33 protein-coding genes and 1 pseudogene are annotated in these 42320 nt (G+C 63.2%); 25 read left to right on the top strand and 9 right to left on the bottom strand.

Going from position 1 to position 42320, the window contains the following annotated elements; all coding sequences use genetic code 11:
- Positions 1-195 precede the first annotated feature (195 nt).
- The 5 genes from G5S38_RS09030 to G5S38_RS09010 all read left to right on the top strand — a co-directional run bounded on the left by G5S38_RS09030 (position 196) and on the right by G5S38_RS09010 (position 6128).
- A complete protein-coding gene (locus G5S38_RS09030; protein ID WP_201276634.1) occupies positions 196-1305 on the top strand; it encodes a D-2-hydroxyacid dehydrogenase in 1110 nt (369 codons plus the stop codon).
- Positions 1305-1628: a putative quinol monooxygenase gene (locus G5S38_RS09025; protein ID WP_165067548.1), complete on the top strand. Its 324-nt coding sequence runs from the start codon at positions 1305-1307 to the stop codon at positions 1626-1628. Before G5S38_RS09030 ends, G5S38_RS09025 begins: the two co-directional genes overlap by 1 nt.
- A gap of 282 nt (positions 1629-1910) precedes the next feature.
- Complete coding sequence (locus G5S38_RS09020) at positions 1911-2606, top strand: 50S ribosomal protein L25/general stress protein Ctc (RefSeq protein WP_165067545.1); 696 nt, start codon at positions 1911-1913, stop codon at positions 2604-2606.
- Between the two features lie 29 nt (positions 2607-2635).
- Entirely contained in the window at positions 2636-3220 is a 585-nt protein-coding gene (gene pth, locus G5S38_RS09015; RefSeq protein ID WP_165067542.1) for an aminoacyl-tRNA hydrolase, read from the top strand.
- 937 nt (positions 3221-4157) lie between these two features.
- A complete protein-coding gene (locus tag G5S38_RS09010; RefSeq protein ID WP_165067538.1) occupies positions 4158-6128 on the top strand; it encodes an acyltransferase family protein in 1971 nt (656 codons plus the stop codon).
- A gap of 18 nt (positions 6129-6146) precedes the next feature.
- Here the strand turns inward: G5S38_RS09010 and G5S38_RS09005 are convergent, their stop codons facing one another.
- A complete protein-coding gene (locus G5S38_RS09005; RefSeq protein ID WP_165067535.1) occupies positions 6147-7220 on the bottom strand; it encodes an acyltransferase family protein in 1074 nt (357 codons plus the stop codon).
- A 112-nt stretch (positions 7221-7332) separates the two neighbouring features.
- Here G5S38_RS09005 and pth (G5S38_RS09000) point away from each other — a divergent pair.
- The 6 genes and pseudogenes from pth (G5S38_RS09000) to G5S38_RS08980 form a co-directional block, all read left to right on the top strand.
- Positions 7333-7656, top strand: a pseudogene (gene pth, locus G5S38_RS09000) (aminoacyl-tRNA hydrolase); the annotation flags it as partial.
- Between the two features lie 47 nt (positions 7657-7703).
- Positions 7704-8519 carry an endo alpha-1,4 polygalactosaminidase gene (locus tag G5S38_RS08995; protein WP_165067532.1) on the top strand — a complete coding sequence of 272 codons (816 nt, stop codon included), beginning with the start codon at positions 7704-7706 and terminating at the stop codon, positions 8517-8519.
- 82 nt (positions 8520-8601) lie between these two features.
- Positions 8602-12225 carry a transcription-repair coupling factor gene (gene mfd / locus G5S38_RS08990; protein WP_165067529.1) on the top strand — a complete coding sequence of 1208 codons (3624 nt, stop codon included), beginning with the start codon at positions 8602-8604 and terminating at the stop codon, positions 12223-12225.
- 67 nt (positions 12226-12292) lie between these two features.
- The gene (locus tag G5S38_RS15935) at positions 12293-13357 is read left to right on the top strand and encodes a polysaccharide pyruvyl transferase family protein (protein ID WP_407943836.1); all 1065 of its coding nucleotides are present in this window, start codon (positions 12293-12295) and stop codon (positions 13355-13357) included.
- Between the two features lie 65 nt (positions 13358-13422).
- Positions 13423-14346 (top strand): glycosyltransferase, encoded by a 924-nt coding sequence (locus tag G5S38_RS15930; RefSeq protein WP_407943837.1) that lies wholly within the window; start codon positions 13423-13425, stop codon positions 14344-14346.
- A complete protein-coding gene (locus G5S38_RS08980; protein ID WP_165067523.1) occupies positions 14343-15815 on the top strand; it encodes a lipopolysaccharide biosynthesis protein in 1473 nt (490 codons plus the stop codon). Before G5S38_RS15930 ends, G5S38_RS08980 begins: the two co-directional genes overlap by 4 nt.
- A gap of 42 nt (positions 15816-15857) precedes the next feature.
- On the opposite strand, the gene G5S38_RS08975 is transcribed toward G5S38_RS08980, so the two are convergent.
- The 5 genes from G5S38_RS08975 to G5S38_RS08955 form a co-directional block, all read right to left on the bottom strand.
- Positions 15858-16952, bottom strand: a complete 1095-nt coding sequence (locus tag G5S38_RS08975; protein ID WP_165067520.1) for an O-antigen ligase family protein — start codon at positions 16950-16952, stop codon at positions 15858-15860.
- A 296-nt stretch (positions 16953-17248) separates the two neighbouring features.
- Positions 17249-18172, bottom strand: coding sequence for a nitroreductase family protein (locus tag G5S38_RS08970; protein WP_165067517.1), 924 nt, complete (start codon positions 18170-18172; stop codon positions 17249-17251).
- A complete protein-coding gene (locus G5S38_RS08965; protein WP_165067514.1) occupies positions 18165-19391 on the bottom strand; it encodes a glycosyltransferase in 1227 nt (408 codons plus the stop codon). Before G5S38_RS08965 ends, G5S38_RS08970 begins: the two co-directional genes overlap by 8 nt.
- Positions 19392-20324 carry a glycosyltransferase gene (locus G5S38_RS08960; protein ID WP_165067512.1) on the bottom strand — a complete coding sequence of 311 codons (933 nt, stop codon included), beginning with the start codon at positions 20322-20324 and terminating at the stop codon, positions 19392-19394.
- Complete coding sequence (locus G5S38_RS08955; protein ID WP_165067510.1) at positions 20321-21448, bottom strand: polysaccharide pyruvyl transferase family protein; 1128 nt, start codon at positions 21446-21448, stop codon at positions 20321-20323. The genes G5S38_RS08960 and G5S38_RS08955 overlap by 4 nt, the downstream gene beginning before the upstream one ends.
- A 574-nt stretch (positions 21449-22022) precedes the next feature.
- On the opposite strand from G5S38_RS08955, the gene G5S38_RS08950 reads away from it, so the two are divergent.
- The 5 genes from G5S38_RS08950 to G5S38_RS08930 all read left to right on the top strand — a co-directional run bounded on the left by G5S38_RS08950 (position 22023) and on the right by G5S38_RS08930 (position 27599).
- The gene (locus G5S38_RS08950) at positions 22023-23459 is read left to right on the top strand and encodes a polysaccharide biosynthesis tyrosine autokinase (RefSeq protein WP_165067508.1); all 1437 of its coding nucleotides are present in this window, start codon (positions 22023-22025) and stop codon (positions 23457-23459) included.
- Positions 23456-24094: an arsenate reductase/protein-tyrosine-phosphatase family protein gene (locus G5S38_RS08945; RefSeq protein ID WP_165067506.1), complete on the top strand. Its 639-nt coding sequence runs from the start codon at positions 23456-23458 to the stop codon at positions 24092-24094. The genes G5S38_RS08950 and G5S38_RS08945 overlap by 4 nt, the downstream gene beginning before the upstream one ends.
- A 95-nt stretch (positions 24095-24189) precedes the next feature.
- The gene (locus G5S38_RS08940; RefSeq protein WP_268921061.1) at positions 24190-25485 is read left to right on the top strand and encodes a glycosyltransferase family 4 protein; all 1296 of its coding nucleotides are present in this window, start codon (positions 24190-24192) and stop codon (positions 25483-25485) included.
- Positions 25486-25581: 96 nt separating this feature from the next.
- Positions 25582-26613: a GDP-mannose 4,6-dehydratase gene (gene gmd / locus G5S38_RS08935; RefSeq protein ID WP_165067504.1), complete on the top strand. Its 1032-nt coding sequence runs from the start codon at positions 25582-25584 to the stop codon at positions 26611-26613.
- Entirely contained in the window at positions 26610-27599 is a 990-nt protein-coding gene (locus tag G5S38_RS08930) for a GDP-L-fucose synthase family protein (protein WP_165067502.1), read from the top strand. Before gmd ends, G5S38_RS08930 begins: the two co-directional genes overlap by 4 nt.
- On the opposite strand, the gene G5S38_RS08925 is transcribed toward G5S38_RS08930, so the two are convergent.
- Positions 27593-29077: a sugar transferase gene (locus G5S38_RS08925; RefSeq protein WP_165067500.1), complete on the bottom strand. Its 1485-nt coding sequence runs from the start codon at positions 29075-29077 to the stop codon at positions 27593-27595. The genes G5S38_RS08930 and G5S38_RS08925 overlap by 7 nt on opposite strands.
- Before the next feature lie 289 nt (positions 29078-29366).
- Here G5S38_RS08925 and G5S38_RS08920 point away from each other — a divergent pair, with 289 nt between their 5' ends.
- Complete coding sequence (locus tag G5S38_RS08920; protein ID WP_165067498.1) at positions 29367-29918, top strand: sortase; 552 nt, start codon at positions 29367-29369, stop codon at positions 29916-29918.
- Positions 29919-30020: 102 nt separating this feature from the next.
- Positions 30021-31823, top strand: a complete 1803-nt coding sequence (locus G5S38_RS08915) for a DUF4012 domain-containing protein (RefSeq protein WP_165067496.1) — start codon at positions 30021-30023, stop codon at positions 31821-31823.
- Between the two features lie 24 nt (positions 31824-31847).
- On the opposite strand, the gene G5S38_RS08910 is transcribed toward G5S38_RS08915, so the two are convergent.
- A complete protein-coding gene (locus G5S38_RS08910; protein ID WP_165067494.1) occupies positions 31848-32717 on the bottom strand; it encodes a CPBP family intramembrane glutamic endopeptidase in 870 nt (289 codons plus the stop codon).
- A 214-nt stretch (positions 32718-32931) separates the two neighbouring features.
- On the opposite strand from G5S38_RS08910, the gene G5S38_RS08905 reads away from it, so the two are divergent.
- From G5S38_RS08905 to G5S38_RS08895, 3 genes are all read left to right on the top strand, one after another.
- Positions 32932-33075, top strand: a complete 144-nt coding sequence (locus tag G5S38_RS08905) for a hypothetical protein (RefSeq protein ID WP_165067492.1) — start codon at positions 32932-32934, stop codon at positions 33073-33075.
- 162 nt (positions 33076-33237) lie between these two features.
- The gene (locus G5S38_RS08900; protein ID WP_235928979.1) at positions 33238-34677 is read left to right on the top strand and encodes an MFS transporter; all 1440 of its coding nucleotides are present in this window, start codon (positions 33238-33240) and stop codon (positions 34675-34677) included.
- 14 nt (positions 34678-34691) lie between these two features.
- Positions 34692-35357 (top strand): MazG family protein, encoded by a 666-nt coding sequence (locus G5S38_RS08895; RefSeq protein ID WP_165067490.1) that lies wholly within the window; start codon positions 34692-34694, stop codon positions 35355-35357.
- Between the two features lie 42 nt (positions 35358-35399).
- Here the strand turns inward: G5S38_RS08895 and G5S38_RS08890 are convergent, their stop codons facing one another.
- Positions 35400-36755 (bottom strand): alpha/beta hydrolase family protein, encoded by a 1356-nt coding sequence (locus tag G5S38_RS08890; RefSeq protein ID WP_165067488.1) that lies wholly within the window; start codon positions 36753-36755, stop codon positions 35400-35402.
- 409 nt (positions 36756-37164) lie between these two features.
- On the opposite strand from G5S38_RS08890, the gene G5S38_RS08885 reads away from it, so the two are divergent.
- From G5S38_RS08885 to G5S38_RS08870, 4 genes are all read left to right on the top strand, one after another.
- Positions 37165-37815 carry a TetR/AcrR family transcriptional regulator gene (locus G5S38_RS08885; RefSeq protein WP_165067486.1) on the top strand — a complete coding sequence of 217 codons (651 nt, stop codon included), beginning with the start codon at positions 37165-37167 and terminating at the stop codon, positions 37813-37815.
- A 55-nt stretch (positions 37816-37870) separates the two neighbouring features.
- Positions 37871-39286, top strand: coding sequence for a histidine--tRNA ligase (locus G5S38_RS08880; protein ID WP_165067484.1), 1416 nt, complete (start codon positions 37871-37873; stop codon positions 39284-39286).
- A 4-nt stretch (positions 39287-39290) separates the two neighbouring features.
- Complete coding sequence (locus G5S38_RS08875) at positions 39291-39887, top strand: GNAT family N-acetyltransferase (protein ID WP_235928978.1); 597 nt, start codon at positions 39291-39293, stop codon at positions 39885-39887.
- 278 nt (positions 39888-40165) lie between these two features.
- Positions 40166-41980: an HNH endonuclease signature motif containing protein gene (locus G5S38_RS08870; protein WP_165067482.1), complete on the top strand. Its 1815-nt coding sequence runs from the start codon at positions 40166-40168 to the stop codon at positions 41978-41980.
- Positions 41981-42320 lie beyond the last annotated feature (340 nt).

Genomic DNA, 42320 nt, shown 5'->3' with positions numbered 1-42320 from the left:
AAAGGCACGCCTGGAGAGGAGGACCCGCCCCCCCCCCCCCCGCCCGCGACCGCCCCGCCCCGCCCAGCCCGAAACCAACCCACCCCTCCCGACCCCAACCAGCCCGCCCCCGACAATCACCCCCGTAACCTAGAACCACGGCACCCGCCCCACACGCACCACCCACACACCCACCCCAACAGAGGACGACGCCCCGTGCCCCCCACACCCACAGCCCGCCTCCGAGTGGTAGCCGCCACCCCCATCTCCGAAGACCTCATCGCCCGAGTCATCGAGCTAGAGCCGCGCATCGACTTCATCCGCGACCAGACCCTGCTCCCCCCGATGCGCCACCCCGGGGACCACTCCGGCGACCCCGCCTTCACCCGCACCCCCGAGCAGCAGGAAGCATTCGAGAAACTCGTCGACAGCGCCGAGGTGCTCTACGGCCTGCCCGATGACAAGCCGTCCGAGCTCGCGCGCACCGTCGCCGCGAACCCGGGCCTGCGCTGGGTGCAGACCATGCCAGCCGGGGGAGGAGCCCAGGTCAAGGCCGCGAACCTCGACGACGACGCCCTCAACCGCATCGCCTTCAGCACCACCGCCGGTGTGCACGCCGTTCCCCTCGCGGAATGGTCGGTCTTCGGCCTCCTGGCCGGCGCAAAAACCTTGCCGAAACTCCTCGACCGCCAGCGAAACAAGGTCTGGGAGAACCGCTGGACCATGGGCCTCATCTCCGAACAGCGCATCCTCATCGTCGGCCTGGGCAGCATCGGCAAGGAGACCGCGAAGAAGCTCACCGCCCTCGGCGCCACGGTGATCGGCACCAGCCGCCACGAGACAAGCCTCGACAACGTCGCCGAAATAATTCACCCCGATCGGATGCTGCAGCACCTCGCCGACATCGACGGAATCGTGGTCACCCTCCCCGGAACCGCAGAGACCGAGAACCTCCTCGGCCCCGACTTCTTCGCCGCGGTGAAGCCGGGCACCACGCTCGTCAACGTCGGCCGCGGAACCGTCATCGACGAGACCGCCCTCCTCGACGCGCTGAACGATGGCCGCATCGGCTTCGCGGCACTCGACGTCGTGGCACAGGAACCGCTCGACGAGGGCAGCCCGCTGTGGACGCATCCACACGTTCTCATCAGCCCCCACACCGCGGCGCTCAATCAGGCAGAAGACCGCCTGATCGCCGAACTCTTCGCCCGCAACGCCACCCTCTGGCTAGAAGCCGAAGCGAAGAGCGCAGAAGCAAACGGCACCAACGCCGACAACCCCGGCGCCACCCTCATCAACCGAGTCAACACAGTGGAGTTCTACTAATGACAACCAACAGCCCCGTAGTCGTCACCGCCATCTTCACCCCCGCCGAGGGCCAGCACGACGCCGTGGTCGAGGCGCTCAAGCCCGCGATCGCCGCCGTGCACGAAGAGAGTGGATGCCTCCTCTATGCGATCCACGATGCGCCAGACGGGTCGATCGTGATGATCGAGAAGTGGCAGAGCGCCGAGCTGCTCGATGCGCACGGGGCAGGGCCCGCCGTGGCCGCGCTCGGTGAGTCCCTCGCCGGCAAGCTCGCGGCGCCGATCGACGTGACCCGCCTCACGCCGATCCCCGCCGGCACCGAAACCCAGGGCACCCTGTAACCAGCGCCCACCGCCACCCGAAGCCCGCCAGCCACCGCCACCCGAACGCCCGAGAATCCGCGACACGCCACAACCGTGTAAACTCGGCCACTGAACTTCGGCGAGGGCTACCCGCGACCTGCATTACGCAGAAACCGGGCATCCGTAATCGACGCGGTGGGCAAGGCACACGGTCTTCCTCACGCTGACATGCGTTCGAGTTGACATCCCCCTTCGAAACTCCGGCACAACCGGAACACAGGGGCCAGAACCGTGGGCATGCCCCACAGAAATGAGATCACTATGGCTGAGATCAAGAGCCACCGTCGCGACGACAAGCCGGCCAAGAAGGTCGAGACCAACCGCATCGAGGCCGTCGTGCGCGAGTCCTTCGGAAAGGGCGCGGCCCGCAAGCTGCGCGTGACCGGCGGAATCCCCGCGGTCGTCTACGGCCACGGAACCGACCCGCTGCACCTCGCCCTGCCGGGCCACGAGACCGTTCTCCTGCTCCGCAAGAAGAACGCGATCATCGACCTGCAGATCAATGGCAAGAGCCAGCTCGCCCTGGTCAAGGACGTGCAGAAGGACCCCGTGCGCCAGCTCGTCGAGCACATCGACCTCACCATCATCCGTTCGGGTGAGAAGGTCGTCATCGACATCGCCGTGCACGTCGAGGGCGAAAGCTACCCCGGAACCCTCGCGCAGCTCGAGACCCCGTTCATCTCCGTCGAGGCCGAGGCCACGCACATTCCGGAGAACGTCGTCGTCAGCGTAGAAGGCTTCGAAGAGGGCACGCAGATCCTCGCGAGCCAGCTCGTGCTGCCGAAGGGCACCACGCTCATCACCGACCCCGAGACCCTCGTGGTCAACGTGACCGTGCCGCAGCTCGACCTCACCACTGACGCTGAAGACGAAGCTGCCGAAGAGGCCGAGGCCGCTGAGGCCGAAGCCGCCGAGGCTGCTGAAGAAGCCGCCGAGGCCGAGGCTGACGAGAAGTAGTCACGGACCTCTTCCGTCGGAAGCCGCCAGTGGGCGAAAACCAGTGGCTCGTAGTCGGGCTCGGCAACCCCGGGCCCGACTACGCCGGCAACCGCCACAACGTCGGTGCGATGGTGCTCACCGAGCTCGCGCACCGCGTTTCGGCGAACTTTCGCAACCACAGGGCGAACGCTGCGGTAGCCGAGGGTCGCACGACCCCCGGCGCGCCGAAGCTGGTGTTGGCCAAGCCCAATACGTATATGAACGTGTCGGGCGGGCCGGTCGCCAACCTCCTCAAGTACTACTCGATCGAGCCCTCGCACCTCATCGTGGTGCACGACGAACTCGACATCCCGTTCGACTCCATACGCCTGAAGAACGGTGGGGGACACGGCGGACACAACGGCCTGCGCGACATCATCGCCGCGACCGGCACCAACGACTTCCTCCGGGTGCGCGTCGGCATCGGCCGCCCTCCCGGACGCCAGCCCGCCGCCGACTTCGTGCTGCGTGACTTCTCCTCCACCGAGCGGCAGACCCTCCCCAATACGTTGTCTGATGCGGTGGATGCTGTGGAGCTCGTCACCACCGACGGACTCACCGCAGCGCAGCTGAAGTTCCACACCGCCTCGTAGCCCGCAGCGCCCGGCGTCGCCCCCGATGGCAGACATCGCGCTCCTGCACGGCACAATCCGCTCGTGCTGAACCAGAGTCAAGACCGCTATTTACCTCCACGACTGCGGCAAAGACCCGGGCCCGTCAAGCCACGATGTGCCCAGGTACGCACCTGTAGGTGGACTGCTGGTCGACAGCGGACTCACGGCCCCAAACGTGCCCCGGTTCACTGGTCAAATAAATCAGACTGACGGCCAGAACTCCGGCATCGGGAATCATTGCACCGCAAGGCGTTCATCAACGACCTCCCCACCTGAATGTGAGGGCCATAATCGAGCGGCGCAGCCCATCGAGCCCGGCAAGGTACCGGTCGCCGCGGGTTTTCTGTGCACTCGTTTTCAAATCACCTACATTCAGTCCAACACCGGTGGTGTCGGAGTCGACGTCGCCTTCCGTTATCTCACCAACGCAGGCTTCTCGTTTATCTGCACGAACCAGTCGGAGTTCCAGATCGGGGCACCCACTAGGGGTGGTACCGCAGCGCAGCGCGGTTCGACTTCGGGCCCGGTAACTCGAAGGCGCCGTAAATGGTGAATTTGAATGGGTTCGAACGCTGGGACCGGCCGCAACAGTGGCTCGCCCTTCACATCGCGACGGCATGACGACTCGGGCGCCGAAACTAACGCCCCGATCGCCATCGCGCGGTCGTCAGGTGAAGTGGTGCTAAATTCTTCGGTGTCGATCAGCCATCCCCAACGCCCCTACCCCCGCATCCACCACGACCCAACTCAACGCCCTGCTCCAAGCGGCCCAAATAAGCAGATTCATCGAATGCTCGCCATCAGCGGTGACTTGTGCATCCAGATCTCCGAGCTGACCGCGGAGAACGCGCGCCTGACCGCAGCACAGAACACCCCCGGTCGAGTGAAAGCCCGCCTCATCGGGTAGCCTCGCGGCGTGGGGAAAGCATTCCGGGGGGATATTCAAGGGCTACGAGCGATCGCAGTCCTTCTTGTGGTTCTTTATCACAGTGGCGTCGGCATACTCAGCGGCGGGTACGTGGGTGTCGACGTGTTCTTCGTCATCTCCGGGTTCCTCATCACGGGACATATTTGGTCCGAGATGCAAGCCCACGGGCGGCTACGATTCGCCGAGTTTTACGCCCGTCGTGCGCGGCGTATTCTGCCCGCATCGTTCGTGGTGCTGCTGCTGTCTCTGATGGCCAGCCTGATTTGGCTACCGCCGCTACAGCTGCCGGCCATGCTGCGGGCCGCGGCGGCGACTTCCCTATACGTGCCGAACGTGCTGTTTGCGGTCGAGGGCACCGACTACCTCGCGGAAACAGCACCGTCTGTGTTCCAGCACTACTGGTCGCTCGGTATCGAAGAGCAGTTCTATCTGTTGTGGCCGCTGCTCATGGCGCTCGTGTTTGTGTGGGCAAAGCGTTCCCTCCGCGGGGTGGTCGTTTCGCTCGTATTCGTGGTCGCGATCTCGTTCGCGTGCTCTGTCGTAGTCACCGAAATCTCGCAACCAATAGCTTTCTTCATGCTCCCGACGCGGGCATGGGAGTTGGGCGCGGGCGGGCTGCTGGCCCTGCTGGTAGCTGCCGCGCCGCGATGGCTGAACGCGAGGATCTTGCCCTTCCTGGGGTGGCTCGGGTTGGCCATGATCCTCGTGACAGCATTTACATACACCGCACAGACCACCTTCCCGGGGTGGCAGGCGGCGCTCCCCGTGGCTGGGACAGCGCTCGTCATTTTGGCCGGTGTTCGGCGCGGGAGGTACGGGCCGGCCAAGGTGCTATCCGTTCGCCCGGCATTATTCTTAGGCGGGATTTCGTACTCGCTCTACCTCATCCACTGGCCGCTACAAGTCATTCCGCAGGAGGCGGTGGGTGTCAGCAGTCCGTTGCCCCTCTCGGCGACGCTCGCTCTCGGGGCTGCCGCAGTACCGCTGGCTTGGCTTAGCTGGAAGTACGTCGAGGAACCCGGTCGCAAATGGCGGTTTCTGACCCTGTCCCGTCCGCGCCGCTCGCTCGTGGCCACGATTTGTGCGTCGGTAGCGGTCCTCGCGCTGGCTGCGGTCGCAAGTGTCCCCGTGAACGCGATGCAGCTAAGTGACGACCGCGAAGCACCGCAGGCAGATGTGACGATGCTCCCGGAAGGGACGCCGTTTGTGCCCTCCAACATGCGGCCCACGCTGCGCGCAGTTGCCGACGACAACCCCGAAATCTACTCGAACGGGTGCCACCGCAACTTCAGCGCCACCGATGCGTCCGGCTGCCAGCTTGGCAAGAATTCGGAAGCGCCGCTCGTTGCTTTGTTCGGCGATTCGCATGCCGCTCAGTGGTACCCCGCGCTGGCGGAGCTCGCCGACCGTGGCACCATCCGGCTGGACGTGAACACTAAGAGTTCATGCGCGTCAGCGATCCTCGCCGAACCCGACTACGGGGCCTGCGAGGTCTGGCGCGAAGCCGTAATCGAACGGCTCAACGCCGCAGCACCGGATGTCGTGCTCTTGGCTAACTACAGCCGAGCACAGGTGGCGAGCGATGCCAACGCGGCCCAAACGTGGCGTGACGCGCTGGGCGCCACTGTGAACGCGTTACCGTCGTCATCCGGGGTCGTGGTCATTGCGGACACTCCGCACGCCCTCGCTAATCCGTCAATCTGTCTCTCCGCGCACCTTGACGACACATCGGAATGCGCCATTTCGCGTGAGACGGCTATCGACCCCGACACTCGCGCGGCCGAGCAGGATCTCGACGCCGAATATCTCGACTTCGTCGACTACTTCTGCAATGAGTCGTCTTGCCCCGCAGTCATCGGCAATGCGCTCGTCTACCGCGACGCGCACCACATGACCGCGACTTTTGCGTTCTCGATGACGGATGCGTTTGAGGAGCAGCTGCTGAGGCACATTCCTTAGCGCAGCCGGTTCCTTGCCTCACTGTATCTGTCGAGTGGACTCCGGCGGCTGGCTTGTTTCTTTGGGACCCGCAACTCGAAAGCGTCGCTCGTAGGGCCGTTCCACCAGGACGTGGAGTATCCAAGCTGCGGCAACGGATGCGATAAACGCGAAACCGAGGACACCCCAGACGCGAAGACTCGATGCTCCGTCGTCGATCACGCCTGTTCTCGACGCAATGACGAACACACTGACAAGCACCATGGCGTGCAATAGGTAGAAGCAGTAGGACCACACGCCAAGTGAAACAACCGGAGTCCACCGGAAAACGCTGGGACGGTTCTTCAGGTCGCTGCTCGCAAGCGCCGCCACCAGGACGACGAAAGGCAGCAGCGTCACCGCGTACCGGGATAGCGAGTAAGGCGCGATGGATGAGAGGTATACACCGGCTCCCGCCAGCACGACGGCGACCGAGACGGGCACTGGCACGCGGATGCCGCGCCGGAAAAGACGTCCGAGCACCGCGCCGATCACGAACTCCATCAGGCGCAGCGGCGGGAAGATGATTAGCGCCCACCGAGTGAGTGGGCCCTCTGCGACTCCGAGCATGGCGACTGCCGTTCCGATGCTCACCGCTGCTGCAGCGAGGCCAATGACAATAAGACCACGGATACCGAACCTCGCCAGTAGGCGATTGAGGAACGGGAACACCAAGTAGAAGAACGCCTCGCAAGACAGGCTCCAGAATACGGCGCTGCCGGCGAAGTAGGCGGCCTCCACCGGGAACCAAGCTTGTAGCAATGTGGGTGGCAGAGCGTCCCACAGGTCGAGTGAGCCACGGCTAAGCAGAAGCGCGAGCGAGAGCAACCAGGCAACGAAAAATGCCGGGTAGACGCGGGCGAACCGACGCCGGTAGAAGTGCCCTACGAGGTCACTTTCGCGAGCGGTCCACGACATCACGAACCCGCTGAGGATGTAGAACAGCGAGACGCCGACCATTCCGGCGCTAAACACGTCGAGTTGTGAGCCGCCGACGTACGCGACGCTGTGGAATCCGAAGACAAGGAACGCGGCGAAGAACCGCACTCCGGTGAGCGAATCGAGTCGTGTCATGCGGCGGGCTCCCCAATGCTCGGCACGCGAATGTCGGTTCAGGGTACCCCGTCAGCAACAGCTAGCTGCCACTTCATTCTCACCACCGGGACTCCTCCACCCAGATTGATCGTTTGCGATCGAGACGTCGCACCTCATCGTGGTGCACGACGAACTCGACATCCCGTTCGACTCCATACGCCTGAAGAACGGTGGGGGACACGGCGGACACAACGGCCTGCGCGACATCATCGCCGCGACCGGCACCAACGACTTCCTCCGGGTGCGCGTCGGCATCGGCCGCCCTCCCGGACGCCAGCCCGCCGCCGACTTCGTGCTGCGTGACTTCTCCTCCACCGAGCGGCAGATGCTCCCCAAAACGCTGTCTGATGCTGTCGAGCTCGTCACCGCCGACGGACTGACGGCAGCGCAGCTGGAGTTTCACACCGCGACGTAGCCCGCAGCGCCCGGGTGCCGTCCGCCACCGCACCCTAAGCTCGGCCCATGCGAGTCACCCTCTCCATTGCACTCCTCCTGACTGCCGCGCTGACCATCACGGCATGCAAAAGCGAGGACGCCGCATCGCCGAACGACATCGTGCTCCCCCCAGCCGGCGCACAGTTCGATTACCAACTCGGCGGCAATTCCCCAGTCCCGCCCGGCGCCGAGGTAGTCGCCCGCGACAGCACCGACGATGCCGCCGAGGACGCATATGGCATCTGTTACGTCAACGGGTTCCAGACCCAGCCTGGTGTCGCGTGGCCCGCCGCCCTCCTCGTCCACACCGACGATGGGGAGCTGCTGGTCGACCCCGGCTGGCCCGACGAGAACATCCTCGATACCTCAACCCCTGCTAAGCGTGCTGCGATTGCCGAGCGCCTCAAGACGACGGTCGATGGATGCGACGACTCCGGTTACCTAGCCGTCGAATTCGACAACTTCGACTCCTGGACGCGCTCCGGAGGTGCCCTCGACGAAGCCGACGCTGTGGCATTCGCAACCCAACTCGTCGAGTCTGCCCATGCCCGGGGTCTTGCTGCCGCGCAGAAAAACGCGCCCGAAGTTGCAGAGGTAGGCCGGAACGACATCGGTTTCGATCTCGCCATCACCGAGCAGTGCGACCGGTACGACGAATGCGACGCCTACACCGCTGCGTACGGCGGTCTGGTCTACAACATCGAATACGCCGACGATCTCCGAGGAACCGTCGACGCGGTGTGCTCCCGCGTCACCGCCCTCGACCCGTCCCCGTCGACCATCGTCCGCGACCACAACCTCGTCCCGGCGAACGATGACGATTATGTGTACACAACGTGCTGACGTTGCTTGCCTCGGTCCACGGGTTGTACAAGCCCCCGCCCCACACATCTGCCATGTCACCACCCGCGCGTAGACTTCTCCGGTGACTCTTCAGGGCTTGATCCCGGCGCTCGCGCGCGCCCAAACGTTCGGTGACGCCCTGGAGTACGCCAAACGCAGCGCTGACTTCTCCCTTGTCGACGGGCTGCGCGCTCCGCTCCTCGCTGGGCTCCTCGACGCCCGCACCGGCCCGCAGGCGCTCTTCGTCATCGTCGCTACCGGCCGGGATTCCGAATCTCTCCGCGCATCGCTGCCGTGCATGATCCCGACTGCCGAAATCGTGGAGTTTCCCGCCTGGGAGACCCTCCCGCACGAGCGTCTCAGCCCATCGGCCGAGACCGTCGGCAAGCGCATTCACGCGCTCCGCCGAATGAAGGAGTGGCAGGAAGGCATCGCCGCCGGCACCACCACGACCGACATCGTGGTGGTCGCCAGCGTGCGCGCGGCACTGCAGCCGTTGTCCGACAACCTCACTAGCCTCGAACCGCTACGCCTCACCACCGGCGGGCGCGGTTACAACCTCGGCGAACTCTCCGTGCAGCTCGTCGACCTCGCCTACACGCGCGTCGACATGGTGACTCGTCGCGGCGAATTCGCGGTGCGCGGCGGCATTCTCGACGTGTTCGCACCCGACGCCGAGCACCCCGCCCGCATCGAGTTCTTCGGAGACGAGGCCGAACAGATCCGCTTCTTCTCGGTCGCAGACCAGCGATCTCTTCCCGACCCCGTCGAGACGGTGGACCTGCCGGCCAGCCGCGAGATGCTCCTCAGCCCCGAGGTGCGCCAGCGCGCCCGCGAGATGCAGCACGAGTTCCCCAGCCTCAGCACCATGCTCGCCAAGATCGCCGAGGGCATCCCCGTCGACGGCATGGAGTCCCTTGCCCCCGCGCTCGTCGACAAGCTCGTGCCCATTACGCATTACCTTCCGGTGGATGCCGCCATCGCGGTGTTCTCCCCGGAACGCGTGTCCGCCCGAGCCCAGAGCCTCGTCGACACGAATCGCGAATTCCTCAGCGCCGCGTGGAACGCCGCCACCGTCGGAGCGGAGGCCCCGATCGACCTCGCCTCGGGTGAGTTCATGAGTCTGCCCAAGCTGCGCGACGCCGCCGGCGGCCGCGCCTGGTGGACCCTTAGCTCGTTCGACAGTGGCGCTGCCGATGCCACCCCTGAGACCGACATCTCGGCCATGGTCGAGAGCGCGGGCGACTATGTGCGCATCGCCGCCACCACCGTGCCCAGCTTTACCGGGGTCGCCGACGGGGCCATCGACCATGTCAGCGCCCGCCTCGCCGATGGCTGGACCGTTGTCGTCGTCGCCCAGGGCACCGGTCTCGTCGACCGGGCCGCCGAAGCACTCGGTGAGCACGGCATGTCCGGTCGCGTCTCTGACGAGCTTCCCAAGAAGACCGAGGCCGGTGTCGCCTACCTGATCCAGGCCTCCGTCGAAGCCGGCTTCGAACTGCCCGACGCCAAGATATCTGTGCTCAGCGAGAACGAGTTCTACGGTCGCGCAGCCGGTTACGGATCCCGCGCCGTCAAGAAGCTCGCCACCCGCCGCAAGAATGTCGTCGACCCGCTGCAACTCAAGGCCGGCGACATCGTTGTTCACAACACCCACGGCATCGGCAAGTTCATCGAACTCGTGCAGCGCGAGGTCAGCACCGGTGGCCGCAACCCGGTCAAGAACTCGCGCGAGTACCTAGCGATCGAGTACGCGCCCTCGAAGCGCGGCTATCCGGGCGACAAGCTCTACGTTCCCACAGACCAGCTCGACCTCCTCAGCCGCTACGTCGGGGGAGAGGCACCGTCACTGAGCAAGATGGGTGGTAGCGACTGGTCCGCCGCCAAGGGCAAGGCTCGCCGCGCAGTGCGCGACATCGCCGTCGAGCTCGTCAAGCTGTACTCCGCCCGCATGGCCAGCAAGGGCCATTCTTTCCCACCCGACACCCCGTGGCAGCGCGAGCTCGAGGAGGCGTTCCCATTCGCGGAGACCCCGGACCAGCTCACCACGATCGATGAGGTCAAGGCCGACATGGAACGGCCCATCCCGATGGACCGCCTCATCGCCGGCGACGTCGGCTACGGCAAGACCGAGGTCGCCATCCGCGCCGCGTTCAAGGCCATCCAGGACGGCAAGCAGGTCATCATGCTCGTGCCGACCACCCTCCTCGTGCGCCAGCACATGGAGACCTTCGCCGAGAGGTTCGCCGGATTCCCCGTGCACCTTCGCGCCCTCAGCCGGTTCCAGACCGAGAAGGAGTCAAAGGAGGCCATCGACGGCCTCGCCGACGGCACCGTAGACCTTGTCATCGGCACCCACCGCCTGCTGTCGAAGAGCATCGTCATCAAGGACCTCGGGCTAGTCATCATCGACGAGGAGCAGCGCTTTGGCGTCGAGCACAAAGACGCGCTGAAGAAGCTCAAGACCAACGTCGACATCCTCGCCATGAGCGCGACGCCCATCCCGCGGACCCTGGAGATGGCTGTCACCGGTATTCGTGAGATGTCGACCCTGGCCACCCCGCCGGAGGACCGGCACCCAATCCTCACCTACGTCGGGCCCTACAGCCCCGCGCAGGTCACCGCCGCCATCCGCCGCGAGCTGCTGCGCGAGGGCCAGGTGTTCTTCGTGCACAACCGGGTATCGAGTATCAGCCGCGCCGCCGCCCAGATCGCCGAACTCGTGCCTGAGGCGCGCATCGCCGTTGCGCACGGACAGCTGCCCGAGCACGTTCTCGAGCAGGTGATGGTCGACTTCTGGGAACGCAAGTACGACGTGCTCGTCTCCACCACGATCATCGAGACCGGCCTCGACATCGCGAACGCGAACACGCTGATCATCGACCGGGCCGACAAGTACGGCCTCAGCCAGTTGCATCAGCTGCGGGGGAGGGTCGGCCGCGGACGCGAGCGCGCCTACGCGTACTTCCTCTACGACGCCGAGAAGCCCCTCGGAGAGGTAGCCCACGACCGCCTGGCAACCATCGCCGCGAATAATGAGCTCGGGGCCGGAATGCACGTTGCTCTCAAGGACCTCGAGATCCGTGGCGCGGGGAACCTGCTCGGTGGTGAGCAGTCCGGACATATCGCCGGCGTCGGCTTCGACCTCTACCTGCGCATGATCGGTGAGGCCGTCAGCACCTTCCGCGGCGACGTCGCTGAGGGCCAGACCGAGCTCCGCCTTGAACTACCTGTCGATGCGCACATCCCCGAGGAGTACGTCGAGAGTGAGCGCCTTCGGCTCGAGGCGTACCAAAAGCTGTCGGCCGCGAGTGGACCTGCATCGGCGGATACCGCGATCGACCAGGTCCTCGAAGAACTCACCGACCGCTACGGCGAGCCCCCGGAGCAGGTGCGCAACCTCGTCGAGGTTTCGCGTCTACGCCGAATGGCACAGAAGGCCGGTCTCAGTGAGGTCGTTTCGATGGGCGGCAACCTGCGTGTCGCAACCACGGAGCTACTCGATTCCGTCCAAATTCGCCTGCAGCGCATGTACCCCGGTGCACGCTACTTCGCGGCGAGCAAGTCGGTGACGGTGCCGCTACCCAAGAAGAACGGCGCGCTGCCAGACGATGCGGCATTAATTGCGTGGACAAGCGAACTTCTTATTGCCATTTTCGGTGCAGTAGTGGCTCAGGATACGACAACCGCAACTCAAACCAGTTGACCCGGATCTACTCGTCTGCCGCGAACCAGTGCAGTAACGTCAACTGAGACGTTCTGGGGGCGAATGTATGAAGCGGGTGAAAGTATTCGTTGTGCTGACGGGTCAACGGGACAATCTGGGGGATTCGCTACTTCGCCGCCCACTTCTTAGTGTTGCGAAACGAGTCGGTGAGTGTCACGTGCTGGTGGGCCCGAACTCGTCGCAGTACAGCGACAATTTAGGTTTAGACGCGGGGGATTACGTCTACACCAGTCGAATTCAGTGGCTGGGGTCGCTTCTGAGATCGACGTTAGTTCGCAAAACGCATCTGTTCTTCAACGCTGGCGAATTCACCTTGAACCGCGCATTCGTACGCGACCGTGTAGCGATGCTTCCCATAGTCGCGTTGGTGCGCGCTCGGGGCGGTTCTGTCATTCAGGCTGGCGCTGGTTTGCGGAATACGGATGAACCAATAAGCCGCGCTCTTAGGTGGTTGGCTAGATCAGCGGACGTCACCGCGTGGCGAGATGAAAGGTCGCGTGATGCGATGGCAACGGGTGACGTGATGCCAGATTGGGCATTCTCGGAAGGCTCCACCACGCATTCCATCAGGGAGCGAAGCGGAGAGAATCTGTACCCCGCCCAGATTGTCTTCAGCCTCCGAGGGGACCGAGAACAGCCGAGTGACGAGTGGATTACGCGGGCCCGGCGTCTCATCGATTCCTTAGACGCGGTCCCGCTTGTCGTCTGTCAAGTCCAGCGCGATCGGGACCGCCTAGTTTGGTTAGCTACGGCGCTGGGCGCGGACTATGACGACTGGTCCCCGGAGGTAGGCCACGCTTCTCGCGAGCGTCAGGTGCGAGCCGTCTATGGGCGCAGTTCCTGGGTCGTTTCAGACCGGTTGCACGTACTGGTCGCCGCTATGACGGAAGGTTCTGTACCGATCGCACTAGCCCCAGATAGCTCCCGCAAACTGTCTCGCACCCTTGAGGCCGCCGGGTTCACGTATTCGATCCCGGTCGAGGGTGTGTCCCAGCGCAGCCCTGAGGTATCACAATGCCTTGCAGAGGATCTGCAGTTGGCGCGAGACCGTGTGAACCGGGTACGCGAGTCGATCCTCAAATCGTGCAATGGCGTTAGCGGTGCGTCGTGAAACGCATCACCATCTTGCACTCGCTGCGCGCGCCAGTCCCAGGTGAGACCCGGTACTCGAGCCATATGGCCGGTACAGAGAATAGTGTTGTGCGGGTCCGGTTCTTCACATGGCCAAATGCCATTCTCGGAAAATACGAGATTTTCCATCTTCACTGGCCGGAGCACCTCGTTGGTCGAGTCGGCGGAGCGAAAGGTGCGGCTCGGCGTCTGTTAGTTCTGTTGCTGCTCCTACGACTTAGGGTCACGAGCACTCCGGTGGTTCGAACGCTGCATAATCTGGAGCCGCATAGCGGCAAGGAAACGGATTGTGACGCGATTCTTGGTAGGGGTTTCGACCGGATCACCAAGTTGGAAATCCACCTCGTGCCCGAGACCGAAAACCTGATCGCGTCGCGTAGCGTAGAGATTCCCCATGGAGGGTACGAGGAACCCTTTGCCTCCTTCCCTCGGAGCCCTCAGGTAGACCAGCGAGTTCTCTACTTCGGGTTGCTGAAGGGATATAAGGGGGTTGAGCGTCTTGTCGACGTTTTCCCTCAGGTTCGAGGCGCGGTTCAGTTGCGAATCGTTGGCAGTCCAGTTGATCCCGCGGTGACTCGAGCAGTTCGCGAGGCTCAACAAAAGGATGATCGCATAACTAGCCGACTCGACTTCGTGAGCGATGGCGAACTGGTCAGAGAGATCACGGCGGCTCAGCTAGTGGTGTTCCCGTATACCGAGATGCACAGTTCTGGTGCGGTCCTTGTGGCACTCTCACTTGCTCGGAAAGTTCTCGTGCCCGATTCCTCAACTGGACGTGCACTGCGCAGAGAATTCGGGAGTTCTTGGGTGATGACTTTTCGTGGTCCGCTTAGCGAGCCACACATCGTAGAGGCATTGAAGTGGGCGCGAACTGGAGGTCACGGCCAGACTCCTCCTCTGGGTGACCGGGCGTGGTCACGGGTGAGTGCAGCACACGAGGCCGCGTATCGATCAGTGCTTTCAGCATGAGTAGTGCCGTAGATGGCCTCGGTGCTGCTGCGTCACGTGGTGCAGCCACCACAATGCTCGGCCAAGGCGGGCGAATCGCAATTCAGTTGGTCGGAGTAGTACTTCTTTCTCGAACACTCGACCCGTCTGACTTCGGGTTGGTGGCTATGGTCGTGGCGGTAGTAGGAGTCGGAGAGGTTTTCCGAGACTTTGGGCTCACGCAGGCGGCGGTTCAAGCGCCGCACCTATCCCAGCAACAGCGTTCCAACCTTTTCTGGCTTAACTCCCTGATTGGGACACTGCTTTCTCTGTTTGGGTTCTTCATGTCGTGGCCCATCGCTGTGTTCTTCGGAGAGCCGCGCCTTGTTCAGCTCGCGCAAGCAATCTCCGTCACTTTCATTTTGAACGGATTGGGTACCCAGTATCGGGCGCACCTCGCCCGAAACATGCGTTTTGGGGCTCTCGCCGGTGTCGAGGTAGGAAGTCAAGCGGCGGGCCTCGCGGCAGGACTCATTGTGGCGTTCTTGGGAGGCGGTTATTGGGCCTTGGCTGTCCAGCAGATAGTTGCCGCTGGTTCCGCGACTATTCCGCTGCTGATACTCACGAAGTGGATTCCTGGTCTGTTTCGCCGTGGGGCGGGCACAATGAGCTTCGTGAAGTTCGGCGGCTACCTCGTAACAGCTCAGCTGATTACTTACGTCAGCAAGAATATTGATTCTGTAATCATTGGAAGTCGTCTGGGCGCTTCTGATCTTGGCTACTACAACCGAGCATTCCAGGTTCTGGTTATGCCTCTAAATCAAATAAATGCCCCTTCGACTCGTGTGGCCCTCCCTGTTCTTGCGCGGCTTGTCGACGATCGGCCCCGTTTCGATCGTTTCCTCCTGACAGGACAGACGCTGCTGGTGCACGGTGTCGCGCTGATTTTCGCACTCGCTGCTGCAGTCGCCGAACCGCTCTTGGGCATTCTTTTAGGGCCTGGGTGGGGCCCTGCTGTGCCCATCTTCCAAATTCTGGCCATCTCGGGAGTCTTCCAAGCAGCCGCATACGCAACGTACTGGGTGTTTCTAGCGAACGCCGCAACGCGCTCGCAGCTGTTATGGGCGCTCAGTTCGCGACCCGTCATCATCGTTGCAGTACTGATCGGGTCAATCTGGGGAGTCTCCGGTGTTGCGTGGGCATACTCCATAAGCAACGCAATCGTCTGGCCGTTAGGGCTCCTCTGGGTGGCGCGGGCCTGCGGCGCTCCGAGTAAAGCCATGTTCTTCAACGGGACGCGAGCGGTGATCGGCTACTCATTCGCATCCGTAGCCTCACTCGTCATTGGCTCACAGTTCACGACAACGTGGTCACAGCTTGCAGCGGGTACGGGGGCGTTTATTCTGAGCCTCGCCTTTATATCCCTGATCTGGCGTCAATTTCGAAAGGATTTGCTCTCTTTGCCTGTATTCGTGGGCAAAGCTTTGCGGCGACGGGGATCGACCCGCTGACTACGCAGGTGATGACGGTGATGTGCGGGGAGGCCTTCTCGCCTAATCGGCGCTATTGCGAGCAGAGCGGCTGCCGCTGAGGTAGATGCCTGTCAACACGCCCAAGAGGGGCCAGAAGGCCATGGGGAAACCTCTGTTGGTGAAAACCGGCACGGTGGTCGCCACAAGTATCGACATTACGAAGAGCATGAGTATTGGTCGTGCGATTAGCATGCTGTCGCGTTCGCGGTGAGCGGATATGAGAAGGTGGGCGATCGCTAGAAGTAGAACCACCTGTGCGCAAAGCCCAAACAATCCGAAGGTCATAGCTGACCCCAGCCATTGAGACTCGGGTGAATGCCAGAGCAGTTGCGTTGGGTAGACACGTTGCCCCTCAAGCCCCAGATACACCCCTTCATAAAGGTTGGTACCCCATCCAGTGAGTGGGCGGTCTTGCACCATGGGAATGGTCTGCTCGGTCCAAATACGCGCCCGGTAATTCAGAGTATCTGGCACCCAATCAGGCAGCCAAGAGATGCGGCTGACTCGGTCAGTAAACTGCTGGTCCACACGGGCCTGTATGAGTGACCCGAACACAACAGAGGCGGTCGCACTCAAGACCCCGGCCGCGATCAGGAGTTGACGACCGAGCCCCGCCGAACGCCAACAGCACAGCACGATCGCTAAGGCAGCCACAGCCACCGATAATGTGAGAGTCGAGATCACACACATTGCAGCGGCCAGGAGCGTGACGAGCGCGAGGCGGGGTCGGCGCAGGCCCAAGTGTTTCGAAATGATAAGCAGTGCAACTGCTGCAGCGACGACGCACACTGCATAAGCTCCGAACCCTGTCCAGTGACCTACCAGACCAGTTGCCCGGGTCAATCCATCGTTTTCGAGCCGCCTAGTAGCACCTGCGCCGGGTGCCACCGCGAGTACCAATTGAGTGATTCCCGGATTTCCCAGCGATTGACCTAGGGCAAGCGGCGTGGCGATGAGGATGGGCCAGACAAACTGTCGCAAGAAGTAAACCGCTTGATCATACGAGCGGACGGAGATGCGAGCGGCGATGTAACCCATGTAATAGAAAAGCGGCGAAATGACGTTCAAAATATCTGGTGCAAAACGGAGTTCACGGGCGTTGATCAGTTCGGCCACAATGCACACCCCGACGTAAAGACCGACGCCAAGATCAACGGGGAGCAGTCGCGCCTTACGGATAAGGCCTTCGGACAAGGAACTGGAGATCGCTATCAGAATTGCAGCCAACAACAACAGGTGCCAAGGACGAAGACCACCAATACTTACCGGGAGAACCACTCCACTAAACGCCGCTGAGAGCCCCAGTAGCGCGCCCACCCAGGCTGCGCGCCTCTTTACCCGCCGTGGATGCGAAGGAATCAACTTAGGAACGTCAAACTGCCCATAAGTTGTTGTGCCCTGCGTTATCTGAATCACAGGCTGCCCGTGATGTAGTCCGCGACTTCGGAAGGGTTCCTTCTTGGAGACCGTGCCGTTCGTGCGGTGGGCGCCGCAAAGCCGATAGCAATCATCATGATTGGAACGTCGTGCTTGGGTATCCCCGCGGCCTGGTGTAGTGCGTTCATTTTCTCCGTTGTCAACGAGAGGTTGAGCATGCAAGTCCCTAGTCCCAAGCCATGAAGCGCGGTTCCCAAGGCCATCGCGAAAATACCCCCTTCAATCCAGGCTTGATTGCGCTCACCAGCTTGACTAAACAATCTGAGGTCACTGGTAACTAGCGCTACCACAGGCACGGAGTCGCCGAATCCTCGATTTCCGTTCTGAAACCGCAGCACGTCCTGGGCAGCGGACCCACCAGAATAAAAGCGGACGTTCCATGGAGCGCGGTTGCAAACGGATGGGGCATTTACTGCCAGGGCCACTGCGTCCTCTAAGAGCTCTTTGGGAACCGCGCGGGAATCGAAATCTCTCACACTGCGGCGGTCAGCCAGGATACGGCGCAGATGCGTCTGGTCTTCCGCGTCGATGCGACCTCTTAATGGGGCAAGCGATTCCGATCGGATACCGGAGGCATTCCAGTCTTCGACAGCAGCCACCGCTTCTTCGGCGTACTTGCGATAGGGCGTTTGCGCTACCTGCGCATCTGCCAATGCCCCGAGGCGGGATAATCGAGCCCCGACTTCTAGGCCGAAAGGACGCTTGGGTGCGCGCAGGGAGAGCCCTTTTTCAATCCGGTGGTAATCCTTCGTGAGGTGACCCTCTATGTGACGGAGGTCACTTGAAGCATTGACTTGATCTGCAGGCGGTGCGCCGTACGTCGCAAATCGCCGCCAATCCATAATGAATTCTCGAATGGCGCGTACATCGTTCCGTCGCTTGCGGAGCCAACTAAACATCTCGCACCTCGGTTTTCTTGTAACTGACACGGTGCAGTTGCACAGTGTCGAGGAATAGACCGGCGCGCGCTTCCCAAGAGTGGTTGGCCGCAACATGTTGACGGCGAACCACTCGCGCCTCGTGTGAGTCAGATCGGGCTGCGGTGATGCTCGAGAGGAGTGCCTCCATGAGGCTCCCATCTCGCTCAGTGTCGTATATATGGACCGAAGCCGATTCAGCTAACGAGACGGCGTCATCGGAGGGGGAACACAAAATGTGCATCCCGAGCGCCGCGTATTCGTACAGCTTCAACGGGCTGTGGTACATGACGGTACTGGAGGATTTTTCGTGTCCGGCGAAACCAACTGACCAGTGGCTCATTCGCTCGAGCGCCTTGTCGTGGGGCAGTCGCCCCAGGAAGGAGACTCGGCCAGCGATTCCCAAGCCAACCGAGATTCGTTGGAGGCGCTCAAGCTCCGGGCCTTCGCCAATAACCTCGAGTCGGACCCCGTCTGTGCGGGCGAAGCTGTCAATCAGTTTGTCCAGCCTGTGCCACTCGACCACCGAACCGACAAAACCTACTACCGGCGAGTCTTCGTCAGGTGAGACCGGTAACTCAGTAGTTGACAGAGACGCGGCATTCGGCAGAACTAGAATTTGCGAGGGTGTAAGGCCGGCAAAAGCTACCAGCTCTCGCTTGAGGGCCTCGCTTACAGAAACAACGAGGCTTGCACGCCTGAGAGCTCTACGCTCAAGCGCTGCCGCAAGACCCTCCAAAACCAGCACTTTGCGGTCACGGGCAGTCTCCCTAGAAAGAATACCGTTGGCCTCAACGACGCGAAACGCCCGAGATTTTGCGGCGTGAAAAGAAGAGAGTGATTGGAATACCGCGACCCGCTCGTAGATGATGTCTGTTGAGCGGCGATCCGTCCAAGTCCGAACTAGGACGTTGGCGCCGCTCCAGCCTGCCGCCATGATCCGAATGATGTCGGCGGCGAGAATGCGCGGACGCGACGACGAGCCGTAGTCTGTCTGCCTTATTCGAGCGAACCGCCCCATGCCTGGGAAGGTGGAAGCTACAAGTACGTTCACATTCGTGTTCTTCGCCCGTAATCCACCTACGAATCCCACTATGTGCGTTCGTGGCCCCGGAGTGGTGCTGTCGTCTTGCACCGAGATGCGAAACCCGCCGACAAGGTACTCAACCTGCTCGCGCTTGTGCTGGTCCGGCTGGTTCATCTACGAGTCAACGCGTTCAGGTCGGAGGCAAACCGAGAACCCGGCTGCTTCTCGCAGATGCGCTTCGGTCAACTCGTCCGCCTCGTGGACCGCAGCCAGCTCCTCGCGCTCCACAAGTGCTGCAATCTGCGTCTGGTGGTCGTCAACGTGCTCATTCCGTTTGACCCGCCGCGTCACTACTACCGGATAGATGCCCATGTCCAACAGCTTTAGAATCGTTCCCACTCCAGCATGAGTGACTACCACATCGGCTTCCATGGCGTGTTGAACAAAAGCCTTGTCAGAGACAGTTCCAAAAGCAGTCCCTGGAAGATCGTCACGAGTCGTATGACCAAGCTGCCACACGGTGCTTTCCCCCACGACGCCTAGTTCCAATAGTCGATCGGGGAGTGAATCAAATCGATACCCCTCGATGGTGCCAAGTGTGACAAAAAGCCTCAGGGGGCCGTCAGTGGACGAGGAACGGCTGACCTTCTGGAACCCACTCATGACACTGTCATGAAGCTGCCAAGACTTGCTGGACCAGCCCTCATGCTGAGTCCAAGTGTTCGCGAGGCGTAGCCGACGAACGATCCTGCCGGTAACAGATGGCCCGTCCACTCGTGAGACGCTCTCGATGTACTGCGTGTTGAAACCCCGGTATCGAGAAACTGGAAATACAGCCAGCGCAATCGCTGAACCCGTGCTGATGACGTGATCGAATTTTTCGCTGGCAAGTGCCTTGAGCATAATACGGGTCCCGGCCAAGACCCCTCGCACGTCGCGGGGCCGAATATATGGGAGGTAAATGACCCGTTTGCCGACTAGCAGCGACTCGCTCTGAGGCGAACGAAACGTTACCCAAAGTGAGTCTGCGGACGCGTCCATGCCCGCAGACAACCGCACAAGTTGCGCTAAGTGACCACCCGTAGATGCTGCAAACAGATATTTCATTTTGCTTTCCCCAACAGTTCAAAGTTTCGCTCGGCGAGTTGCTTCACGTGCGGAAGCGCTCGCTGTATCTCATTCCGAACGCCTCCGATGCGATCGTTAATAAGATGTATTCGACTCAACATCTCTTGTTCCAATGTGGCGCCCGGTTCAAGACATAGGTCCGTGAGGGAGAAAAGTTCGAGAAGGCCCATCACCTTGCCCTGAGTTGCAATGACGGCAGCGGGGACCCCGCAGGACAGGGCAATGACGGCTAGATGCATGCGGCCGGTGATGACCAGGTCCGCCCCCAACGCCATTGTGCGAACAATAGACGGGTTGGTCATCTCGATCACAGTGGGTTTCGCAGAGTCTGGAATCGAGGTCATGATTGCCGCAATCGCGCTGGTGTCGCTCCGAGGGGCCCTGTCGACGTGCGGGACCATAAACACGGCATAGTTGAGCCGTTGAAGAAGCTGAATCGCCGACGCGTATGCCCCTACCTGAGATGTCGAGCTAGCCACAAGTCCCGACGCATTCACTAGCGCTATCCGCTTGCCAGCACGACGTGCTTGCGCGACCAACTGCGCCTCGCGCGAATCTTCGTCTCGCCGGCTATACAAAAAGACCGTATCTGCCGCCTCCACCACAGATGTCGATCCGTCTTCACGAAGTCGGGTGGCGCTGAGTGGGTCGCGAGCGTACATCGTGACGTTCGATTTGCTCGCTCGTCGCATAGCTTCACGGGCGCCTCGAGTGGGCTTACCGTTCCAGCTAAATCCCAACACCGCGACCTTGACGCCCCGGTCCGCTGCGACTTTTGCTATCAGCCACCTAGTCCTCGATGCCTTGTCGCTGTAGGCCCCATCCATCACGTCGGCGCCGACCACAAACAAGGTCGCGAAGGAGCTGAGTAACCGCCCAAACCGATAGAGAGAAGTGAAGTGACGGAGCCCGAACCCGTGCGTCAGTCCCGGCATGGCGACAAGGTCGTCTGCGCCAGAACGGCCGAATGCGCTCGTCACGTCCACGGCTGACCGCGATTGGACAAAAATCGAGCGCTCCAGACCCGCAGTTTCGTCGAGGAAGGTTTCTAGCATTGCCTGATCGCCAAGGTTGCCTCCACCGGTCGCTGCAATAAGGGCCACTGAACCTCGCTCGCCACGTGACACAACAGCGCCCAGCCGAATCGCAATCTCCCCGACCGCCAAGGTAAGACTGTTGCGAGGAGCAGAGAACTTCCGAACCGCTGCTTGAACCGTCCCCCTAAAGAACATTCAAACCCCCGTAGTTTCAAATTAATGGCGACCCGCGAAATCCCACCGGCATCGGCATCCGCCACAACGTCCCCGGTAAAACCCGCGTCGTGTCCCCCAAGTGCGGTTCGCTCCTAACGACTTTGGCTCTTTGTGTGGTCAATAGCAAGCTCGCTGGCCGTGTGCCTCATCTGTATGTAGCTGCTGGATGTAAACATCTGATTGCAAAGAGCCCGAACTGAGGCTGACGTCACTCTTGGCGGCCGTCCCGTGGCTTTGCTAGTGGTTACTCTTGGTCGCCCTGCCAGAAACGCTCCTCTATGCGGGGCAATAGGCACTCGCGGCATTCCGGCCGCGGCCAGGTTGATGCGGGACGACGCGCATCCACAAGCCGGGGGAGCCCGTGATATGTGTCAGTATAAAACGGGGCGGGCTTAGGCCTCCGACACGAGGGGAAAGGCCGATCATGGAGCTACAGGATTACTGGCGCACTCTGCGCAAAGGCTGGCTAATGATCGTGTTACTAGTCCTCGTTGGGGTAGGAGGCGCCGCTGGGTATTCGATCCTGCAGACCCCAACTTACAACGCGACCTCTAAGGTGTTTGTGTCGACGCAGTCGGGAGGATCTACCTCCGAGTTGGCCCAGGGAAACACATTCACCGTTCAACGGGTTAAGACCTACTCGGACCTCGCCTCGACCCCCATCGTTCTTCTTCCAGTTATCGGGAGCTTGGGCCTGGAAGTGACTGCGGGCCAGTTAGCGGAACGCGTGATCGCGTCCGCGCCGCTCGACACGTCCATCATTGACATCACGGTGACCGATACCGACCCGGTGCGGGCCGCCGCGACTGCCAATGCGATCTCCTCTAGCCTCACGTCAGTCGTAGAAGACATCGAGACGCCCCAGATTGATGCTGCAGTGTCACCTGTCAAATTGACTCGCGCGCAAGAAGCAACGGTACCCAGCGCCCCAATCAGCCCAAACGTGCCGCTGAACATTTTGCTCGGGGCTCTCGTCGGCGCAGTTGTCGGGCTCGGATCGGCAGTTTTGCGCGAGACACTGGACACGCGGATTCGGAACGAGCGCGACGTCGAGCAAGTCACGACCGTGCCCATTATTGGCGGAATCGTCTTTGATCCCAAGGCAAAGGACCGACCCCTCATTGTTCACGCGGATCCGCGAAGCCCTCGCGCTGAGTCATTCCGTACACTGCGGACCAATCTGCAATATCTTGACGCTGACCGGGTCGATCGGAGCTTCGTCGTTACGTCGTCAATCCAGAGCGAGGGGAAAAGCACCACTGCGGCGAACCTCGCCATTGCCCTCGCTGATACGGGAGCGCGTGTGCTTCTCATCGACGCGGATCTCCGTCGTCCTAAGGTCGCGGACTACATGGACCTCGAAGGAGCGGTTGGGTTGACCGATGTGCTCATCGGTCGGGCCGACCTGAAGGATGTGTTGCAGCCGTGGGGTCGCAAGGAATTATTCGTGCTGCCGGCGGGCCACATTCCGCCAAACCCCAGCGAGCTCCTCGGTTCAACAGCCATGACTCATCTTGTGAACGAATTCAACCGCGCATTTGACGTAGTGATATTCGACTCGCCTCCGCTCCTACCCGTGACCGATGCTGCAATTCTGACGAAGATCGTCGGAGGCGCGCTTGTTGTAGTTGCGGCCGGTCGGACCCACAAGAACCAGCTGAAGGCTGCGATTTCTGCTCTGACGAACGTCGGGGCGCCTGTCTCTGGTCTCGTGCTTACTATGCTGCCCACAAAGGGGCCAGATGCTTACGGCTACGGCCGATATGGCTACGGGTATGGATACGGCGATACTTCAGCTCCAGGTGAGTCGGTTAAGCCAAAGGCAAGGGCCAAAGCGCGGGCACAGAAAACTGCTTCTTGACCACGAAGGAGTTGCCTGTTCGAGGGGGCTTCGCGGTTCTCGTTGTTTGTACCGGCAATATCTGCCGGTCTCCACTCGCTGAACAGCTCCTGACCACTCGTTTCAGGAACGCGGATCTGAACGTAACGGTCGACAGTGCGGGAACAATGGCGCTGGTCGGACAAGCCATGACTGACGAAGCTGCGGCTCTCTCGCACCGCTATGGGGGCCAGCCAGCGGGTCACATCGCTAAGGATGTGACTTCGATGATGATCAATGAGGCGGATCTCGTACTGACTGCAAGTCGCGAACACCGCAGTGAGGTGGTCTCGATGCTGCCCCGCGCGACGCGCTATACCTTTACACTGAACCAATTCGCGCGACTGGCTGATGCTGCCTCGTACGATCTCTCGACCGAGATCGACGCCAGGCCGGGCCGGAGCGACAGCCCGATCGGAGAAGGCGAGGCCCTTAGAGCCTTCGTCGTGGAGGCCGCGTCCATGCGGGGGGTCGCGACCGCTCCGTCAGGTGCGACTGTGGACGATATCGAAGATCCCTACCGGCGGTCTGCAAGCGTCTACGAAGCAGCAGCATCAGCTATCGACTCGGCGGTCTGGCAGATCGTCCGGGGCATGGCTAGAGCGACAACACGGTGATGAATGGGTTGTCCCGCGTTGATTTTTCTTCGTTCAGCGAATAGGAATCAAGAACCGCGCGAAGTTCCGCGTGCAGATGACCGTGAGGCGGGTCGGTGAGACGGGGAACGCCCTCGATTTCAGAGAATTTGTCGGGCTCGGATCCCCAGCCACTCTCGGTCTTGATCGTCGGCCTGAACTACCACCCAGAAGTAACTGGAGTTGCCCCGTACACGCACGCGTTGGCGAAAGGACTTCATCGCCGGGGCGTCGAGGTGCGGGTGCTGACTTCGCATCCGCACTACCCCGAGTGGGTGGTGCGGGACACGTATGGACAGTGGACCCGCAGCGAGGTCGTGGAGGGTGTGCCTGTTACACGATTGCTCCACTACGTTCCGGGTCGGACCACTGACTTAGGTCGGCTCGTAGCCGAGTTGAGTTTCGGGTTGCGTGTGCTTCTTGCGCCGTGGGGCAGGCCCGAGGTGGTTCTATTCGTGTCGCCTGGCCTCTTCTCTACCGCCGTGGCTTCACTGCGAGCTCGGATTGGCGTCGCTCGACCCTCGGTCGCCATCTGGATGCAAGACATCTACAGCCGAGGCATGATTGAAACCCAGACCGGGAGTCGTCTGGCACAACATGCCGTCACCGCTCTGGAACGGGCAACATACAGAAATGCATCCGGTGTCGTGGCCATCCATTCTCGCTTCGCCGAGTACCTCGCGGGTCGCCTCGGTGTCGAGCCCGAGCGTGTCGAAGTGATCGCAAACTGGACGCACCTCGCAACTACGGAGGTAGCCACCCTGGAAGGCAACACGCGCGCGGCCTACGGCTGGGGAACCGAAACGGTCGTGCTGCACGCGGGAAACATGGGGGTCAAGCAAGGACTCGACAGCGTCGTCACCGCCGCGCGAATAGCAGACCGATTGAGCGCCCCGGTGCGATTCGTGCTGATGGGTGACGGGACCCAGCGAGAGCGCCTAATGCGCGACGGCGTAGGTCTCAAGAGGCTGCAGTTTCTCGCCCCGGCCGACGACAGCGACTTCCGCGCGGTGCTTGCGGCTGCGGATGTGCTCTTGGTCAACGAGAAGGTGGGTGTTTCCGAGATGGCGGTACCGAGCAAACTGACTTCGTACTTCGCTTCCGGCCGGCCGGTGCTGGCGGCGGTGGATCGTCGGGGCGTGACGGCGGTCGAGATCGATGCGTCGCAGGGCGGCCACAGGGTGGAGCCTGGAAATGCACAGGCGCTCCTCGATGGAGCTATTTTCCTTCGCGCGCGACCGCAGTTGGCGGCAGATTTGGGCACGCATGGTCGCAGGTACTCAGAGGAATTGCTCGAGGAGAACGGGGCGATCGACCATTGGCATTCTTGGCTGCAACAGGTGGCATCCCGGAAGCGCCGCGGTGTTGGGTAGATCACTGAGGCGCCGGCACGTTCCGATACAGTGGGGAAAACCTCAGCAGCGAATACGCAGACGAGTCTGCCAAGCCTGCGCAACGGGCAGGGTCACATGACGAAGCGTGCATTCATTACAGGGATTACCGGCCAGGATGGCTCCTATCTGGCGGAACTCCTGCTGGCTAAGGGGTACGAAGTTCACGGCCTTATTCGCCGGGCTTCAACCTTCAATACGAGCCGGATCGAGCACCTCTACGTTGATCCGCACAACCCTTCCGCGCACCTCTTTCTCTACTACGGTGACTTGACCGACGGGTCGCGACTCGTGACGCTGATGAGCGAGATCCGTCCGGACGAGGTCTATCACCTCGCGGCACAATCTCACGTTCGCGTGTCCTTCGACGAGCCGGAGTATACGGCCGACGTCACGGGCACCGGGACCATTCGCCTACTTGAGGCGGTCCGGATGTCTGGTATCGAAACCCGCTTTTACCAAGCCTCGTCGTCCGAGCAGTATGGCGCGACGCCCCCTCCGCAGAACGAGACGACCCCGTTCTATCCACGGTCGCCGTATGGGGCGGCGAAGCTCTACAGCTTTTGGATCACTAAGAATTATCGTGAAGCGTATGGGCTGTTTGCCAGCAATGGAATTCTCTTCAACCACGAATCACCTCGGCGAGGTGAGACTTTCGTCACCCGTAAGATCACCCGTGCGGCGGCGCGCATAAAGGCGGGTGTGCAGGATGACCTCTACCTCGGCAACCTGGACGCCATTCGCGACTGGGGTTACGCCGCAGAATACGTCGAAGGAATGTGGCGGATGCTCCAGGCCGACGAACCGGACGATTTTGTACTAGCTACCGGAGGTAGCGTCACCGTTCGAGATTTTCTGCAGACCGCTTTTGACCATGTTGGCCTCCGATGGGAGGACCATGTCAAGTTCGATCAGCGGTACCTGCGACCGACAGAAGTCGATGCCCTGGTCGGCGATGCGTCGAAGGCGAAGTCCGTTCTGGGTTGGGAAGCTACGGTTGACGCTCAGCAGCTAGCTCGCATCATGGTCGATGCCGACGTCGAGGCCCTCGAGCATGACGGTCGCCCGTGGATCGACAAGGTGAATCTCGCGTCCTGGGATACGGCATGAACCAGCCGGGACCGACTGCTAGCAAGCCGCCTCGATGGGTAGCCGGTCAGCTGGACCGTGAAGCCGCGTTCTACATTGCCGGACATCGTGGGTTAGTGGGTTCAGCCATCTGGCGCCATCTGCAATCTCGTGGGTTTTCACGCCTTGTCGGCCAGACCTCGGAGCAACTTGACCTGCGAGATAGAAGCGCAACATCCGCGTTCTTCGCAGCTACACGACCTCGATACGTCGTATTGGCCGCGGCGAGAGTGGGAGGGATTCTTGCCGTCGACACGTATCCCGTGGACTTCATCAGTGACAACCTGCAGATACAGGTCAACGTGCTTGATGCAGCCCGGGTGCATGGGGTTGAGCGCCTGCTTTTCCTCGGATCGTCGTGCATTTACCCAAAGTTTGCGCCGCAGCCCATTGCGGAGGAATCGATCCTCACCGGGACGCTCGAACCCACGAATGACTCCTACGCGATCGCCAAGATTGCCGGAATCACGCAGATTCAGGCAGTGCGACGGCAGTACGGCTTGTCATGGATTTCCGCAATGCCTTCGAATGTCTACGGGCCTCGGGATAACTTCTCGCTCGATGAATCACACGTCCTACCTGCTCTCATCCGCCGATACGTCCAGGCCAAGCGCCACGGGTCACCGTCCGTAACTAACTGGGGAAGCGGCACACCGCGGCGTGAATTTCTACACGTCGACGATCTCGCCGTCGCCATCCTCCACCTGCTGGAGAATTACGACGGCCCACAACAACTCAACGTCGGGACCGGCTGCGATATCACTATCCAGGAGCTCGCCGAGATGGTGGCGCGCACCGTCGGATTCGATGGCACTACGCATTGGGACACAACGAAGCCCGATGGAACCCCGCGGAAGCTATTGGACATCTCGAAGATCGCAGCACTGGGGTGGACGCCCTCGATCGCGCTAGAAGCTGGCATCTCCGCGACTGTGGATTGGTACACCGGGAGAACGAGCAGTCAGTAGGCGCCGTCGCGGTTCACCACGGCCTTGAATGTTCGCCACAGAATGACCACATCGCCGGTTATCGACCAGTTCTCCACATAGAAGAGGTCGAGCCGCACGCTCTCCTCCCAGGTCAAGTTCGACCGGCCGCTCACCTGCCACAGTCCGGTGATGCCGGGCTTCACCAGGAACCGACGGTGCACGTGCTGGTCGTACCGCGACACTTCACTCTGCAATGGTGGTCGGGGCCCCACGAGGGACATCGTGCCCAGGAGCACGCAGAACAATTGGGGGAGTTCATCGAGGCTGAACCGTCGGAGGAACTTGCCAATGGGCGTGATCCGTGGATCATTCTTCATCTTGAACAGCATGGCGTTGCCAGCATCACGGTCCTGAGCTCGCAGTTCATCGAGCAGCGACTCGGCGTTGGTGACCATGGAGCGGAACTTGAACATTTTGAATGCGGTGCCCCCCATACCCACACGGTCCTGGTAGAAGAGCACCGGTCCCGGTGACGTGAGTTTGATGCCGAGGGCGATAGCCCCCATGACTGGGGACAGCACCACGACGAGGCCCAGTGAGGCGACGATGTCGAACGCGCGCTTCGCAAAGTTCTTGCGCCCATCGAAGCGGGGTGTCTCGACATGAATGAGGGGCAGACCTGCAACGGGTCTTGTGTGGATGCGTGGGCCACTGACATCGGTAAGGCTCGGAGCCACGATGAGGTGCTGATTACCGGGTTCCAGACTCCAACTGAGCTCGCGCATGCGGGTCGGGGAGAGTTCATCCGCGCTGGTGACTATGACGGTGTCCGCGCGTGTGGCTGCGAGGGCCTGGATGACGTTGTCGAGGGTTCCGCATACAGGGATCGACGTCCCGCCCAGATGTCCGCCGATCCGGTCTGTTGGTATGCATGCTCCGACTACGCGGTACCCCGCAGCAGGTTGCTTCACGAGTTCCCGGGCGATGTGCGTCACCGACGACTCCGAACCGACGAGTAGTACCTGAGATGAATACCGCCCCAAGTCTCGCTGGGCCCGTAGCCATACCCGCCAGATCCAACGTGATGCGACCAGCATGGCCAGACCAAAGGGGAACGCAATGAGGACGTAGCCGCGGGCCAGGTCGAGTTTGAGCAAGTACGAGACGATTGCCACCAAGCCGAAAAGCCGCACGGACGCATTGGCGATCAGTTTGTACTCGTCCGAGCCGGTTCCCAGTACGCGAGAACCACGGGTTCCGAAGATAGCTAGCACTGCCATCCATGCGCCGACGATGACGACTGAAATGGCGGTGTAGTTCAAGCCGAGTTGCGACAGATTGCCCCTGAAGTTGGCATCGGCGCTGTCGAAGCCCAGCCATGCCAGTTGCACCCCTACGACGACCCACACCAGAACCAAGAGATCGGTGATGACCAGTCGTGACGAATACAGTGCGTACCAGTCGCGCTGCGTCTTGGGCAACGCAGCGTCGGTTGCGGATGTCGCTCTGCTAGTCATGATCCCCCGGCCCTGTCATGCTCCCCCGAACGCCCATTCAATGCCTGGCTGCGACACAAAGGGCCAGCCTAGAGCGGCTGTGACGACCCCAGCGTACCGGCCAAGGGGGTACAAAGTCACCGTTCGGCACATGTCACCAACCGACTTGTCTACGGCAATTAATCCATACGAAACACGTTCGGTAGGTTTTCGAGCGGGTTCCCCCTAGAGTAAGAGCGATCTTCACGCTACGGACTCTTCAGGAAAACCGGAGCGGACACAGCTTGACCATCACTAGGGGGAAACAATCATGCTCAAAAAAGCCATTGCGGTCACCGCAATCGCTGGTGCCGCGTTCTTCGCAGCGCCAGTCGCCGCCAACGCAGCGGTCGCCAGCGGGTACGTCGCCAGCTCGAACATCTCGGTGAGCGGTTCGACCGTTCCCGGCGGAACGTTCACCGTTTCGTTCGCGGCCGGTTCGTTCTCCGCCGGTGAGACCGTTTCGTTCGCCATCAACGGCGCGGGCCTGAGCCTCACCGCTAACGGCACCGCTGCAGCCGACGGTTCCGCTGCGTACAGCTTCACGCTCCCGGCCAACGCCTCGGGTTCGTACACCATCACCGCGACCGGCCTCACCTCCGGTGCGATCGGCACCATCACGGTGACCGCCGCCGCGGCCGGTTCGGGATCGTCCAATGGAACCGGCTCCGGCTCGGATTCAGACGACGACGACAACCTCGCCAGCACCGGCGCAGACGGCAACACGATGCTCCTCGCGTGGGGCGCCGGTGGAGTCCTGCTCCTCGGTGCAGGCCTCGTCACCGTGCAGCAGGTTGTGCGCCGCCAGCGCAGCAACGCGTAGCACCGAGAACCAAGCACGAGACCCCGGACTTCGGTCCGGGGTCTTTTGCGTTGCCCGGTGCGGTCCACGAGAGGCCGCTGAGCGAACTGATTGAATGGACCGATGCCTGAACCCCAGACACCTCCGGAAGCACGACGCCGCATGAGCGTCGGCGCCCGGGTGCTGTGGATCGTGGGCGCGGTGTTGCTCGTACTCATCGTCGCCACGGCGTGGGTTGGCGTGCGGGGGCTGCTGGCGAAGAATCATCTGGAAGCGGCGATTCCGCTGGCCGGTGAGATGCAGGACCAGGTTGCGACGGGCGACGTGGCGGGTGCCACGGGCACCTTCAATGACTTCGCTGACCACGCCTCGTCTGCCGCTTCACTAACGGGTGATCCCGTCTGGCGCGCGTTCGAAGTCATCCCTGTACTTGGACCGAACCTGACGGCCGTGCGCGATGTCGCAGGTACCGTCAACGCCGTTGCCGGTGATGCCATCGCACCGCTCATCTCGGTTGCTTCGTCGATGGACGCCACTGCGTTTCAGCCGGTGGACGGGGCCATCGACCTGCAGCCACTCATCGACGCGCAGGAACCGCTTGCCGAAGCATCCATCGCCATGAAGAGTGCGCAGGCACGTGCCGATGCGATCGACACGTCCGCGACGCTGCCGGTGTTGACTGATGCCGTTGTGCAGCTGCAGGACGCGGCGACCAGTGCGGCTGGGGCGCTGGATGCCGCGGACCGTGCGGCGCGGCTCGTTCCGCCGATGCTCGGTGCTGGCGGACCCCGCGACTACCTGCTGCTGTTCTCGAACCTCGCGGAGCTGCGCGCGACCGGGGGAATCGCTGGTGCGGTCGCTTTGGTGCATACCGAGGGCGGCCGGATCGACCTCGCACAGCAGGCGGAGGCGTCAGACTTCGGGCCTTACCCGGTGCCGGTGGTCGAGCTGCCAGCGGAGACGCAGAACCTGTACGGGGCTCGAACCGGCGCCTTTCTGCAGAGCGCCAACCTGACCCCGCGGTTCTCGCTCTCGGCCGAGATTGCCCGGGAAATGTGGAACCGCGAATTTGGCCTGCAGCCCGACGGCGTCATTGCTATCGACCCGGTGGTGCTCAGCTACTTGCTTGAGGCGACGGGGCCGATCACGCTTCCGACCGGGGACGTGCTGACGGCGGATAACGCGGTGCAGCTGCTGCTCGTCGACGTGTACGCCCGCTACACGGATACCAACATTCAGGACCTGTTCTTCGCCTCCGCAGCTGCCTCGGTCTTCGACGCCGTCGCTGGCGGCAACTTCGACGCCGCTGCCCTTATTCGCGCGATGGCGCTGGCGGGAGAGGAGAACCGCGTGTTGGTATGGAACGCGGATGTCGCTGAGCAGGAGATCCTGGCGGGCACCAACCTGCGGGGAGACCTGCCGGTCAGTGACGCAGACCAGCAGCAATTTGGCGTGTACTTCAACGACGGCACCGGCGCCAAGATGGACTCCTACCTCGACGCGCAGGTGGCCGTGGGGCAATCGACCTGTCGGGATGATGGTCGGCCGCTGTTCAGGGTCAATGTGACGGTTACCAACACGGCGCCGGCTGACGCTGCTGCTTCACTCACCCCATATGTGACCGGTGGCCGGGCGTTTGGGGTTGTGCCAGGCAACATTAAGACACAAGTTTCGGTCTACGGCACGGCCGGACTGGAGAATCAGGGTGTCGCGCTGAATGGCTCCGACACCGGGTACTTTCCGGCGGTCGACGGCGAGTACGGCGTCTCGCAGGTGGTCAACGAGCTGGCTCCGGGGCAGACCGCTGTGTATTCGTTCGACTGGCTCGGGGCGGAACCGTTCGACGGAGAGTTGGGCGCGTGGGTGACGCCGATGATCGACACCGTCGAGGTGGGCGAGATCGTGCTCGCCTGCGACGAGCAGTAGGGGCTCCGGCTGGGGCGGAACGATTTAGAGCGGATCGCCGCTCGGGGTGGTGGGCTGTGCGGGTTCGTCTGCGGCCTTGGGTCGCGCGGGTTTCGCGGTATCGACCAGCGGGACCGTTCTCGGGCGCGTGCCACCACGGTGCACCTGGAACACCACCATCGGGATGGCCACGAGCGACCGCAGGTCGATGAGGATGTGCGCGACGATCGGCACGAGGATCGTTCCGGTCGCGAGGTAGAGGGCCATGAGTACGGTGCCGACGATGGTGGATCCGATCACGCCGGCCTTCCCCTGATAGAGGTGCAGCGCACCGAAAAGCAGCACGCTGAGCACGATCGCCAGCGCGGCGTTGCCGGAGACCGCGAACAACAGGGTCGGTAGGGCGAGGCGAAACAGCAGCTCTTCGGAGATGCCTGCGTTGATCGACAGGGCGACGCCGAAGCGCAGCTCGGCACGGTTGCGGGGGAGGAGCGCCTGGATGTCGCCGACGGAGGGCACCGTGTCGGTATCGCGGACCAGGAACAGCACGGCGAACGCGCCGACGACGATGATTGCCGCGATCAGGGCCACGGCGGTGATGCCGAGTTGGCCGGCATCCATGAAGGTATTCCGCAGAAAGCGCACCCATGGCCAGGCGTTCACATCGTCGAGGAGCAGCGGGATGTACTGCCAGGTCGCGACGATCACCACGAGCGCGGGCAGGCCGATGGTGAGGATGGAGCTGACGAGCCATTCCCGGTAGACGCGCTGCCGGCGGCGGGTGCTGCGCAGGCGCTTGAAGCGGCGGTACTGCGAGCGGTCACGGCGAATGGTTCGAGTAATCAGGTTAAGCATGAGGCCCGCGAGCACGGCCCAGAGCCAGTACTGCGCGCTGGGGGATTCGGGGGTGATCATTCGAAACATTGTCGCAGGGGAGGGTGAATATTCGATTGAGCACTGCTTATTCGGGTGCGTTGCGATCGCGGAGACGTCCCCCGTTCTGGGGGCAAAATGGGGTACAACGGACCCTGGCCGAGCACCTCACATGCGCGCATGCCAGCACTGCATACGTGAATCTGTTTACGTGCTGGACACCCACCACACCCGCACACAGGAATAGCCTCCCCGCATGGGGAGAACAACACCGGCGAACAAGCGCTACAAGAAGATCCAGAAAATCGGGCGCGGGCGGCCCTCGACACTGATGATTGTGATCGTCGTCGTCATGGCGCTCGCGGCACTCACGTTGGCGGGCATCGCGCTCACGATGTAGTTCGGTGCGGCGGGGTGCTGGCGCCGCGGCATCCACTCGTCTCGTTTCTGGAATTTATGCGTTCTGTGCATTTTTCTCGGCAGATTCGGGAATGCCGGTCAGTGGGGCGTGATTGCATTCCTGTGGGCCGAAGCGAGTGCACGGCAGAACCGAGGTCATGTCGTGAGCAGCAGCGCAGTCGCCGGAGTCGGGTTTCGGTCGGAGCGGGGTCCGATTCTCATCGCCCTGATGATGACGACCGGGCTCGTCGCCATCGACGCGACCATCCTCGCCACCGCCGTACCGACCGTGGTCGACGAGCTCGGCGGGTTCTCGCTGTTTCCGTGGCTGTTCTCGATCTACCTGCTCGCGCAGGCGGTGTCGGTGCCGATCTACGCGAAGCTCAGCGACATGGTGGGGCGCAAGCCGATCATCCTCATCGGTATCGGACTGTTTCTGCTCGGGTCGATCCTCTGCGGGCTCGCGTGGAGCCTTCCCGCGCTCATCGCCTTCCGCGCCATCCAGGGACTCGGTGCCGGCGCCGTGCAGCCCATCGCGATCACCATCGTCGGTGACATCTACTCGCTGCAGGAACGCGCCAAGGTGCAGGGCTACCTCGCCAGCGTGTGGGCCATCTCATCGGTCGTCGGCCCGACCCTCGGTGGCGTGTTCAGCGAATTCGTGTCGTGGCGCTGGATCTTCTTCATCAACATTCCCCTCTGCCTCATTGCGGCATGGATGCTGCTGCGCCAGTACCACGAGAGCATCGAGCGCACCAAGCACAAGGTCGACTACCTCGGCGCATCGCTGTTGACCGTCGCCCTCACGCTCATCATCCTGGGCGTTCTGGAGGGCGGACAGGCCTGGGCGTGGAGCTCGGTGCAGAGCATCTCGGTGTTCGTCGTCGGTTTCGTGTTTCTGGTCGCGTTCTTCGCGGCCGAGCGGCGGGCCGCCGAACCCGTGCTGCCCCTCTGGGTGCTCTCGCGCCGCCTGCTCGGCGTGACGTCGCTGATCTCGATCGGTGTCGGCTCGATGCTCATCGGCCTCACCTCTTACGTGCCCACCTACCTCGACGGCACCATCGGCACCTCGCCCATCGTCGGCGGACTCGCGCTCGCCGCGCTCACCATCGGCTGGCCCATCGCCGCGTCGCTGTCGGGGCGGCTGTACCTGCGTTACGGATTCCGGTTCACCGTTCTGCTCGGGTCGGGCATCACCGCAGTCGGAGCGATCGCGTTGGCGAGCCTCGCCGGAGCTCCGTCGGTCGCCATGGTCGCGCTCACGTGCTTCGTGGTCGGCCTCGGGCTAGGACTCGTCGCCACGCCGTCGCTCATCGCGGCGCAGACCAGCGTGGAGTGGAACGAGCGCGGCGTGGTGACCGGAACCAACCTGTTCGCGCGGTCGATCGGCAGCGCGGTCGGTGTCGCCGTGTTCGGCGCGGTAGCGAACGGCCTGTTCGCGTCGAGTGGCGGGGACCAGACGGATCCCGCGGCGGTCGAGCTCGCGTCGACGGCTGTGTTCATCGGGGTTGCGATCTTCGCGGTGCTGACCGTGGTCGCGGCATTCGCGATGCCGAAGCACGTGGTGGATGCGCCGGCTCGCGTCGTGGGGGAGACCGCGTAGTTCATCATTGACGCATGACTGCGCCTAACCCGAAGCTCGACGAACTGGTTGCCGTGCTCGCCCGACTGCGGGCGCCCGGTGGGTGCGCGTGGGATCGCGAGCAGACCCACGAGTCGCTCGTGAAGCATCTCATCGAAGAGACGCACGAGCTCGTCGAGGCGATCGAGTCGGGCGACCGCGACCAGCTCATCGAGGAGCTCGGCGACGTGCTCTACCAGGTGATCTTCCACTCCGACCTGGCCGCCCACACGCCGGGGGAGGAGTTCACCCTCGAAGACGTCGCCGAACACATGTCGGCGAAGATGATCAGCCGGCACCCGCACGTGTTCGGCGACACGGTTGCCGAGACATCCGCCGATGTCGTCGCCGCGTGGGATCGCCTCAAGGCCGTCGAGAAGCCCGAGCGCACAAGCGTGCTCGACGGGATCCCCGCGGGCATGCCGTCGTTGCTGCTCGCGGAGAAGGTGCTGGGGCGGGCGGCGAAGGTGGGGGTGTCGGTGCCTGTCTCCACTACCGGGTCGGCCGGCTCCGCATCGTTCGCCGACGAGAACCAGCTCGGGGCGGTGTTGCTGGGGATCGTGGCATCCGCTCGCTCATCGGGTCTCGATGCCGAACGGGCGCTGCGGGGCGCGCTGCGCGGGCTGCAGAACGAGGTGCGGGCGGTCGAGGCGGGGGACTAGTGTCGGCGCGGTTTCGCTGGGCGGGTCGGGGCTCGCGGGTCTCTAACCCTCGAGCTGGGTATCGAGCCAGTCCAGGATGCGCTGGGCGGTGAGGGTGCGCGCGAGGGGCTGGCAGTGGCCGGATGCGCCTTCCGTCGCCGTGAATCGCACCAGCGTCGACACGCTCGCGGTGCGCGCGGCGAGCTGCTCGGACTGCCCGGGCCAGAACTGCTCGTCCTCCGGCGCGGTGATCAGCAGCGGGGTCGTGATCGCGGCTGTCTGCTCGTCGGTGAGCGTGTGCCGGCGAACCTGCTCGAGCGTCGAGGCGTACCCGTCGGCGCCGTAGGGGCGGGCGCGGAACCTCCACGTGCGGGCAGTCACCGGCGCGACCTTCATCGCGAGGCCCATGTCGCGGTCGAACGCCTCGTGCTTCGCCTCGTCGAGCAGCGTCACGAGGCTCTTCGGAATGTGTTCCAGCCACGAGGTCGAGACGTCGACGATGCCGGGGTCGGCGATCGCGGCGGCGAAGCGGTGTTCGGAGGCGAGGGCGCGGGGCACCCAGAATCCGGCCTGGCTGATGCCGTAGACCGCGATGCGGGTTGGGTCGACGCCGTCCAGCCGCGCAACCGCGGTGTAGACCGGGGTGAGTACCGCCTCGAAGTCGGGGCGAAACGTCGTGCCGCGGTCGAAGAGCTGCGATTGCTGGCCTGGTCCGTCAAAGAGCAGCACGTTGTATCCACGATCCAAAGCGCTTGACGCGATGCCGCCGAACAGGCTGGCGAGCGAACCGTCGCTTCCATTCACCGCGACGAGGGTCGCGCCCGATTTGGATGCCGCCGCCTGCGCCGACTTCGGAGCGCGAAAGAACCACCCCGGCAACCCGTCGTCGCCATACGCGATCGCGAAGGGAGTCACGTCGAGCGCGGTGTGGGAGAGGAAGCCGTTCCAGGCGGCGGTCTGCAGGCGGAAGGTCGCGGTGAGGTCGGGGTGGGCCGCGTGCGCGGGACGCGCGAAGCGGGCGAGGGGGCTGTGGCGGGGGTTCGGGCCGGTCTCGTTCGCGCCGGCCGGGTTCGTGCTGGTGGCGTTCGTGGTCTCGTTCGTGCCGGTCGGGTCGCCGGGCAGCGCGTCGGGCAGCGCGGCCAGCGCGTTGACGGCGACGCCGAAGTAGGCGGACGCCCGCAGGTACGCCCCCGCGGCACTCACCGGGTGGCCGCCGGCGGAGGCGACATCGGCCGTCTCGAGGGTGCGCTGCGCGAGGTTTCGCCAGGCCACGAACCACTTTTCGTGGTCCTTTCCCACCGCGGATGTCGCCGCCAGCACCTCGCCGAGGTCCGACGCCCCGCCCGTTGCGACCCCGAGCACCCCGCGAATCTCGTAGTCATAGGCCGGGTCGGGGGAGAAGGCGAGGTCGTGCGGCATGCGAGGTCCTTTCAGACATGGGATGCCGCGAGTCTGGTCGCGGCGGCATCCGCGCCCGTGCCACAAATGACCTGTCCTCCACCGTGTGCGTGGGGCCGCAGCATCCACTTGCTCGCGCGGGGCGTGAAGAAGCCCCCTCCGACCTAGCCGGAGGGGGCTCGACACGTTCTCTGTATCCCCCGATACAAGCGAAGCCCCTCAACCCCCCGGTAGGACGCACCGGTACCCGAACCAGTGCCTGACTTCGCTTTCTCGAAGCCGCCCCCCGGCGGCCTCTTGGATAGAACCGTACCTCTGCGATTCCGATAGTGCAAGTGTTGTTATGGAAATATCTGTTATCTATGCGATGTTATGAATACCCTTGTTATCAATCTCGAGTGTTATGGTTACCTCAGATAGGGGGCCGCAGATGAGCAGGAAGCCCGATCCGGCACGTCGTCCGCAGCTGATCCTCGACATCATCGAGTACCTGCACGACAGGACACTGTCGTCGCTCACCATGCGCAGCCTGGCCGACCACCTCGAGGTCAGTACCTTCACGCTCGTGTACCACTTCGGCACCCGCGAGGAACTCATCGACGCCGTCGTCGAAGCGATCTGCGAGGAACAAACCGCCGCCCTCGATCTGGCTGACGTCACCGACGTGAGCGTCGCTGTGTATTTTCAGCGGTTCGAGCGCTACTGGGAGTGGGCGGTGCAACCACGCAGCCTGCAACTTCAGCGACTCGTCATCGAAGCGGCAATGGCTGAATCGCTGCATCCCGAGCGCTCAGCGGCGACGAAGAACTCGCTGGTGCGATGGCACGAGAGCGCGTTAGACGGTCTGGTCGCCCTGGGCGTGCCGGAGAAAGTCGCGCGCAAGGAAGCTCGGGCGCACGCCAACGCGCTGTACGGGCTGCATTACGACCTCATCGTCTCGCGGGAGCTCGAGATCGTCAGCGAGGCCTATCAGCACTGCATGGAGTCGTATCGCCAGCGCATTGACGCATTGGTTGAGGAACGCGAGGCCGATCCGGCGATCGAAACCGACCCCGAGGCGACCGCGGCCGTTGTGGCATAGGGCTCACGCGGGGCGCTCGCGCGAGACGCCTCACGCAAACTGATAGAAACGACGCATGGCTTCTCCCGTCAATCCGCCGCGCGGCATGCGCGACTTCCTGCCCGCTGACAAGGCCCGCCGCGAGCGTGTACTTTCCGTAATTCGCGAGGTGTATTCGGCCCACGGTTTCGACGAGATCGAAACTCCCGTGATGGAAGACAGCTCGCGGCTACACGCGGGCCTTGGTGGTGACAACGAGAAGCTGGCCTTCGGCGTGCTGAAGCGCGGGCTGGCCGCGGAGGATTTCGCGGCGGCATCCGACCCTCTCGACCTCTCCGACCTCGGACTTCGCTTCGACCTCACCGTGCCGCTCACCCGCTTCTATGCGTCGCACCGGGCCGAGCTGCCTGCGGTGTTCCGGGCTGTGCAACTGGCGCCGGTGTGGAGGGCGGAACGTCCGCAGAAGGGTCGTTACCGGCAGTTCATGCAGTGCGACATCGACATCATCGGCGAGGCCGGACCGCTCGCCGAGGTCGAACTCATCACGGCGACCGTCGCAACACTGCAGGCGCTGTCGCTGAGTGGATGCAGCATCCGCATCAATGACCGCCGAATCCTCACCGCGATGCTCGAGGTCCTCGGCTTCGCCGCCGAGCACCACGACGCCGCCGTCATTACGATCGACAAGCTCGACAAGATCGGTGTTTCGGGCGTCACACAAGAGTTGCGCGACCGGGGTTTCGACCTCGACGCCGTGGCAGCGCTCGAAACGTTTCTCGAACGCTCCACGGTTTCGAGCGGGGCGCCGTTGCCTTTCGGAGTCGAAGGCATCACCGCGGCACTGCCCGAGGGTGTCGATCCGGCGCTGATCGCCCCGCTCGCCGAGCTCGGGGCTGCCGTCGCGGCGGCTACTGCGGGCACGTCGGGTGCGGCATCCACCACTGCGTCTGTTCCTGGTTCTGCTCCTGCTCCGGCTCTGGGTCTCGACGGTTCGGCGGACGCCGGCGTGCCCGCCGAAACTGTTGCCGAATCATCCACCCCCGCACCCGCCGTCGAGCTCGTCTTCGACCCATTCCTGGTACGAGGCATGGGCTATTACACGGGCACGGTGTTCGAAATCGCGCACCCCGCGTCATCGGGATCACTCGGCGGCGGCGGACGCTACGACGGCATGGTCGGCCGCTTTCTCGGCGTCGACGTGCCCGCCGCGGGCTTCTCGATAGGTTTCGAACGCATCGTCGATCTGGTTTCGCTGGCCGATTCCGAGGCGCGCGAGTCCGTCGCGCTCCTTTATGACGTGGATGCTGCGCCGGCAGCACTCGTCGCCCTCAAGTCTGCGCTGGTCGCCGAGGGGCGCCGCGTGCGACTGGAACGACGCCCCCGCAACGTCAAGCCGCTCCTCGAGCAGCTAGCGGCCGCCGGATACACCGCCGTCGCGACCGTCACCCCGCAATCCACCGTGTCTACGCTGCAGTTTCGCCCGCTGGGGTAATCGCGTGACCGCCGGGTTTTCGGTGCGCCGGCCGGAGCTGGCGGACGTGGCTGGCATGGCGAAAGTCCATGTGGATGCGTGGCGCGAAACGTATCGTGGAATCATGCGCGACGACGTGCTGGATGATCCCGCACTGCTGTCTCGGCGCGAGGAATTCTGGACTGCAGCCCTGACGCATCCGCGGTACGCCCAGAACCGGGTCGCGGTTGCGGTCACGGTTGCGGTCACGGATGTCGGTGTCGGTGTCGGTGCTGGTGCTGGTGTCGGTGTAGGTGCCGGTGTAGGTGCCGGCGCTTTCGAGCTTGCCGGCACAATGGGGACGCCCGTCGGTGTCGCTATGTCGGGTCCGTCGATGGACGACGCGGGCGGGCCGCGTCAGCTGTACGTGCTCTACGTCTCGGCCGCCTTTCACGGCGCGGGGGTTGGGCTGGCCCTGCTTAAAGCGGTGATCGATCGGACCGAGCCCGCCTCGTTGTGGGTTGCGGATCCGAACCCCCGTGCGCAGGCGTTCTACCGACGGCACGGGTTCGTTGTGGAGGGGAACGTCACGGTCAAGGATGGAGTGCGGGAACTGCGGATGGTGCGGCCGGCGGGTGGGTGACCAGGGGTGGCGTCGGGCACGGTCGGCTCGGCGCACCCGGCCGTCGGGCAGGGTCATCCCTCCCCAGGTAGATCTTTCGTGACCTCTCCGCAGAATGGTTTGTCTATCTTCCTTCGAACATAACTTCGAAGGAAAATGGATGCATGGAATTCCTTCCCACTCCGGAGGCAGGTTCACCGGACGATCCGGTGGGTCTCGCGGATCCGCTCGGCGGCTCGGTCGCTGACGCATCCGCGCCCGGGGCGGTGGCGGGAGATCCCCGGCCTTCTGACCCGCTAGTGGCCTCTGCCCACGCTGTCGCCGAGGTCGAACGCTCCGCCATGGCCTACGCCTCGCTCGACCCGGCCCAGTTCGCGCACGCGGGCGCCTCCCTCCTGGCGATGCGACGGTACGTCGACGAACACACCGCGCTGTACTCGGGTGAGGTCGCGCGTCGGTCTCGCTGGGAGCTGGGTCATCAGGGTCTGGCGCAGCGCTCCGGGTACACGAATGCCACCGATATGGTGCAGACCGAGCTGCAGTTGACCAAGCGGGAAGCCACCCGGTTCGTGCAGACGGGAACCCTGCTCGCCGAGGCCGAATATGCCGAACTCCTCGCAGCGACTGGCGCCGATCACGAACGTACCGACGAGCCCGGTAGCCCCTCCCCGCAAGGTGACGTGTCTCCAGGTGCCGACGCGCATCCGGTACCCAGTGATGGAACCGAAGAGGCGCAACCGGGGGAGGGTGCACCGGGTTCCACTGAACCACCCGCCTTCGCTCCCACTCCAACCCCCGCTCCGGCACGCATCCTGAATTGGCGCGAGCGTCTCGCCGCAGCGCAGAAGGCCGGAACGTTGTCCCCTCAGGGCCTCGACACCATCCGCCGAGTGCTCTGCGAGATCACCAGTTGCGATGACCACACGATGAACCGCGCCGCGGATGAGCTCATCCGGGCGGCCAACGGCATGAACTCCGATCAGCTGTACCGGCTTGCTCGACAGCTACGAGACCGCATCGACGCGGCCAGCATCGCCCGGCGCGAGAAGCAGCAGCACGAAGACCGGTACGTGCACATCTGGGAGGACCCGAACGGGATGTACCGCGGATCATGGGCCCTCGCGCCGGAAGACGGCGCCCTGTTCGCAGACGTCTTCGCCCAGGTCCTCTCCCCGCGTCGCGGGGTGCGGTTCGTCGACGAGGTCGAACAGGCCCGGGCTGAGGCGCTGATGAAAGACCCGCGCACCGACGACCAGCTGCGAGCGGACGCGCTCATGGAAATGGTCCAGCTCGCCATCGACGCCAACGCCGAGCACAACGCGACGGCCAAGGCCCGCGCGAGGGCACGGGCGAAGGCCAAAGCGAATGCGAAGCCGAAAGCGAAGTCCGCCACGAGGCGTAGTGTCGACGCCGACGTTCATGATGACGCCAACGCCCCCGTTGGCGCCGGTTCTAGCGTCGCCGGCTCAGGCGCCGTCGGTTCTGGCGCGGCCGGTTCTGGCGCGGCCGGTTCAGGCGCCGCCGGTTCAGGCGCGGCCGGTTCAGGCGCCGCCGGCTCTGGCGCGGCCGTCGGCCGGCTGCTCGGCTCCCGCAACCCGAGCGTGCGGGTCGTCATCACGGCCGAACGGCTCGAGCAAGGCACCGGCCCCGGACACATCCACGGCAGCGACGAAGCCCTCTCCATCGGCACGGTCGAACGCCTCATCTGCACCACGGGAATGATCGGCGTTCTCATCGACCCCGACGGGCAACCACTCGACGTGGGCCGCGACAAACGCTCCTTTACCGACAAGCAACGCACCGCACTTGAAGTGCGCGATGGTGGATGCCGCTTCCCCGGGTGTCCCCGAACTCGCTACGAAGCCCATCACATCAACCCGTGGCACGGTGTGAACGGCGAGCCCGGCGGCAACACAGACATCGCTGACGGCATCTGCCTGTGTCGGCATCACCACATGATGATCCACAACAACGGGTGGCGAGTCGTCCGCGACAGGGCACAGTACTTCCTCAAGCCCCCACCCGATGTCGACCCCGACCGAGTGCTGATCCCGATGCCGAGCAAGAGCCCGATCGCCGCAGAACTCCGTCGGCAACGACCCGCCGCGACCTGACGCCACCCGGCCGACGCCAGTAGCCGCCCGCGAGCCGGACAGCCCAGACAGCCAGCTACCCGGCCGCTCACCCGCCTGCCGCTGCCATCCGGCCGCTCACCCGCTGCCACCTGGCCGCTCACCGGCCGCGCACTCACCGGCCGCGCACTCACCGGCCCCCCCCCCCCCCCCCCGCCCCCCCCCCCCCCCCCCCCCCCCCCCCCCCCCCCCCCCCCCCCCCCCCCCCCCCCCCCCCCCCCCCCCCCCCCCCCCCCCCCAACAGACCGGACCGGCCCGCAACAGCCAAGAAACCACCCCACACCCACAAACACAGAAAGACACGAGACGGCGCGGCGCGCCG

Source organism: Marisediminicola senii (assembly GCF_011057645.1).
GTDB lineage: Bacteria > Actinomycetota > Actinomycetes > Actinomycetales > Microbacteriaceae > Marisediminicola > Marisediminicola senii.
The sequence above is the reverse complement of the archived record's forward strand: the minus strand, read 5'-3'. Positions and strand labels throughout refer to the sequence as shown.

Excerpts from the sequence above, each read along its gene's own strand:
- G5S38_RS09025 (WP_165067548.1), top strand. The coding sequence starts at position 1,305 with ATGACAACCAACAGCCCCGTAGTCGTCACCGCCATCTTCACCCCCGCC.
- G5S38_RS09020 (WP_165067545.1), top strand. The coding sequence starts at position 1,911 with ATGGCTGAGATCAAGAGCCACCGTCGCGACGACAAGCCGGCCAAGAAG.
- G5S38_RS09005 (WP_165067535.1), bottom strand. The coding sequence starts at position 7,220 with ATGACACGACTCGATTCGCTCACCGGAGTGCGGTTCTTCGCCGCGTTC.
- G5S38_RS08995 (WP_165067532.1), top strand. The coding sequence starts at position 7,704 with ATGCGAGTCACCCTCTCCATTGCACTCCTCCTGACTGCCGCGCTGACC.
- G5S38_RS15935 (WP_407943836.1), top strand. The coding sequence starts at position 12,293 with ATGAAGCGGGTGAAAGTATTCGTTGTGCTGACGGGTCAACGGGACAAT.
- G5S38_RS15930 (WP_407943837.1), top strand. The coding sequence starts at position 13,423 with ATGGCCGGTACAGAGAATAGTGTTGTGCGGGTCCGGTTCTTCACATGG.
- G5S38_RS08980 (WP_165067523.1), top strand. The coding sequence starts at position 14,343 with ATGAGTAGTGCCGTAGATGGCCTCGGTGCTGCTGCGTCACGTGGTGCA.
- G5S38_RS08970 (WP_165067517.1), bottom strand. The coding sequence starts at position 18,172 with ATGTTTAGTTGGCTCCGCAAGCGACGGAACGATGTACGCGCCATTCGA.
- G5S38_RS08965 (WP_165067514.1), bottom strand. The coding sequence starts at position 19,391 with ATGAACCAGCCGGACCAGCACAAGCGCGAGCAGGTTGAGTACCTTGTC.
- G5S38_RS08960 (WP_165067512.1), bottom strand. The coding sequence starts at position 20,324 with ATGAAATATCTGTTTGCAGCATCTACGGGTGGTCACTTAGCGCAACTT.
- G5S38_RS08950 (WP_165067508.1), top strand. The coding sequence starts at position 22,023 with ATGGAGCTACAGGATTACTGGCGCACTCTGCGCAAAGGCTGGCTAATG.
- gmd (WP_165067504.1), top strand. The coding sequence starts at position 25,582 with ATGACGAAGCGTGCATTCATTACAGGGATTACCGGCCAGGATGGCTCC.
- G5S38_RS08930 (WP_165067502.1), top strand. The coding sequence starts at position 26,610 with ATGAACCAGCCGGGACCGACTGCTAGCAAGCCGCCTCGATGGGTAGCC.
- G5S38_RS08925 (WP_165067500.1), bottom strand. The coding sequence starts at position 29,077 with ATGACTAGCAGAGCGACATCCGCAACCGACGCTGCGTTGCCCAAGACG.
- G5S38_RS08920 (WP_165067498.1), top strand. The coding sequence starts at position 29,367 with ATGCTCAAAAAAGCCATTGCGGTCACCGCAATCGCTGGTGCCGCGTTC.
- G5S38_RS08915 (WP_165067496.1), top strand. The coding sequence starts at position 30,021 with ATGCCTGAACCCCAGACACCTCCGGAAGCACGACGCCGCATGAGCGTC.
- G5S38_RS08910 (WP_165067494.1), bottom strand. The coding sequence starts at position 32,717 with ATGATCACCCCCGAATCCCCCAGCGCGCAGTACTGGCTCTGGGCCGTG.
- G5S38_RS08905 (WP_165067492.1), top strand. The coding sequence starts at position 32,932 with ATGGGGAGAACAACACCGGCGAACAAGCGCTACAAGAAGATCCAGAAA.
- G5S38_RS08895 (WP_165067490.1), top strand. The coding sequence starts at position 34,692 with ATGACTGCGCCTAACCCGAAGCTCGACGAACTGGTTGCCGTGCTCGCC.
- G5S38_RS08890 (WP_165067488.1), bottom strand. The coding sequence starts at position 36,755 with ATGCCGCACGACCTCGCCTTCTCCCCCGACCCGGCCTATGACTACGAG.
- G5S38_RS08885 (WP_165067486.1), top strand. The coding sequence starts at position 37,165 with ATGAGCAGGAAGCCCGATCCGGCACGTCGTCCGCAGCTGATCCTCGAC.
- G5S38_RS08880 (WP_165067484.1), top strand. The coding sequence starts at position 37,871 with ATGGCTTCTCCCGTCAATCCGCCGCGCGGCATGCGCGACTTCCTGCCC.